The organism is Streptomyces beihaiensis, assembly GCF_026274175.1.
In the GTDB taxonomy this organism is placed as follows: domain Bacteria; phylum Actinomycetota; class Actinomycetes; order Streptomycetales; family Streptomycetaceae; genus Streptomyces; species Streptomyces beihaiensis.
The window spans coordinates 1-55,331 of the sequence record NZ_JAPHNL010000113.1; the positions used below are offsets into that span (position 1 = coordinate 1).

Sequence of the window (55,331 nt, forward strand, 5' to 3'; positions counted from 1 at the left end):
ACCGGGCGAGGTCGCGTGTCGGTACCGGGCGAGGTCGCGTGTCGGTACCGGGCGAGGTCGCGTGTCGGTACCGGGCGAGGTCGCGTGTCGGTACCGGGCGGCGCCCGGCCGCGGCCACGAGGTTCGTGCCCGGCCGCGACCACGAGGCTCTACAGGGTCTTGGCGTAGCAGCGGCTCAGTTCGTCGAAGCGGTAGTGGCCGAACTTGGCGCACGGCTCGTAGCCGCTCGACGTGTACAGGGCGATGGCCTCCGGCTGCTTCACTCCGGTCTCCAGGACCATACGGACGCGGCCCGCGGCCCGTGCGTCCTCCTCCAGGACGGCGAGGATCCGCCGCGCCAGGCCGAGTCCCCGGGCCTCGGGCGTCACGTACATCCGCTTGAGTTCGGCGTCGCCGTCCGCGTATCCCTCGTCGTTGCGGTCCTGCGTGCGCCAGCCGCCCGTGGCCAGCGGTGTCCCCCCGGTGCCGTACGCGATCACGTACAGGCCGCGCGGCGGGGCGAACATCGCCGCGTCGAGCGGGGTGGCGTCGCCCTCGGGGTCGCCGTAGCGCTCCGCGTACTCCCGCAGGACGCGGTCGCTGAGCGCGACGGCGTCGGCGTGGTCGAAGGGGACCGTGCGCAGCGCGACGGCCTCGGGAGCGACGGAAGAGTGTATAGACATGCGGCCGATCGTATCTCTATGCCTACGGGTGTGTCTTGCGCTTTCCAGTGTGCCGGTACCGTGGCCGGGTGCTGACTGTGACCAGTGTGAACGTGAACGGGCTGCGTGCCGCCGCGAAGAAGGGTTTCGTGGAGTGGCTCGCCGGGACCTCGGCCGACGTCGTGTGCCTCCAGGAGGTGCGGGCCGAGCCGCACCAGCTGCCCGACACCGTGCGGGAGCCCGAGGGCTGGCACGTCGCGCACGCGCCCGCCGCCGCCAAGGGGCGCGCCGGTGTCTCGCTCTACACGAGGCGTGAGCCGGAGCGGGTGCGGGTCGGGTTCGGGTCGAGCGAGTTCGACGGCAGCGGCCGCTACGTGGAGGCGGACCTGCCCGGCGTCACGGTGGCCAGCCTCTACCTGCCCTCCGGCGAGGTCGGCACCGAGCGGCAGGACGAGAAGATCCGGTTCATGGGGGAGTTCCTGCCCTACCTCAAGGAACTGCGCGAGCGGGCCGCCGCCGACGGCCGCGAGGTCGTCGTCTGTGGCGACTGGAACATCGCTCACCGCGAGGCCGACCTCAAGAACTGGAAGGGCAACAAGAAGAACTCCGGCTTCCTGCCGGAGGAGCGTGAGTGGCTGAGCCGGGTTCTCGACCCGGCGGACGGCGGGTACGTGGATGTGGTGCGGGCCCTGCACCCGGACACCGAGGGGCCGTACTCGTGGTGGTCTTACCGCGGTCGGGCGTTCGACAACGACTCGGGCTGGAGGATCGACTTGATCGTTTCCACGCCGGGGCTGGCGGCCAGGGGGCGCAAGGCGTTGGTCGAGCGGGCCGCCACGCATCAGGAGCGCTGGTCGGACCACGCTCCGGTGACCGCGGTCTTCGACAGGTAGGCGAGCGGGCGCGTCGGGCGGCGCGTCAGGGCTGCGGAGGCGGACTGAGGCGCCGGTCGAGCGCCATCGACAGTTCCGCCTCGACCACCGACTTGGCCAGGGGGCGGAGGCGTTCCGCGTCCTGCCGGGTGCTGTGGGCCAGCACCAGGTCCGCGAAGAGGCGGGCCAGTGCCTCCGCGTGGTCGCGGACCTTGGCGCCCGCCGCGAGGACCTCGGCGAGCGGGATGCCCTCGCGGACCAGTGCCGCCGAGACGTCCAGCAGGCGGCGGCTGACGTGGACGATCTCCTCGCCGTCCGTGCCCAGGTAGCCGAGGTCGAGGGCGGCCTGGAGGTTCTCCGGGGTGACCTCGCCCGCGAAGTGGTCGGCGAGTTCGGCGGCGGAGAGGCGGACCGGGGTCTCCTCGGTCGGCACGCCGACGCCCAGGAGTTCGCCCACGTCGCGGCCCCGGTCGAAGGCCTCGGAGAGCTCCGCGATGCCGTTGAGGGTGTGGCCGCGTTCGAGGAGTGCCGCGATCGTGCGCAGGCGGGCCAGGTGGGTCTCGTCGTACCAGGCGATCCGGCCCTCGCGGCGCGGTGGCCGCAGCAGGCCGCGTTCGCGGTAGAAGCGGACGGTGCGGACCGTGATCCCGGCCGCCTCCGCCAGTTCCGCCATGCGGTACTCACGCTTCCCGTCGGTGTTCGCGTCCTGCGTGCCCTGCGTGCCCTGCGTGCCCTGCGTGCCCTGCGTGCCCTGCGTGCCCTGCGTGCCCTGCGTGCCCTGCGTGGCCTGTGCGTCCTGCGTGTCTTGTGCGTCCTGCGTGTGTCGCGCGGCCTGTGTGTGTCGCGCGTCTTCTCCGGGGCTGCCCACGCCCGAAACCTTATGTCGTACCGCCGGTAACTTTCCCTGCCCACCCCCTACCCATGAGTACGGCGAAGCTCTACTCTCCGGATTGCGCCAGTGTTCACTGGCAGGATCGTGCGGCAAGGGAGGCGCGGGTATGGGCGCGAGCGACGAGCGCGAGCGTGAACACGTGCGAGTGGCGGTGATCGGGTCCGGGTTCGGCGGGCTCGGGGCGGCGGTCAGGCTGCGCCGCGAGGGCGTCACCGACTTCGTGGTCCTGGAGCGGGCCGGCGCGGTCGGCGGCACCTGGCGCGACAACAGCTACCCGGGGTGCGCCTGCGACGTGCCCTCCCACCTGTACTCCTTCTCCTTCGCGCCCAACCCGGACTGGCCGCGCACCTTCTCCGGGCAGGAGCGCATCCGGGAGTACCTGGAGCACGTCGCCGACGTGTTCCGGATCAGGCCGCACATCCGGTTCGACTGCGAAGTGCGGCAGGCCCGGTGGGACACGGACAGACTGTGGTGGGAGATCGAGACCTCCCGCGGCACCCTCACCGCCGACGTCGTCGTCTCTGCCACCGGGCCGCTGTCCGATCCGAAGCTCCCGGACGTCCGCGGGATCGAGTCGTTCCCCGGCAAGGTCTTCCACTCCGCCCGCTGGGACCATGACTACGACCTGCGCGGCAAGCGCGTCGCCGTCGTCGGCACCGGCGCCTCCGCCATCCAGATCGTGCCCGAGATCCAGAAGCGGGTGGGCAGGCTCACCCTTTTCCAGCGCACGCCCCCGTGGGTCATGCCGCGCGCCGACCGCAACATCACCAAGGCCGAGCGCTGGCTCCACCACCAGCTGCCGTTCACCACGCAGGCGCGGCGCGGACTCCTGTGGGGCATCAGGGAGTTGCAGGTCCAGGCGTTCACCAAGCGGCCCGACGAGCTGGGCATGGTGGAGCGGATCGCCAAGCGGAACATGTACCGCGCGATCAAGGATCCGGCGTTGCGCGCCAAGCTCACCCCGGACTACCGGATCGGCTGCAAGCGCATCCTGCTCTCCAACACGTACTATCCCGCCCTCGCCCGCCCCAACGTCGACGTCGTCGCGTCGGGCCTGAGCGAGATCCGCGGCAACACGCTCGTCGCCGCCGACGGCACCGAGGCCGAGGTCGACGCCGTCGTCTTCGGCACCGGCTTCCACGTCACCGACATGCCGATCGCCGACCGCGTCGTCGGCGCCGACGGCAGCACGCTCGCGCAGAGCTGGAAGGACGGGATGAAGGCGCTGCGCGGCGCGACCGCCGCCGGCTTCCCGAACTTCATGACGGTGATCGGACCCAACACCGGCCTCGGCAACTCCTCCATGATCCTCATGATCGAGTCGCAGCTGAACTATCTGGCCGACTACATGCGGCAGTTGGACGTGCTCGGCGGGCGGGTCGCGCTCGACCCCCGCGAGACCGCCGTGACCGGCTGGAACAACCGGGTACAGGACCGGATGAAGCGCACCGTGTGGAACACCGGCGGCTGCAACAGCTGGTACCTCGACGCGAACGGCGTCAACACCACCGTCTGGCCCGGCACGACGACCGAGTTCCGGCGCGCCACGCGCCATGTCGACCTCGGGGAGTACGAGGTGGTGCGTGCGCCCAATACGTCCACCGCGCCCCACGCGCCCCACGCGCCCCACGCGCCCCACGCGCCCCACGCGCCCCACGCGCCCGCGGCGCCCACCGCGTCCACCAGGCCCGCCGCCAAGAAGCGGGCCCGTACGAAGAAGTCCGACGAGTCCGAGGTGAGTGCCGCATGAGCCGCCCGACGCACATGACCACCGGGCCCTACGCCCCGCCCGCCGCCACCCGCGAGCTCTCCGTCGTCTCGGCGGACGGCGCGCGGCTCCACGCCGAGGTGCACGGCCCCGACGGCCGCCCCGCGATCGTCCTGGCCCACGGCTGGACCTGCTCGACCGCCTTCTGGGCGCGGCAGACGCGCGCGCTCGCCCCCGACCACCGGGTGATCGTGTACGACCAGCGAGGGCACGGTCGTTCGCCCGCCGCGCAGGCCGCCGGCCGCCCCTACAGCACCGAGATGCTCGCCGACGACCTGGAAGCGGTGCTGCGCGCGACGCTCGCGCCGGGGGAGCGGGCCGTGCTCGCCGGGCACTCGATGGGCGGCATGACGATGATGGCCGCCGCCGGGCGGGAGACCTTCGCCGAGCACGCCGCCGCCGTTCTGCTGTGCAGCACCGGCAGTTCGCGGCTCGTCGCCGAGTCGACCGTCGTGCCGCTGCTCGGCTCGGGCGCGCTGCGGACCCGGCTGACCGCCGCGATCCTCGGGTCGCGGGCGCCGCTCGGCCCCGTCACGCCGCTCGCCAAGCGCGTCCTCAAGTACGCGACCATGGGCAGGAGTTCGACTCCCGACCAGGTGGAGGCGTGCGCGCGGATCGTGCACGCCTGCCCGCGGGGCGTGCGGCACGGCTGGTCGCGCGTCCTTGAGGAACTGGAACTCGACTCCGGCGTGCGGCAGTTGACCGTACCCACGGCCGTCGTCGCCGGGACCGCCGACCGGCTCACGCCCCTCGTGCACGCCCGGCGGATCGCCGCCGGGCTCCCGCAGTGCGTCGGGCTGACCGAGCTGGCCGGGCGCGGCCACATGACGCCGATCGAGGCGCCGGACGCCGTCACCGACACGATCCGGGAACTGGTACGAAGCTACGTAACGGCAGACACGGAGAAGGGAGCGGACGCCGCATGAGCAAGGTCAGTCTCGAAGGGCAGGTCGCGGTCGTCACGGGCGCGGCGCGCGGCGTCGGCGAACTGCTGGCCCGCAAGCTCTCGGCGCGCGGCGCCAAGGTCGCGCTCGTCGGCCTGGAGCCGGACGAGCTGAAGCAGGTCGCCGGGCGGCTGCACGCGGACGCCGACTGGTGGCACGCCGACGTCACCGACCACGAGGCGATGGCGCGGGTGGCGCGGGAGGTGAAGGAGCGGTTCGGCAAGGTCGACATCGTCGTGGCGAACGCGGGAGTCGCCACCGGCGGCCCGTTCGTCGACTCCGACCCCGTCGCGTGGCGGCGCGTCATCGAGGTCAACCTCATCGGCTCCGCGGTCACGGCCCGCGCGTTCCTGCCCGTACTCATGGAGTCGCGCGGTTACCTGCTCCAGATCGCCTCGCTCGCGGCGATCACGCCCGCGCCCATGATGACCGCGTACTGCGCGTCGAAGTCGGGCGTGGAGGCGTACGCGCACAGCCTGCGCGCCGAGGTCGGCTACAAGGGCGTACGCGTCGGGGTCGGGTACCTGTCCTGGACCGACACGGACATGGTGCGCGGCGCCGACCAGGACGACGTGATGCGCGAGCTGCGCCAGCGGCTGCCGTGGCCGTCGAACAAGACGTATCCGCTGGGCCCGGCCGTGGACCGGATCGTGGCGGGCATCGAGCGGCGGTCGTCGCACGTCTACGCGCAGTGGTGGCTGCGCGGCATGCAGGGCGTGCGCGGCTATCTGCCCGGGATCATCGGGGCGGTGGGGCAGCGCGAGATGCGGCGGTTCGAGCCGCGCCTCGACTCGATCCGCACCGGCCTCGTGGGTGCCGGGGGAGCGGCGGACGAGGCGGAACGCGACTGAGACGCACGCACGCCGCGAGGGCGCACCCGGAAGAGGTCGGGTGCGCCCTTGGGCGTGAGGTGAGGAACGCGCTTCAGGCCTCGTAGTCCTGGTCGATGCGGTCCTGCTCCTCCTGGAGGGACCGCTGCGTGTCGTCCATGTCACGGGACGTGCGCTCCTGGCCCTGCCGGCCACGCTGCTGCGCCTGCTCCCGAGCCTGCCGGCCGTGCTCCCGGGCCTCCTGGCCGTACTGCTCCGCCTGCTCCCTGCCCTGCTGACCGCGCTGCTGCGCCTCGTCCTTGGCGCTGCCCATCTGGTCCTTGGCCTTGTTGCGGAGCTGCTCGGCCTTGTCCTGGAACTGGTCCTTCATGCCCATGAAAGTTCACTCCTGAGGTGGGTGTTGATCGGGGCTCGACCAGACTTGCACGGCGGTACACAGGTCGCATTTCGGACCGTAGCCCTCCGCTGTCGGCGCAGGTCAGGGCCGCGTGTTCAGCGCCGTGGCGGCAGCTTCGGGCGGCGCCGGTCGGGTACGTCGGAGTAGTCGGGCGGTGTCTTGGCGCCCTGTTCGTCGAGGAGCCCGAGCGCGAGCTCGACGGCGTCGTCCAGCTGCGCGTGCCGCCCCTCGGCCCAGTCGAGCGGCGTGCGCAGGGCCGGGATGTCGGGGTCGACGCCCCGGTTCTCGATGGACCAGCCGTACTCGGGGAACCAGGCGGCGTTCATCGGCACGGTGATCACGGTGCCGTCGACGAGCCGGTGCCGCCCCGTCATCCCGACGACGCCGCCCCAGGTGCGCTGCCCGACCACCGGGCCGAGCGCGAGCAGTTTGAACGCGGCGGTGATCATGTCGCCGTCGGACGAGGTCGCCTCGTCGGCAAGCGCGACGACGGGGCCGCGCGGGGCGTTCGAGGTGTACGACACGGCCTGCGCGTCGCGTGTCAGGTCCCAGCCGAGGATCTTCCGGGTGAGTTTCTCGATGACGAGCTCGCTGATGTTGCCGCCCGCGTTGCCGCGTACGTCGACGATGAGCGCGGGCCGCGAGACCTCCATGCGCAGGTCGCGGTTGAACTGCGCCCAGCCGGAGCCGCCCATGTCGGGGATGTGCAGGTAGCCGCATTTTCCGTTGCTCAACTCCCGTACGACGGCTCGGCGTTTGGCCACCCAGTCCTGGTAGCGCAGCGGCCGTTCGTCGATGAGCGGCATGACGGCGACGCGGCGGGGCGGGCCTTCGCCCTCCGGGGGCGAGAAGGTCAGCTCGACCGTGGTGCCGCCGGAGCCCGCGAGCAGCGGGTACGGGCCCGCGACCGGGTCGACCGGGCGGCCGTCGACGTGGGTGAGGACGGCCCCTTCGCGGATGCCGGTACCGGCCAGCGGGGAGCGGGCCTTGGAGTCGGACGAGTCGCCGGGCAGGATGCGCCGCACCACCCATCGCCCGTCCCGGCACACGAGGTTGGCGCCGAGCAGGCCCTGGGCGCGCTGGTAGTGCGGCGGGCCTTCGTTGCGGCGGGCGGCGGCGACGTAGGCGTGCGAGGTGCCCAGCTCGCCGAGCACCTCGCGCAGCAGGTCGGCGAACTCGTCGGGGGACGCGACCCGTTGGACCAGCGGGCGGTACTGGTCGAGCACCCCGTCCCAGTCGATCCCGCACATGTCCGGGTCCCAGAAGTAGGCGCGGATGAGCCGGCCCGCCTCCTCGTACGCCTGCCGCCACTCGGCGGCCGGGTCGACCTCGTGCAGGATGCGGCGCAGGTCGAGCCAGACGGTGGAGTCGCTGTCGCCCGCCTCGGTGGCGGGCACGGCGCGCAGCTCGTCCTCGTCGGCGACGACGAGCCGGGTGCCGTCGCCGCTGACCGCGAACCAGTCCATGTGGTCGACGAGTTGGGTCTTGCGGCCCTTGGCCAGGTCGAAGTGTTCGAGGGTCGGCTGGGCCGAGGTGTCCGCCGGGTTGGCGAACGTCTCGCCGAGCGCGCCGGAGATCGGCCAGCGCAGCCACACCAGGCCGCCGCCGGCGACCGGGTGAAGGGCCGAGTACTTCGACGCGGCGACGGGGAACGGCACCACCCGGTCCGGCAGCCCCTCCGTCTCCACGGTCGGCGAGCAGTCCCCGGTGCCCTCGGCGGCGTCGAGCCCGCCCGCGGCCGTGCGCCCGTCGGGCGAGAGGGCGAAGGGCGACGGGGTGGTGGAGGAGAGCGGTACGAGGTAGGGGCGGCAGCCAAGGGGGAAGGAGAGGTCGCCGGTGTGCACGTCGTAGACGGGGTCGAAGCCGCGCCAGGACAGGAAGGCGAGGTACCGGCCGTCGCGCGTGAAGACGGGGTTCTCGTCCTCGAACCTGCCGTTGGTGACGTCGACGACGCGCCGGTCGCCGGGCCCGGAGATCCGCACCATCTTGATCTTGCGCAGTGAGCGCCCGATACCGGGATGCGACCAGGTCAGCCAGGCCCCGTCCGGGGAGAACGCGAGATCACGCACGGGCCCGTTCACCGACCGCACCACCTCGACGAGCCGACCACCGGCCGCGGCGTCCCCGCCGGGGGTGGCGTCCAGCGCACCGGCGGCGGAGGTCCGCCCTTCGGCGGGGACGGCCTGTGGGCCGGTGGCGGGGGCCCGGCCGGTGGTGTGGGCGGCTCGCTGACCGGTGGTCGGGGTGTTCGTGTCGGTGGTGCCCGTCGTGGCGGCGGCCCCGGTCGTTGTGTCGGCGGTGTCGGCCGTCGTGTCGGCGGCCGGGGCCGTTGTGGTGGTGTCGGTCGTTGTGTCGGCGGTGTCGGCTGTTGTTGCGGTGGTGGTGTCGGTTGTCGTGTCGGAGGCCCCGGCCGTCGCGTCGGAGGCCCCGGCCATCGTGTCGGCCGTGCCGGTCTTCTCGTCCGAGGCGCGTCCGGTGTCCTCCCCGGCGGCCACCGGCTCCTCGTCCTCCGCGACGGTGAGCAGGAGGAGACGGCCGTCGTGCGTGGCGATGGCAAGGCGTTCGCCGTCCGGGTCCGAGACGAGTTCTCGTACGCGGCCGAGCCGACCGGAGGCGAGGCGGCGCGGGGGGCGGGCACCGCTGGCCCGGGGCAGGTAGGCGATCTCGACCGCGTCCTCGCCGTCGGCGTCGGTGACGTAGGCGACCTGGCCGCCGCTGCCGAGCATCTCCGGCAGCCGGACCCGCACCCCCGGGGTGCTGGTCAGCGTGCGGGCGGGGCCGTCGCGGTGCGTCAGCCAGTAGAGGCTGCCGCGCACGGTGACGGCGCTGGCCCGGCCGGTCTCGTCGACCGAGAGGGAGTCGATGTGGTGGGCGGCGGGCACCTGGTAGCGGCGCCGCCCGGTGCGCGGGCCGCCGAGCCGGACCGGCAGGCGGCGCGGCTGGGACCCGGCCTCCAGCGCGTCGAGGATCCACAGCTCACCCGCGCACTGGTAGACGACACGCGTGCCGTCGGAGGCGGCGTGCCGGGCGTAGAACGCGTCGTGGTCGGTGTGCCGGGTGAGGTCGGAGCCGTCGGGCAGGCACGAGTAGACGTTGCCGACGCCTTCGTGGTCGGAGAGGAAGGCGATGCGCCCGGCCACGTACATCGGGTCGTCGAGATGCCCGTCGAGGTCGGCGAGAACCCGCTGCCCGTGCACCCACAGCCGCCCCTGCGCGCCCCCGCGGTACCGCTTCCAGGCGGCCGGTTCGTGCGGCGGCGTGCCGGTGAGCAGCAGGGTGCGGCGTTCGCCGTCGATGTCGGCGACCTGGATGTCGGTGACCGGGCCCCAGGGGAGCTTGCCGCCGGGAGAGCCGTCGGTCGGGACGCTGTACGCGAAGGTGAAGTAGGAGAAGGGCTCGCCGTGCGAGGCGACGGCGAGGATGTCGGACCGGCCGTCCCGGTCGGGCGGCGTCCAGCCGCGCACCTGCGTGTCGGTGCTGCCCCAGTACGTGAGTCTGCGCGCGGCCCCGCCGTCGACCGGCGCGAGATGGATCTCCGGATCGAGGCTGCGCCATGACGTGTACGCGATGTGGCTGCCGTCCGGCGAGAACCGCGGGTGTCCGAGCTTGGTGCGGTCGGCGGTGACCCGCCAGGCGCGCGCCGAACCGTCGAGCGGGGCGACCCAGAGGTCGTCCTCCGCGACGAAACAGAGCTGGTCGCCGTTGAGATGTGGGAACCGCAGGTAGGCCCGGTTCGCGCCCGCTGCTTCTGTCTCTGCTGCTGCCTCAGTCACCTCCTCATGCTTTTCCGCGTGACAGGCCGCGGCAACTTTTTGACCTCCTCCACCGCCCCGAGGGGCGGGGCGAGGAATCTCCGCCCGCGGCACCGCCCGTCCGCACGTACGAAACGGTTTCGTTTCGGTAATCGGCGCGGTATGTTCATGTTGTACGTGGGCGATGGTGACGACGTACGCGTGCCGGTGTGTGCGTACGCGTACGCGAGAAGAGGTGACGGTCATGACCGCCGAGGCGACGGCACGCCGCAGCCGGATCACGCCCGAGCGGGAGGCCGAGCTGTACGGGGCCGTGCTCGATCTGCTCCGCGAGGTCGGCTACGACGCCCTGACCATGGACGCGGTGGCCGCCCGCACCCGGGCGAGCAAGGCGACGCTCTACCGTCAGTGGGGCGGAAAGGCCGAGCTCGTCGCGCGGGCGCTGCGCAGCCAGAAGCCGCGGTTCGACGAGATCGACACGGGGTCGCTCCGCGGTGACCTGCACGCGCTGGCCTGCCGCGAGGACGACGACGGCATGGAGCAGAACAGCGCGTTGATGCGCGGCCTGATGCTGGCCGTCCACACCAACCCCGATCTGCTGGCCGCGTTCCGCGAGTGGGTCATCGCGCCCGAGCTGTCCGGGCTGGACCGGATGCTGCGGCGGGCGGCGGAGCGCGGTGAGATCCAGGCGGACAATCCGGCGCTCGGCTATGTGGTGCACATGCTGATCGGCGCGTTCGCGACGCGCTCGATCATCGACGACGAGCCGCCCACCAGGGCGTATCTGTCCTCGTACATCGACGCGGTCGTGCTGCCGGCGCTCGGCGCGCCGGTGCGGTGAGCCGGAGCCGGCTCCGGAGCCGACTCCGACGGACGCCGGGTCGGCGGGTGGCGGGCGCGGGTGGTGGGCCGGCGGTGGCCGGTCAGCGGGTGGCGGGCGTGACCGCCGTGTGCGTGCGACGCAGGAAACGGATCAGCGTCTTCGCGTCGAACTGGACGACCGTGGCCCGGTCGTGGGCGTGGAACTCGATGACCGTCTGCACCCGCCCGCACGGCCAGACCCGGATGTCGCCGCTGGAGGCCGGGGCGCGCAGGCCGCGTTCGAGCAGGTCGCGCGGGAGCGTCCACTCGCCGGACTCCGGGGCGACGGCGTCCGCGTCCGGGACGCGGACGTGGACCCGGCCGTCGTAACGCAGCACCACCGGGACAGCACGGTTCGCGTCGGGGGAGTCGGTGACCACACGGGCCCGCGCGTACTGCTCGACGTACTGCTCGACGGCGTTCATGCCATTAATGTCCCATATGTCCGAGTCTTCGGGCCAGGGGTGCCGAAGATCCTTCGGCGTTGTCCGCGTTATCCGCCTCACAGTCGCTCCGGCGGCTCCGGCGGCTCCGGCGGCTCCGGCGGCTCCGCGGTCGCCTCGGCGGCCTGGCGACCGCCCGGCCGATGCTCTTGCAAGCTGTTCGCAACAACGCACTATCATCGCCCCATGCATGTCCCCGACGGATTCATCGACGCCCCCGTCTCGGCGGCCGCGGGCGCGGTCGCCGCGGGGGCCATCGTGGTCAGCCTGCGCGGCGCGCGCCGTGAACTGGGGGATGCCTCCCGTTCGGGCACGGCCGGGAGCGGGGGAGAGCGCACGGCGCCGCTGGCCGGGCTGGTCGCGGCGTTCATCTTCGCGGTGCAGATGCTGAACTTCCCCGTGGCGGCGGGTACCAGCGGGCACCTCCTGGGCGGCGCGCTGGCCGCGATCCTGGTCGGCCCGTACACCGGGGTCCTGTGCGTGTCCGTGGTGCTGCTCATGCAAGGGGTGCTGTTCGCCGACGGCGGTCTGACCGCGCTCGGCGTGAACATCACGGACATGGCGATCACGACGACAGTGGTCGCCTACCTCGTCTTCCGCGCCCTGGTGAAGCTGCTGCCGCGCACTCGCCGCTCGATCACGGTGGCGTCGTTCGCCGCCGCGCTCCTCTCGGTCCCGGCGGCCGCCGTCGTCTTCACGTGCTTCTACGCCATCGGAGGGACGACGGACGTCTCCCTCGCCAAGGTGGCCACCGCGATGATCGGTGTGCACGTGCTCATCGGCATCGGCGAGGCGGTCATCACCGCGCTCACCGTCGGCGCGGTCGTGGCCGTCCGCCCTGATCTGGTGCACGGGGCGCGGGGCCTGCACAAGCCGCTCAAGCTCAAGGTCGGCGGGGAGCTGATCGACGCGCCGGTCTCGCCGGTGGCCGTGGCCGCCCGCGGCCGCTCGCACCGCAAGGTCTGGGCGGCGGGTCTGCTCACGTCCCTCGTCCTGGCGGGCGGGGTCTCGTACTACGCGTCGACGAACCCCGACGGTCTGATGAAGGTCGCCCACGACAAGGGCATCGACAAGAAGGAGAAGCCGCACGCCGCGTCCGACTCCCCGTTGGCCGGGTACGGCGTCAAGGACGTGACGGGCAGCCGGGGCCTGGCCGGGGCCATCGGGGTGGGCGTGACGCTCGTCGCGGGCTCGGGCGTCTTCTGGGTGCTGCGCAGGCGTCGTACCAGCGACCCCGCGTCGACGGAGCCGGTCGCCGACGGGGCGGTGTCCTGACATGGGCGCGGGCCACGCACACCGTCTCTACCGGGCCGCGGACTCGCCCGTCCACGCCCTGCCCCCGCACACGAAACTCGCGGCGGTCTTCTGCTTCGTCGTCGTGGTCGTCTCCACCCCGCGGGAGGCGATGTGGGCGTTCGCGCTGTACGCGGCGCTGCTCGCGGCGGTGGCGTACGCGGCCCGGGTCCCGCTCCCGTACCTGCTCAAACGCCTGCTGATCGAGATCCCGTTCGTGGCGTTCGCGGTGCTGATGCCCTTCGTCGCGGAGGGCGAACGGGTGCACTTCCTGGGCCTGTCACTGAGCGAGAGTGGTCTGTGGGGCGCGTGGAACGTCCTCGCGAAGGGCACGCTCGGCGTGGCGGCGTCGGTCCTGCTGGCCTCGACGACGGAACTGCGCGAACTGCTCCTGGGGCTGCAGCGGTTGAAACTCCCCCCGCTGCTGGTCCAGATCGCGTCCTTCATGATCCGCTACGGCGACGTGATCACGGACGAGATGCGCCGCATGAAGATCGCGCGGGAGTCGCGCGGCTTCGAGGCGAAGGGCGTACGCCACTGGGGGGTGCTCGCGAAATCGGCGGGCGCGCTGTTCATCCGCTCGTACGAGAGGGGAGAGCGCGTGCACCTGGCCATGGTCAGCCGGGGGTACGCGGGCTCGATGCCGGTGATCGACGAGGTCACGGCGACACGGGCGCAATGGTCGTACGCGCTGACCCTGCCGGGAGCCGCGCTGTTCGTATGCCTCATGGGATGGATGCTGTGACTGCCGCTACCTCGCTCACCTCGCTGGACGTTTCGGGACTGGCCTTCGCCTACCCGGACGGCCACCAGGCCCTCTACGGGGTCGACCTGACGATCGCCAAGGGCGAACGAGTGGCCCTGCTCGGCCCCAACGGCGCGGGCAAGACGACGCTCGTCCTGCACCTGAACGGCATCCTCACGGCGGGCGCGGGCTCGGTGCGGGTGGCCGGCCTTCCGGTCGACCGGGCGAACATGGCGGAGATCCGCCGCCGCGTCGGCATCGTCTTCCAGGACCCGGACGACCAGCTGTTCATGCCGACGGTCCGGGAGGACGTGGCGTTCGGCCCGGCCGCGGCAGGCATGAGGGGCGCGGAACTGGAGGCCAGGGTCGTGCGGGCCCTCACCATGGTCGGCATGGAGGAGTACGCGGACCGTCCCCCGCACCATCTCTCCTTCGGCCAGCGCCGCCGGGTGGCGGTGGCCACGGTCCTGGCGATGGAGCCGGAGATCCTCGTCCTGGACGAGCCGTCCTCCAACCTGGACCCGGCGTCCCGCCGCGAACTCGCGGACATCCTGCGCTCGTTGGACGTCACCGTCCTGATGGTGACGCACGACCTGCCGTACGCCCTGGAGCTCTGCCCGCGCTCGTTGATCCTCAGCGGCGGTGTCATCGCGGCGGACGGGGCGACGGGCGACCTGCTGGTGGACGAGGAGCTGATGCGCGCGCACCGCCTTGAACTGCCGTTCGGCTTCGATCCGCGGGCGGTGGCGCCGAGCGTGGGTTAGGACGCGCGCGGAGGGGGCCGGGCGCGGGCCGGGCCGGGCGTGCCTCGGGGCGGGCGTGCCTCGGGGCGGGCGTGCCTCGGGGCGGGAGGCCGCCTTCGTCGCTCACCCCGGCAGCGCGGCGGCCCGCCGTCGTACCAGAAGGTTCTGTGTCCCCAGGCCGACCGCGACGTACGCGTACAGGGACGCGGTCCCCAGCAGCCCGGCTCCTGCCGCCCGGTCGATCCACAGCGCGAGACCGATGTGCACGCCGAGCGAAGCGAGCCACAGCCCGGTCGTCGCCGCCGTCCCCTTGCGCAGCACTTCGCTTCGCGGGCCACGCCAGACCCGTACGGTCCGTGCCCTGGCCACACCGAACGACGCCGCGACGGCCAGACTCGCCACCAGCAGGACGACGGGCAGCAGGGTCAGTGGCCGGTCCTTGACGGCCGCGGCGATGCCGAAGGCGATCCCGACGGCGCCGACGACGCCCAGGAGCGCGGGCGCGACGAGCGAGCCGTAGCGCCGCACAGGGCGTGTACGCACCTGCCGCCGTACCACCAGAGCGACGACCAGCACGGCTATGACCAGGCCGGTCGTGTTGTTCGTGTTCCGCATGTCATCCCCCGTTGTGGCGCAGCCGCCGTGCGGCCGCATGCGGGTGATCATAAATGTCCGGATCCCGGCGTACCGGATCGCCGACCTCCGATCCATGAGAGCGCAAAAGTTGAGGGGTTTTCAGGTTCAGGCTCTTCCCAGGGTGGCTACCAGCCAGTAAATACCGGGGGTAACAGCGAACCTGGAGGCTTCATGGCACACATGAGGAAGCGGCTGAGAACCTGTGCCGCCGCGGCCGTCCTCGCTCTCTCCCTCGGCACGCCGCTCGCCGTGACCACCGCGCACGCGGCCCCCGCAACCACCCAGTCGACGCCGCTCCCCCCGGACCTGGAACAGATCCGCGCCGCGGAGGCCACCAAGCTCTACGGCAGCCCGGAGGAACGGCCCATGGCCGACCGCAAGAGCGAGGTGATCTCGCTCGGGGACTCGGAGATCTCCGGGGAGGGCGTCGGCTCGTACTGGCCGGGCACCGACGGGCCCGACAACTGGTGCCACCGTTCGACCAAGGCCGCGATCTACCGCACGGGACTCGCGGACGTCGCGAACAATGTCGCCTGCTCCGGCGCGGCGACGTACCACATCCGGATCGGCGGGCAGAAGCAGTACGCCGACCAGCTCGTCCAGAGCGACAACCTCGCCATCAAGGCCCGTAACACCCGCGTCAAGATGATCGTGCTCGTCGTCGGCGCGAACGACGACATCCAGTTCGGGCCCGTGATGACCGACTGCGTGGAGCGGTGGGTGCTGTTGCAGGGGCCGTGCGCGCCGAAGTACGACTCCGGCTGGCAGGCCCGCGTGGACGGCATGGTGCCCAAGGTCGAGGCGACCGTCGGCGACCTGAAGACCGTGATGCGCGAAGCCGGTTACGCCGACGACGCCTACAAGCTCGTCGTCATGTCCTACCCGTCCCCGATCAGTCCGGACATGTACGACAACCCGAACTTCCCCGGGAAGCTGCCCGGCGGCTGCCTCGGCTACGACTCGGACGCCGCATGGGGCCGCAACGTCGCCGTCCCCGCCTTCGAGCGCGGCATCCGCAAGGCGGCCGAGGCGTCCGGCGCGTACTACCTGGACAACTCCCGCCTGTTCCACGGGCACGAGGTGTGCACGTCCAGCACCTGGGCGCGCGGCTTCTACTACGACGTCACCGGCCCGTTCCCGCCCGACGAGAACAACGTCCGTCAGTCGTTCCACCCCAACGCCGCCGGGCACGGCGCCTTCGCCTCCTGCTTCGCCCAGTTCTACAACTCCGGCCTGCGCGAGGCATCTTGCGCCGACCCGGCGTCCACCGGCAGCCCCAAGCTGTACGCGGGCGCCTGGGACGACCTGTTCAAGCCGCTGAAGAACGAGGCGACCGGCCAGTGCCTGGACGCCTCCGGCGACTCGTCGCGCAACGGCACGTCCGTGATCGGCTGGGACTGTCACGGCGGCCGCAACCAGGTGTGGTGGTACGACCCGGCGTACAAGTCGATCCACGTCGGGCTCTCCCACGACAGGTGCCTGGACTCCCGTGACACCACCGCGGGCACGTCCACGATCCTGTGGAACTGCCACGGCGGAACCAACCAGCAGTGGACCAGGCCAGGCGACGGCACGATCCGCCCGGCCACCGCGACCGGCCTGTGCCTGACGCAGTCCGCCGCGAACGGGGCGATGGCCCTCCGGTCCTGCGACGGCTCGACCGCGCAGCGATTCGCCTGACGGCCGCACGGCAGCCGCACGGCAGTCGGCGGCAGTCGGGCGGCGGCCGGGCGGTAGCCGGGCGGGAAAAGCGTTGGCGCGTGGGAAACCGCGCGCCTTGACGTGAGAGCACTTCGACGAGACGCTCCCCGGAAGTACGCCGCAGGGCGGGAGCGTTCCACCCCGGTCAGCGGGGTGCCGGAGGGGCGGCAGCGGTATCCGCCGACCCTTCCTTCCGGAGGTCTCTCCTCGTGAACGCCACGAACCCCGTCCACATCGGCATCGGGCTGCCCATCGGCGACCCCGCCGACCTGCTCACCTGGGCCCGGCGCGCCGACGCCGGGCCCTTCAGCACGCTCGGGCTGCTCGACCGGCTCGCCTACGACACCCCCGAGCCGCTCGTCGCGCTCGCGGCGCTCGCCGGGGCCACGTCCCGCATCCGCGTGCAGAGCGAGGTGCTGCTCGCCCCGCCTCGTCGCGCAGGTCAACGTCGCGCTCGGCCCGGCCGACGTGGTCGACGACGCCCGTGCCGCCCGGCGCGCCTACTACGCCTTCACCGGCGCGGCCGACCGGATGGTCGACGACATGCTCACCACGCCACGCGAGATCCGTCAGGCGGTCACCGCCTTCGCCGACCTCGGCGCCGACGAGGTGATGCTCTACTGCTACGGAACCGACCCGGACCAGGTGGACCGCCTCGCCGCCGTCCTGTGACCGCGGCCACGCGTGATCGTGCGCAGGAATCACCGCCCCCCTGCCCGCGTTACATCCTCCGTGGATGCAGCAGTGAACGGCTCGGTCGACCGCGGATTCGAAGGCGTGCGGGAGGCTTTTGTCCGTAATTTCAAGAGCCGAGGGGAGCGGGGCGCCGGGCTCGTCGTGTACCGGGACGGGCACCGGGTCGTCGAGCTGTACGGCGGCAGCCGGGACGTCGACGGCGGCGGGGGCGCCTGGCGGCCCGGCACCGCCCAGGTCATGCGGTCCGCCACCAAGGGGATCGCCGCGGCCGCCCTGCTCCTGCTCCACCAGCGCGGCGCGCTCGACCTCGACGCGCCCGTCGGCTCGTACTGGCCCGAGTTCAAGGCGCACGGCAAGGAGGACGCCCGCGTACGGGACGTTCTCGCCCACCGCGTCGGCGTACCGGCGCTCGACCGGCCGCTCAGCCCGGCCGAGGCCGCCGACCCGGACCTGGGCGCCGCGGCCGTCGCCGGGCAGGCCCCCGCCTGGACACCCGGCACCGACCACGGCTACCACGCGCAGACCTACAGCTGGCTCACCGCGGAGCTCGTGCGCCGGGTGACCGGGGGACGCGGCATCGGGGAGTACGTCGCCGACGAGATCGCCGGGCCGGCCGGCGCCGACGTGTGGATCGGGCTGCCGCGGGAGCGGGCGGGACACGTGGGGCGGATCGGGCCCACCGAACCACCGGCCGCGCCCGGCGGGCTGCGCGCCCGGCCCAAGAAGGCCATCGCCGACGCGTACGCCGACCCCGGCTCGCTCACCCGTCGCGCCTTCGGGGCCATCGACCCGGCGCCCGACGAGAACGACCCCGCCTACCGCGCCGCCCAGCTGCCCGCCTCCAACGGCATCGGCACCGCCGACGGCCTCGCCCGCTTCTACGCCTCGCTCATCGGTGAAGTGGACGGCAGGGCACGCCTGTTCACGCCCGCCACCGTTCAACTCGCCCGTACGGAGCGCTCGTCCGGACCCGACCGTGTCCTGATCGCCCCCAGCCGTTTCGGCCTCGGCTACATGCTGCACGGCGCCGCGTCCCCGCTGCTGGGCCCCGGCTCATTCGGCCATCCGGGCCGCGGCGGCACCCTCGGCTTCGCCGACCCGGAGTCGGGCATCGCCTTCGGCTACGTCACCAACGGCATGCGCAAGGGTGTCACCGCCGACCCGCGGGCTCAGGCCCTGGTGAAGGCCGTACGGGAGGCGCTGGAGCGCCGGAGCGGCGAGTAGCCGAGGAGCATGAGCGCGGCGGCGAGCGGGATCAGGTCCTTGTCCGCGAACGGCAGCAGCACGCTCGCGAAGAGCACGCACGGAGCCCACAGCGGCAGCGCGCGCCACCTGTACAGACGCGCCGCCAGGGCGACCTGGCCGAGCGAGAACAAGATGGGTCCGGCGATGTAGAACACGATCTGAGCGCCAGGCAACGAGCCGAAGTGGTCGGAGAGTTCGGACATCCGGGCGTGGTCGTTTGCGAGCAGGCCGCAGACCACGTCCACGCCGAACTGCACGGCGAACGCGAACGCGCCCGCCACCGACGTCACCAGAGCCGCCCCGGCCCACCGGTCACGCCGCCCTGCGAGGTCCCGCATCAGGCCGAACCCCCGTACGTAGAGGGGGAGTCCGGCGAGGAAGCACAGGTGGCCGGTCGTCCAGGCGAGGCCGGGTCCGTGGACGCCGTCGATGCCGTCGAGAAGGCGGATCACGCCGTACACGCCGAAGAGGAGCGGGCCGAGGAAGAGAGCCGTCTCGGGGGAGCCGAGCGCGCCGCGTCTGAAGGTCATGCACCGAGCGTGCGCGCCGCCGGGGCCGGTCTCGACCGGGGAAGACCCTGGCCGTACCCGTACCGCACCCGGAGAGGCGACTCGGGGATGCCCCGGAGCGGCGTCACCCCGTCAGCCGGCCCCCGTCAGAAGCATCTGCCGTACGATCGGCCCCGCCGAGGAGTTGCCGTGGCCGCCCGCCTGGACGACCGCCGCCGAGGCCAGGTCGCCGCGGTACGCCGTGAACCAGCCGTTCGGCTTCTCCTGGCCGTCGACCTCCGCCGAACCGGTCTTGGCGCCCATGTCGGAGCCGAGCCCGTACATGGGCTGCACCGCGGTGCCCGCGATGGCCGTGTAGTGCATCAGCTCCCGAAGCTTGGCCACGGTCGACGCGGACATCGTGCGCGAGGCCGTCGCGAGCGTGCGGTGGTCGACGTCGGGCGAGACCAGGTAGGGCTGGTGGAACGTGCCGTTCTTCACGGTCGCCGCCACCGACGCCATGTTGAGCGGGTTCATCCGCACCCCGCCCTGCCCGATCAGCGACGCCGCCATCTGCGCCTGCGACTGGACCGGCACGGACCCGTCGAAGCTGGGCACGCCGATGGCCCAGTTGTTCAGGCCGAGACCGAAGACCTGCTGCGCCTGCTTGGTGAGGGAGTCGTTGCGCAGCTTCGGGGCCTGGCTGATGAAGGCCGTGTTGCAGGAGGCGGCGAAGCTCGCCTTGAACGTGCCGTTCTTGATCTCGAACTTGTTGTCGTTGTGGAACTTCCAGTGCCCGTACGTGAAGTACTTGGGGCAGGGGTGCTTGCGGTCGACGTCCGCCAGGTTCTTCTCAAGCAGCATCGACGACGTGATGATCTTCATCGTGGAGCCGGGGGCGAGGGAGCCCTGGAAGGCGACGTTGAAGCCGGGGGTCGAGTTGGCCACGGCGAGGATCTCACCCGTCGACGGCCTGATCACGACCACCGCGGCCCGCTTCTGCTGGGCGACCTCCTTCTCCGCGGCGGCCTCCAGCCTCGGGCTCAGCGTGGTGTGGACGGTGCCCGGAGTGCCCTTGGAGAGGGTGAGCAGGGTCTTGTCCGGCAGCGCGTTCTTGTCCTTGGACTCCTTGCGGACGATCCGCAGCTCCACGCCGGCCGTGCCGCCCGCCGTCTTGCCGTACTTCTCGCGCAGGCCGTCCAGGACCGAGCCGATCGACGGGTACTTGGCCGTGGTCAGCTCGCCGCCCGCGCGGTCCAGGGCCTTGATCGGTGGGGTGCCCGCCTCGCCCGTGACGAGCCGGTCGCCGTCCCGCAGCCCCGGGTACACGACGGATGCCTTCCAGCCGACCAGGACCTTGCCGTCGCTCTTGCGGCGCACGGCCGTGAGCGAGGAGTCGTAGGCGAACGGCGCGGTGAGCTTTCCGCCGGCCTTCCCGCCGCCTGCGGCGTTGCTCTGTCCGTCGCTCTGCCCGTTCTTCTCCTCGTACGCGACCGTGGACGTGACGTGGAACGGGACCCTCGCGCCCTTGCCCGTCCCCGGCGTGAGCTTCACGTCCGTGAGGTGCGCGTCCTTCACCAGGCCCGTGAGCGCGGCCCGCGCGGTGCTCGGGTCGTCCGTGAGCGCGGCGGCCTTCGCGGTGTCGCCGCTCTGCCACGCCGTCAGGAAACGCTCGGCGGCGGCGCGCACCTCGGTGGCGGACGGTGGGCCCTGCTTCACCTTCGGCTTGTCGTCGGACGCCGACGACGAGCCTGCCGAGCCGGTCCCGGAGGCCGAACCGGAGTCGGAGCCGCCCATCAGGGCGTACGCGCCCACGCCGACACCGATCACCGCGGCGGCCGCGACGCCACCGATCACCAGCGCGTTCGTGTTGCGACGTGCCGCGGCACGGCGTCTGCCTCTGCTGCCCACGTGTGTCCTCCGGAGGTGTCTGAGGGGCTCAGGGTACGGGTGGTGCCGGGCCCGGGGAACGGTGAGTCACGTCCCCGGGCCTCCGTACCCGCGTAGACAGAACGACGCGGACGGGCTTGTGGGCACGAGCAGTCGCGTGAGACGTGCCGCTGCTGCCTGCTGCCTGCTGTCCGTTGCCTGTTGCCCGTCGGCCCCCGTCGGCCCCCGTCGGCCCGGCTAGCCCGCCGCGCGCAGCACCGACGCCACGATCGGCCCGGCCGCGGTGTTGCCGTGGCCGCCGGCCTGCACCATCGCCGCCGCGGTGACGTCGTTGTGGTAGCCGGTGAACCAGGAGTTGGAGGCCGCCTGGCCCCCGACCTCCGCCGAACCGGTCTTCGCCCCGAAGTCGTTGCCGGGCATCCCGGCCATGGCGCGGGTCGCGGTGCCGATGGCCGAGGTGGCGGTGGCGTGCATCATCTGCTTGAGCTGGGCGACGGTCGAGGCGGGAAGACCCCGCGCGGTGGCGCGCGGGCGGCCGCTCAGCTCGGGCGAGACGAGGACCGGCTGGCGGAACGTGCCGGTGATCGCGGTCGCCGTCACGGAGGCCATGTTCAGCGGGTTCATCGTCACCTTGCCCTGGCCGATGAAGGCCGCTCCGTCGTCCGAGTCGCCGGTGACGGGCACGGAACCGTCGGTCGAGACGATCCCGGTCTGCCAGTCCTTGCCGATGCCGAACCGGTTCTTCGCCTCGTCCGCCAGCGCGCTGCCCGCCGGCTTGAGGTTGTAGAACTGCTTGATGAAACCGGTGTTGCAGGAGCGCTGGAAGTCGTTGGACAGCGTGGCGTTCATGTTGGGCTGTTCGCCGGTGAGGTTGTGGAAGGTCTGGCTCCGTACGACTACGTACGGCGGACAGGGCGCCGGTCCGTTCGCCGTCGTCACGCCGTGGTCGATGAGGGCGGCCGCGGTGATGATCTTCATCGTGGAGCCCGGCGCCAGCTTCGCCTCGAACGCCGCGTTCCAGGTGCCGTACCCGTGGTTGGCGACCGCGAGCACCTCACCCGTGGACGCCTTGACGGCCACCACGGCCGACTTGGAGAACCGGGTCGCGGCCTTCTCGGCCGCCGCCTGCGCGGTCGCGCTGAGTGTGGTGCGCAGCTTGCCGGGCTTGCCCTCGGCGAGGGTGAGTAGCGTCTTCTCGGTCGTCGTACCGTCGTTCGCGGTGCGCTGGATGTAGGTCTCCACGCCCGGTGTGCCGCCCGCCTTGTCGCCGTATCTGCTGCGCAGCGTGTCCAGGATCGGGCCGAGCGAGGGGTACTTGTCCTTGGTCAGCACCACGCCGTTGCGGTCCACCGCCTCGATGGGCGGCGTCGCCGCCTCGCCGGTGACCAGGGTGTCGCCCTTGAGCATGTCGGGGTGGAGCACCGTCGGCGACCAGTCGACCAGGGCGCGCCCGGTGGACGTGCCACGGACGACCTTGAGCGACGCGTCGTACGACATCGTCTTGGTCATCCCCTTGAAGGACACCGTGGCCTTCACCTTGTACGGGACCTTGTTGCCCGCGGGCGTGCCCTCCGTCAGGACGGTCCGCGTGACGTGCGCGTCGTCGTGCCAACTGGTGAGGGCGTCACGGGCGCCCCCGGGGTAGTTGGTGTAGACGGCCGCCGTGTCCGGGTCGTTCTTCGCCCAGGCCGTCAGGAACTTGTGCGCGGCCTTCTCGACCTCGTCGCTGCTCGGCGGTCCGGTGCGGTGCACGGCCGGTGCCCCCGCACCGGACGAGCCACCGTTCCCCGACAAGCCGTTGATGATGTTGAAAGCGCCGTATCCCGCGCCCCCCACCATGACGGTGAACACACTGCCGACAATGGCAGTCTTTACCCCCTTGCGCATGACGCGCCCCTCCCCAGGTTGTGGTCGAGGCGACTGTAACCGTGGTGTGTGCGCGCTGCGGGGGTCGTTTTCAAGAATGTGTCCGACAGTGTCCGAACAGAGATCAAAAACCGGACAGAACGGCTCTCAGATCCACGAGTCCAACCACATCCTTGATTGCCACGCCGAGTACGGGATCGCGGTGCCCGTGTAGATCGGCCAGAAATAGATGAAGTTCCACGCGATGAGCAGCACCAGGACACCCGCGCCCGCCGCGCCGACCACCCGCCGTCGCTCTCCCGATCCCGGTTTCCCGATGATCGCGCCGAGCATCATCGCCAGGGCGAGACACAGGAACGGCGCGAAGACGACCGCGTAGAAGTAGAAGATGGTCCGCTCCTGGTAGTGGAACCAGGGCAGGTATCCGGCCGCGATGCCGCACAGGATCGCGCCCGCCCGCCAGTCGCGACGGAAGAACCAGCGCCACAGCGCGAACACGATCGCGAAGCACGCCGCCCACCACAGCAGGGGCGTGCCGAGCGCGAGGACCTCGCGGGCGCACTTGCCCGCCGTGTCGGCCGGACAGCCCTGGCTGCCCGCGGGGGGCGACTCGTAGAAGTACGAGACCGGGCGGCCGTCGACGATCCAGCTCCACGGGTTGGACTGGTAGGTGTGCGGCGAGTGGAGGTTCGTGTTGAACAGCCACACCTCGTGCTCGTAGTGCCACAGGCTGCGCCACCAGTCCGGCAGCAGCCAGCTCCAGCCGCTGCCCTTGCCCGCGGTCACCGCCCAGTTGCGGAAGTAGCCGCCGGTGCCGTCGTCGGGCGAGAGGATCCAGCCGAGCCAGGACACCAGGTACGTGACGATCGCGACCGGCACCGTGGAGAGGAACGCGGGCAGTAGGTCGCGCTTGAGCACGCTCAGATACGGCTGCCGCGCCCCGGCCACCCGCCGCGAGCCGACGTCCCACAGGACCGTCAGGACGGCGAACGCGGCCACGTAGATGATGCCGTTCCACTTCGTCGCGGCGGCCAGACCGGCGCAGAGCCCGGCGAGCAGCCGCCACGGGCGCCACCCGAGACGCAGCCGGTCGGCGATGTCGGCGTCGGGGCGGGCCAGGCCGTGCTCGTCGACCGGGAGCGCCGCGGCGAGCTTCTCGCGCGCCCGGTCGCGGTCCACGACCAGGCAGCCGAACGCGGCGACGACGAAGAAGACCAGGACCGAGTCGAGCAGCGAGGTGCGGCTCATCACGAACGCCAGACCGTCCACGGCGAGCAGCGCGCCCGCGAGGCAGCCCAGAAGCGTCGAGCGGAAGATCCGCCGCCCGATCCGGCACACCATGAGCACGCACAGCGTCCCCAGAAGGGCCGTCATGAACCGCCAGCCGAACGGGTTGAAGCCGAACAGCGTCTCGCCGATCCCGATGACGTACTTGCCGACCGGCGGATGCACGACGTAGGAGGCGTCGTGCGGAATGGGGATGTGGCCGTTCTTCGCGAGAATGAGGTCGTTGGCGTTCTTCGGCCAATTCACCTCGTAACCGCGGTGGATGAGTCCCCAGGCGTCCTTCGCGTAATACGTCTCGTCGAATATCACGGCTTTCGGGCTGCCGAGATTCCAGAACCGCATGAGCCCGGCCATCAGGGTCACGAGCAGCGGGCCCGCCCAGCCCACGAGCCGTGCGCCGCCCTCACCGGTGAACCGGCCGAGGCCCGCCGCCGCCCACAGACGGGACACCGGGGCGGGGAACGGCGGCGCGAGGCGGGAGCGGACGTCGCCGCCGCCGTCGTCCCGCGGCTGGTAGCCGAACCGGCGCAGGCCGCGCAGCCACGACGACGGGTGGCGCCCGCCCGCGGGATTCCGCCCTGGGCGGGCGCTGGTCGGGGTCGGCTGGGACGACGACGCGGTACTGGTCACCGCGCCATCGTAGGGAACACGGCTGTGCGAGTCCCGTGGACCGGCCCTGCGAGGATGGATCCGTGACAGGAAGCCTCGAATCTCCCAGCTCGCTCCCCTCTCCCCAGCCGTCGGAACCCGGCGGCGCGTCGTCCGGAGCGCAGGGCGCGTCCTCCGGGGCCGGGGGCGCGTCGTCCGGAGCGGGCGGCACGCTCGTGCTCGCCGGGACGCCCATCGGCGCTGTCTCGGACGCGCCGCCCCGGCTCGCCCAGGAGCTGGCCGCCTGCGACGTCGTCGCCGCCGAGGACACCCGGCGCATGAAGCGGCTCGCGCAGGCGCTCGGGGTGCACGTCGGCGGGCGTGTCGTCTCCTACTTCGAGGGCAACGAGTCGGCCCGTACGCCCGAGCTGGTCGAGGCCCTGGAGGGCGGCGCGCGTGTGCTGCTCGTGACGGACGCGGGCATGCCGTCCGTCTCCGACCCCGGCTACCGGCTCGTCGCGGCCGCCGTCGAGCACGGCATCCGGGTCACCGCCGTGCCGGGCCCCTCCGCGGTGCTCACCGCTCTCGCCCTGTCCGGACTCCCGGTCGACCGGTTCTGCTTCGAGGGATTCCTGCCGCGCAAGGCGGGCGAGCGCCTCGGCCGCCTGAAGGAGGTCGCCGAGGAGCGGCGCACCCTCGTCTACTTCGAGGCGCCGCACCGCCTCGACGACACGCTCGCCGCGATGGCACAGGTGTTCGGCGCCGAGCGGCGGGCCGCGGTGTGCCGGGAGCTGACCAAGACGTACGAGGAGGTCAGGCGCGGGCCGCTGGAGGAACTCGCCGCGTGGGCGGCGGACGGTGTGCGCGGTGAGATCACGGTGGTCGTGGAAGGCGCGCCGGACAAGGCACCCGACGACATCACCCCGGAGGAGCTGGTGCGCAGGGTGCGGGTGCGCGAGGAGGCGGGGGAGCGGCGCAAGGAGGCCATCGCGGCCGTCGCCGCCGAGGCGGGGCTGCCCAAGCGGCAGGTCTTCGATGCCGTCGTGGCGGCAAAGAACGCGGCTCGGCCCACGCCATAGACGGGCAAAGTACTAACCTGGAATGCAAAGCGAAGACCGTGCCGGAGGCCCATTACGGCAGGTAAATGCCAAATCGGCTCCAATAGTCGACAGGGCTTTTGCGCTCGGCCCAGCGGAGGCGTCCACTGGTTGAAGGGACGCACCCGTCCCCACGCTGCCGAAAGGCGGCGCTTGTCCAGCGGACAAGAGGATGGAGCTGGCATGAGCGAGTTCGCAGCCCCCAACACGACAACCGGTGCCGACGCCGACGCCCACTCCGACGCCCACTTCGAACCGGATCGCAGCGCCGCGACATCCATCGCGCACGAGTCGTATTCGTTCGCCTGCATGCGGTGCGGGCACGGGTGGGAGCAGTCGTACGAGATCGAGCACCACGTCGACGGGGACGGTGTGGAGTTCGTGATCTATGTGGCGAACGGGCATCGCGTGCCCTCGCCGCTCTCCCGCCCCACCTGCGCCAACTGTGGCTCCCATGTCGTACGGATCATGCGCCCCGGCCGCGTCTCCACCACGCTGCGCGCGCTGGAGAACCACCACCACGCGAAGCGGCACAACGCGTCGACGTCGGCGCCCGCATCGCGGGAGGTGCCAGGACAGGACTCGGGCGAGGACCACCCCGAGCGCCACCACTGGCACCTGTCCGACCTGCTGCACCTCTTCGGCCACCACGAGTCCGGGCAGCCCGCCCGGTCCGGCCGGCCGGGCCGGGCCGGAAAGACCGACTGAGCGGGTTCGTAGGATCGGGGCATGAGCCCCAGTACGAAGGACGTCACCCCGCCCCCGCCGCCCGCACCGCTCACGGTGGAGGTCGCCGACTCGCACACCCACCTGGACATGCAGGCGGCCACCGTGGAGGAGGGCCTCGCCAAGGCGGCGTCGGTGGGCGTGACGACCGTGGTGCAGGTCGGCTGCGACCTGAAGGGTTCGCGCTGGGCCGCCGACCTGGCCGAGCGGCACGCGCGCGTGCACGCGACCGTGGCCCTGCACCCCAATGAGGCGCCGCGCATCGTGCACGGGGACCGGATGGAAAGGGGCGGCCCCGAAGGGGCCTCGGTCGAGGGCGGTGGTGGGAGACGGGCGGGCGGCCGGTCCCGGCAGGGGGCCAGGGAGCCGCTCGGTGACGCGGGCCTGGACGAGGCGCTCGCCGAGATCGACCGGCTCGCGGCGCTGCCGCACGTCAAGGGGGTCGGCGAGACCGGCCTCGACTACTTCCGTACGGGCCCCGGGGGCAAGGCCGCCCAGGAGCGCTCCTTCCGCGCCCACGTCGAGATCGCCAAACGGCACGGCAAGGCGCTGGTCATCCACGACCGCGAGGCCCACGAGGACGTGCTGCGCGTCCTGAAGGAGGAAGGCGCGCCCGAGCGGACCGTCTTCCACTGCTACTCCGGCGACGCGGACATGGCCGCGGTCTGCGCGCGGCACGGCTACTTCATGTCGTTCGCGGGCAACGTCACCTTCAAGAACGCCCAACCCCTGCGGGACGCGCTCGCCGTGGCGCCGGCGGAGCTGGTCCTGGTCGAGACGGACGCGCCGTTCCTCACCCCGGCGCCGTACCGCGGACGGCCCAACGCGTCGTATCTCATTCCGGTCACGCTGCGCGCCATGGCGGAGGTGAAGGGCGTCACCGAGGAAGCCCTCGCGACGTCGGTCGCGGCCAACACCGCGCGCGCGTTCGATTACTGAAACGTCACGGCAGCCACCCGGAGGAACCGGGTGAACCGGACGATCCGTGCGAGCGCCGACACGCTCGCGACACTGCGTGTCCGGCTCGCTTTGGAGAGTGACGGCCGCTCCGCTAGGTTCTGCTCGCCGACCCGCCCCGGCCGGGGGCGGACCCTGGAGCGCCGGAGCGTAGTCGTGAGCAACACGCCGTACGAGAGCGGCAGCGGACGGGCCGCCACCCGTCGCGCCGCCCGCCGCAGGAAGGCCGAGCAGCGGCCCGAGACGCTGCGCAGACTGGTCCCGCAGGCGTTGGTGGTGGCGTTCATCGCGGGCGGCACGTCCGCGTTCGTCGCCAACGACAAGGCGATCCACCTCACCGTCGACGGCAAGGAACGCACCCTGCACACCTTCGCCGACGACGTCAGCGAACTCCTCGCCGACGAGGGCATCGACGTGAACGCCCACGACGTCGTCGCCCCCGCCCCCGGCTCCGCCCTGGCCAGCGGCGACGACGTCGCCGTCCGCTACGGGCGGCCCGTCCGCCTCACCCTCGACGGCGAGCGCCGCGAGGTGTGGACGACCGCGCGCACGGTCGCCGGGGCGCTGCGCCAGCTCGGGGTGCGCGCGGAGGGCGCGTACGTCTCCACGTCCCGCTCGCGGCGCATCGCGCGCCACGGCCTCGACCTGGACGTACGCACCGAGCGCAGCGTCACCGTCATGGCCGACGGGCACCGGCGCAGGCTCCGCACGAACGCGGCGACCGTGCGGGAGGCCGTGGACGAGGCCGGTGTCACGCTGCACGGCCAGGACACGACGTCCGTGGCGCCGGACAGCTTCCCCCGCGACGGGCAGACGATCACGGTGCTGCGGGTCACCGGGTCGCGCGAGACACGGGACGAGCCGATCCCGTTCGCCACCGAGCGCAGCGAGGACCCGGACCTCTTCCGGGGCACCGAGGTCGTGGACCAGGCCGGCGAGCCGGGCACGCGGCGGGTCACGTACGAGCTGCGCACGGTCAACGGCGTCAAGCAGAAGCCGCGCCTGATCGATTCCGACGTCGTGCGCGAGCCGCGCATCCAGAAGGTCAGGGTCGGCACGAAGCCGCTGCCCACGTCCGTGGCCGGGGCGGACTCGCTCAACTGGTCCGCGCTCGCCCACTGCGAGTCGGGCGGCCGCCCGCACGCGACGGACGCGACCGGCACGTACGGGGGCCTCTACCAGTTCGACGCCCACACATGGCACAGCCTCGGCGGCTCCGGAAGCCCCCAGGACGCCCCGCCGGCCGAGCAGACCTACCGGGCGAAGAAACTCTACGTCCGCCGGGGCACAAGCCCCTGGCCCCACTGCGGCCCCCGCCTGCACGGCTGATTCCGGGGAGGGAGGGGCGGCTCCGCGTGGGGGGGGCTTCGCGTGGATGGCCGGCTCCGCCTGCATGGCCGGCTCCGCCTGCATGGCCGGCCCCGCAAGCGCGGTCGGCCTCCACCCCGCGGGGTGCCGGTGGTGGCCGCGCCGCACGGACGGCCCCCGTCACCGGCGCGGCTACCCTGTGACGGGTGAGCAGCACAGAACCCCAGGGCCCGACCGGCCCCCTCCTCGGCGCCGCGGACATCCGCGAACTGGCCGCCGCACTCAACATCCGCCCCACCAAACAACGCGGCCAGAACTTCGTCATCGACGCCAACACCGTCCGCCGCATCGTCCGCACGGCGGAGGTCACCGAGGACGACAACGTCGTGGAGGTGGGCCCGGGGCTCGGCTCCCTCACCCTCGCGCTGCTCGAAACGGCCCATCACGTCACCGCCGTCGAGATCGACGACGCCCTCGCCGCCGCGCTCCCCACCACCATCGCGGCCCGCGTCCCGGCCAAGAAGGACGCCTTCGACCTGGTCAACACGGACGCCATGCAGGTCACCGAACTCCCCGGCCCGGCCCCGACCGCCCTGGTCGCCAACCTCCCGTACAACGTCGCGGTCCCCGTCCTGCTCCACATGCTCGACACCTTCCCGACCATCGAGCGCACCCTGGTCATGGTCCAGGCGGAGGTCGCCGACCGCCTCGCCGCCCAGCCCGGCTCGAAGGTCTACGGCGTCCCGTCCGTGAAGGCCAACTGGTACGCGCACGTCAAGCGCGCGGGCTCCATCGGCCGCAACGTCTTCTGGCCCGCCCCGAACGTCGACAGCGGCCTGGTCGCCCTCACCCGCCGCACCGAGCCGATCCCCACCACGGCCACCAAGCAGCAGGTCTTCGCCGTGGTCGACGCCGCCTTCGCCCAGCGCCGCAAGACGTTGCGCGCCGCGCTCGCCGGCTGGGCGGGCTCGGCGCAGGCCGCCGAGGAAGCCCTCGTCGCCGCGGGCGTCTCCCCGCAGGCGCGCGGCGAGGCCCTGACGGTCCACGAGTTCGCCCGCATCGCGGAGGCCAAGCAGAAGTGAAACCGGTAACCGTCCGTGTCCCGGCCAAGGTCAACGTCCAGCTCGCCGTGGGCGCCGCCCGCCCCGACGGCTTCCACGACCTGGCCAACGTCTTCCTCGCCGTGGGCCTCTACGACGAGGTGACCGTCGAGCGGGCCCCGGCCCTCGCCCTGACCTGCACCGGACCCGGCGACGACCCCCTGCCTGAGGTTCCCCTGGACCGTACGAACCTCGCCGCCCGCGCCGCGACCGAGCTGGGCCGCCGCCACGGCATCGAGCCCGACGTGCGCATCCACATCGCCAAGGACATCCCCGTGGCGGGCGGCATGGCGGGCGGCTCGGCGGACGCGGCCGCCGCCCTCGTGGCCTGCGACGCCCTGTGGGGCACGCACGCCTCGCGCGACGAACTCCTCGACATCTGCGCCGAGTTGGGCAGCGACGTCCCGTTCAGCCTGGTCGGCGGCGCGGCCCTCGGTACGGGCCGCGGCGAGAAACTCGTACCCCTCGACGTCGGCGGCCAGTTCTGGTGGGTCTTCGCGCTCGCCGACGGCGGCCTGTCGACCCCGGCCGTCTACCGCGAGTTCGACCGCCTCAGCCCGCACGCCCCCGCCCCGGCCGCCTCCCCGGCCCTGCTCGACGCGCTGCGCACCGGCGACGTGCACACCCTCGCCGCGACGGTCACCAACGACCTCCAGCCCGCCGCGCTCTCCCTCTTCCCGGCCCTGAAGGACACCCTCGCCGCGGGCACGGCCGCGGGCGCCCTGGCGGCCCTGGTCTCCGGCTCCGGCCCGACCACGGCCTTCCTCGCCGCCGACGCCGCGTCCGCCGAGAACGTCGCCGACGCGCTGCGCGCGTCCGGCACGTGCCGCGCGGTACGGGTGGCCGCGGGCCCGGTGCCGGGGGCGACCGTGGTCTGAACGGTGGGCCGGCGAGGCGGCCGGGGCGGGAGCGGGGCCCAGAGCTCGTCGATGGCGGTCAGGTCACGTGACCACAAAGAGTGACCACCCCCTCGCGCCCCGCCCTTCACCCCACAGGCCCTACGCTTGAGGCCGGTCGAACCCCCTGCGCAGGAGCGAAATGGCAGTCAATCTGGTCAACGTCGAGAACGTCTCGAAGGTCTACGGCACCCGTGCCCTGCTCGACGGCGTCTCCCTCGGCGTATCGGAAGGTGACCGGATCGGCGTGGTCGGGCGCAACGGCGACGGCAAGACCACCCTCATCCGGATGCTCGCCAAGCTGGAGGAGGCCGACACCGGCCGCGTCACGCACAGCGGCGGCCTGCGTCTGGGCGTGCTCACACAGCACGACTCGCTCGACCCGGCCGCCACGATCCGCCACGAGGTCATCGGTGACCTCGCCGATCACGAGTGGGCGGGCAGCGCCAAGATCCGTGACGTGCTGACCGGCCTGTTCGGCGGGCTCGACCTGCCCGGTTTCCCGCAGGGCCTGGACACCGTCATCGGCCCCCTCTCCGGCGGCGAACGGCGCCGTATCGCCCTCGCCAAGCTGCTCATCGTCGAGCAGGACCTGATCGTCCTCGACGAGCCCACGAACCACCTCGACGTCGAGGGCATCTCGTGGCTCGCGGGCCACCTGCGGGCCCGCCGCTCCGCGCTCGTCTGCGTCACCCACGACCGCTGGTTCCTCGACCAGGTGTGCACCCGCATGTGGGACGTGCAGCGCGGCACGGTGTACGAGTACGAGGGCGGTTACTCGGACTACGTGTTCGCGCGCGCGGAGCGCGAACGGATCGCCGCGACCGAGGAAGCCAAGCGCAAGAACCTCGTCCGCAAGGAGCTGGCCTGGCTGCGCCGCGGCGCGCCCGCCCGCACCTCCAAGCCGCGCTTCCGCATCGAGGCGGCCAACGCCCTGATCGAGGACGTGCCGCCGCCGCGCGACAAGAGCGAGCTGATGAAGTTCGCGAACGCCCGGCTCGGCAAGACCGTGTTCGACCTCGAGGACGTGACCGTCACCGTGGGGCCGCAGCGCGCAGCGCAGGCTCCGCCGCGGGTCCTCCTCCAGCACGTCACCTGGCAGCTCGGGCCCGGCGACCGGGTCGGCCTGGTCGGTGTCAACGGCGCGGGCAAGACGTCCCTGCTGCGCGCCCTCGCCGACGCCGCCACCAGCGACGGCGACGTCCAGCCGGCCGCCGGGCGCGTCGTCGTCGGCAAGACCGTCCGGCTCGCCTACCTGTCGCAGGACGTCGCCGAACTGCCGCCCGCGCTCCGCGTCCTGGAGGCCGTGCAGCAGGTGCGCGACCGTGTCGACCTCGGCAAGGGCCGTGAGATGACGGCGGGGCAGCTGTGCGAGCAGTTCGGCTTCGGCAAGGAGAAGCAGTGGACTCCCGTCGGCGACCTGTCCGGTGGTGAACGGCGCCGCCTCCAGATGCTTCGCCTGCTCATGGACGAGCCGAACGTCCTCTTCCTCGACGAGCCCACCAACGACCTCGACATCGAGACCCTCACCCAGCTCGAGGACCTGCTCGACGGGTGGCCCGGCTCCCTCGTGGTCATCTCCCACGACCGCTTCTTCGTCGAGCGCACCACCGACGTCACGTACGCGCTGATGGGAGACGGCACCCTGCGGATGCTGCCGCGCGGCATCGACGAGTACCTGGAGCGCAGGCAGCGGATGATCGACGCCGCGGCCGCCACCCAGGCCCCGGCGGCCGCCGCCACGGCCTCGGCCCAGGCCGCCGAGGCCAAGTCCGGTCCTTCGGCCGCCGAGGCGCGCGCCGCCAAGAAGGAACTGCAGAAGCTGGAGCGGCAGATGGACCGGATCTCCGACAAGGAGGCCACGCTCCACAAGCAGATCGCCGAGAACGCCACCGACTTCACCAAGGTGGCCGATCTCGACGCCCAGCTGCGCGCGCTCGTCACCGAGCGCGAGGAACTGGAGATGCGCTGGCTGGAACTGGCCGACGACGCGTGACGGCCGCCGCGTAACGGACGCATCACAGGCCGGTCCGCCGTTGGGTACAGGTGTGCGGCCTGGCCGGGCGATGTCGGCGCGGGGTGATAGAAAGGGCGGCCGAGGGGAGCCTGAGAGAGCCCCGTGGACGCCCTGGGGGGAACGCCCCGCGAGCGGCCGGAAATCATCGGGCGAGCCGGTAGGTACATCAGCAGAACGAGGGGGGAGCGCTGATGACTCAGCCGCCCAGCCAGCCGCCGTCCGGCGGTTTCGGACCACCACCACAGGACCCACGGGACCCGCAGGGCCAGGGCCCGCAGACGCCGCCGCCCCCGCCCCCGCCGGGAGTCCCTCCGGCCCCCGGTTACGGCTACCCGCAACAACCGCCGCAGCCCGGCGGCCCGTACGGCTACCCGCAGCCGGGCCCGTACGGCGAGCCGCCCCGGCCCGGTTACGGCTACCCGGGCCCGCAGCAGCCCCCGTACCCCGGCCCTCCCGCGCCCGGCGGCCCCGGTGGCGGCCCCGGCGGCGTCAAGGGCAAGACGTGGGCCATCGCCGCGGGCGCTCTCGCTCTGCTGCTCGTCGCGGGCGGCGTCGTCTACGCCGTGGTCGGCGGCGGCGACAAGAAGGACACCGCGCACGACGGCAAGAACGGCAAGAGCCCCGAGCCGTCCACCTCCGCCTCCGTCCCGGTCAACCCGGGCGACGGCCAGGGCGACGGCCGCGCGGGCACGGACGACCTCAACGCGGGCCGCCGAAGCGGCGAGGCGAAGGTCCTCTGGTACAAGATGGCCCCCAAGGTCCCCGGCGACGGCGCCCAGGCGCCCGGCATGTGGATCACCGGCGAGGTCGCGGTGAAGGCCGCGTACAAGGAACTCCTCGCGTACGACGTCGCGGACGGCAAGGTCGCCTGGCCCGCGATCAAGTTCCCGCAGAAGATCTGCGCGGTCACCAGGACCCCGTCGGCCGACGGCAAGATCGCCGTGGCCTACATGAGCGGTACCTCCGAGCGCGCCAACTGCAACCAGCTCCAGGAAGTCGACCTCGCCACCGGCAAGAAGGGCTGGTTCGAGAAGATCCCCGAGCGGGAGAGCCCGGACGACTACTTCGACGGCACGGGCACCAGCGTCGGCCTCACCTACGTCGGCGGCGACACCCTCGTCGTCGGCCGCGAGCAGTCCGGCCTCGGCCTCGACGCCAGGACCGGGAAGAAGAAGTTCGTGGTCCAGCAGTACGGCAACGACTGCTTCCCCAAGGCGTACACGGGCGACGCCCACAAGCTGATCTCCGTCGCCTCCTGCGGCGCGGGCGGCGACAACACCCACGAGGAACTGCGCCGGCTCAACCCGGAGACGGGCAAGGCGATGTGGACGCGCAAGTACCCCAAGGGCTGGTCGGTCTCGAACGTCTACTCCTCCACGCCGCTCGTCGTCTACGCCACCAACGAGGACAAGAAGACGTTCAACATCGCCTCCTACAAGGAGGGCAGTTCAGCGGTCATGTCCGAGGTGAGCTCCTCCGTCAAGAACCTGGACACGAGCTGCGGCGGCTCCGACTTCGACTTCATGGACACGGACCTGAACGGCTGTCAGGGAGTCGTCGTCGACTCCGGCACGCTGTACATGCCGACCAAGGGCAAGACCGACGGCGCCAACGACGTCGTCGCGATCAGCCTCGCCAGCGGCAAGGAGCGCTGGCGCGCCAAGTCCCCGGCGGACCAGCCGCTGCGGCCGCTGACGACGCGGGGCGGCGCCGTCATCGCGTACATGGAGGCATCGTTCGGGGGCGACCCCGGCCGCGTCGTGTCGATCCCGGTCTCCGGCTCGCACACGCCCAAGACGCTGTTGCAGAACCCCAGGGGAGCGGCACAGGTCGAGAGCGGCTTCTACTCGAAGGACATCCAGTACGTCGGCGGGCGGTTCTACCTCTCCGCACTCACCCTGAACGGCGACACCAAGGGCCCGCAGAAGCTCATGCTCGCCTACGGCAACTGATCTCTCACCGCCACCGCTCTCACCGTCCCCCACCGACACCACGCCACCAGGCACAGGTACCGAGGTAACCACGCCATGACGCAGCCGCCCCAGCAGCCGCAGCAGCCGCCGAACGAACCGCCCCGCCCGCCGCAGGACCCGCTGCGCAAGCAGCCGGAGCCGCAGGACCGCGCCCCGCAGCCGCAGGACCAGGAGCCGCAGCCGCAGGACGCGCCCCCGCCCCCCGGCGCGCCGCCCGCCCCGCCCGCAGGTGGCGGCTTCGGCGCGCCCACCCCGCCCCCGCCGGGCGGCTTCGGCGCCCCGTCCGCCCCCGCCGCCCCGCCCGCGTACGGCTACCCGCAGGCCGCCCCGCAGACGCCGCCCGCGCCGGGCCCGGGGTACGGCTACCCGGCTCAGCAGCCGCCCGCCCCGCAGCCCCAGCAGCCGTACGGCCAGCCCCAGTACGGCCAGCCGCAGTACGGGCAACAGCCCTACGGCCGGCAGCAGTACGGCTACCCGCAGCCGCCCACGGCGCCCATGCAGCCCGGCGGCGGTGACGGCAGCGGCGGCGGCAAGAAGGTCTCGCCGATCACCTGGATCATCACCGCGGCCGTCGTGGTGATCGCCCTGATCGTCGGCGGCGGCATCATGTACGCCAAGTCCTCCGACAGCGGCAAGGACGACACGAAGAACTCCGCCGACGGCAAGGACGGTGGCAAGGGCACGGGCGGCAAGGGCCAGAACGGCCAGGGCGGTTCGGGCGGCGGCAGCCTGGAGAAGGTCCCCGCCAACACCTCCGCCAAGATCGCCTTCCAGCTGGCCTCACCGAAGGTCGCCAAGGACGCCGTGTGGAGCGTCGCGGGCTCCTGGCTGACGGACTCGACGTACGTCAAGCCGGCGCTCGGTCAACTCGTCGGCTACGACCCGGACTCCGGCACCAAGAAGTGGACGCTTCCGCTCCCGGGCCAGACCTGCGGCGCCGCGCCCCAGGTGACCAAGGACGGTCTCACCGCCGTGCTCTCCGAGGACGGTGTGCGCAAGAAGGACAAGGACTACTTCCCCTGCACCGAGATCACGGTCTTCAACGTGAACACGGGCAAACGGGTGTGGTCCGACAGCGTGAAGATCTCCGGCCAGAAGCTCCGGTTCAAAGAACTGTCGATCACCGGCAACACCCTCGCGGTGGGCGGCGGCAGCGAGGGCGGCGCCGCCTTCGAGCTGACCTCCGGCAAGTCGTTGTGGAAGCCGCAGCAGGGCGACTGCGAGGACGTCGGCTACCGCGGCGGCGACCAGCTGGTCGCCGTCCGCAGGTGCGGCGCGTACGACAGCGGGACGTACGAGGTCCAGGCCCTGGACCCGGCCTCCGGCAAGCCCAAGTGGTCGTACAAGGTTCCCGCGAAGGTCAACCTGCTCTCGGTCCTGTCCACCAAGCCGGTCGTCTTCGGCATCGCGGTCGGTGAGTCGGTCAGGTACAAGGACGTGTTCTCGCTCGACGACACCGGCAAGATGCGCGCCCGGATCTCCCTCGACCCGGACAAGTACGACCTCAACTGCGAGGTCGGCGAGGTGCACGGCTGCAAGGGCGTCGCCGTCGGCAACGACCGCCTGTACCTGGGCAGTCAGCAGCACGCCGGCGCGGGCAGCGACCAGATCAACGAGATCGTGTCGTGGGGGCTGGCCGACGGCAAGCAGACCTCCGACCGCTTCGACAGCGGCGACGGCTACCGGGTGTTCCCCGTCCGCATGGACGGCGGCAACATCCTGGCGTACAAGGACGGGCCGTACAACAAGGGCTCGCAGATCGTCACGATCGACCCCAAGTCGTCGAAGCAGACCGTGCTCCTGGAGACACCCGCCACGGAGACCGTGCGCGACGCGATCAGCGGCATGGTGCCGGACTCCTCCGAGATCCTGTACTCGGGCGGGCGGCTCTTCTTCGGCAAGAAGCTGATCAGCCAGCCGTACACGGCCGACGAGAAGGAGTACACGGCCCTCGGCTTCACGACCAACCAGTAGTCGGCGAAGTCGGCATTGCGGGCCGCTTCTCGCCGGTAGGGGCGCGCGATGTCGGACAAGCGTGTAACTTCCGGGAGATGACGTGACGACGGCCGCGGGGCCGGACGGGTCGGGGGAGTTGGTTCGATGGGAGTGCGGCTCACGGTGGTCGACGACCACCGGCTGCTCGCCGAGGCGCTCGCCTCGGCCCTGAAGCTGCGCGGTCACCGCGTGCTCGCCGCGGCCGCGCCCGCCGCGGGCGCGGCCGAGCTGGTCATCGCCCGCGCCCCCGAGGTGTGTCTGCTCGGCACCGCGACCCCGGCCGAACCGGGCGCCTTCGACCCGGTGGCCCGGATCAAGCGGGAGCGCCCGCAGGTGGCGGTCGTGGTGCTCGGGCCCGTCCCGTCGCCGCGCGGCATCGCCGCCGCGTTCGCCGCGGGCGCGTCCGGGTACGTACGCCATGACGAGCGCATCGAGGGCGTCGAGCGCGCCATGACGAAGGCGCGGGCCGGGGAGACGGCGGTCGCTCCCGGTCTGCTCCAGGGCGCGTTCGCCGAACTGCTCGACCCGGCCGCCGAGCCGGACGACGAGGGGCGCCGGCTCCTGGAGATGCTGACGCCGCGCGAGGTGGAGGTCCTCGTCCGGGTCGCGGAGGGCGAGGACACCCGTCTGATCGCGGCGGGCATGGGGATCGCGCCGAGCACGGCCCGTACGCACGTGCAGCGGGTCCTGATGAAGCTCGGCGTCGGCTCACGTCTCGAAGCGGCGGCGCTCGCCGCCCGCACGGGCCTCCTCGACCAGGCCGCGCCGGTCGCCCGGCTCACGCGGCTTTCGCACGAACAGGCTCCTGGGCTATAGTCGATCATGTACCGGACGCCGCGAGAAGCGGTGGACGGCAATGCGTTGGTGGTCCAAGGAAAGACGCCCCACTTCCTGTGGGGAGATGCAGGTGCAAGGCCTGCCCGGCGCTCTTTGGTCATGAGTCCCACTCCGCCGCGGCGGGGTGGGACTCATGCGTTGTGCGGCCTACCACGCCGACTCGAACCCGATGTCGACCTGCGGCGGCTGTTCGAGGCTGTTGTGCACCGTGCAGTGCGAGGCCACGGCGAGCAGCGCGGCCCGGCGCTCCTGCGGCAGCCCCGGCGGCGGTACGACCACGACCCGTACGGAGGCGACGCGGGCCGGACGGTCGGTGGCCATGACGAACTCGCCGCGCACCTGGAGCCCGGCCCGCGGCAGGCCGTGCCGGTGGAGGAAGCGGCCCGCATAGAAGGCGACGCACGAGGTCAAAGAGGCCACGAAGAGTTCGGTGGGCGTGGGCGCGGAGTCGAGGCCACCCGCGTCCACGGGCTGGTCGACCCGCAGACGGTGACCGCGGATGTTCACGGAGTAGGCGTCCTGGTCGATGTAGGTCACGGTGAGGCGGTTCGCGGGCGCGACGGACGCCGGAACACCGTCTCCGGGCGCCGCCGTGGCGGTGGCGGTGCCGGCGAAGGCGGCGGAGGTGCTGCCGGTGCCGCCGGTGGTGGTCGCGTCGGTGGTGCTGGTGGTGCTGGTGGTGCTGGTGGTGCTGGTGGTGCCGGTGGTGGAGTGGTCGGCGGACATGGCGGACGCCCTTCTCTGCACTGCCCCCTCACTGCCGAGTCGACCGCGGACGCGGCGGTGGCGCGAGGGCCGACGGGGCGGTCCGTTCGGCCCTGGCGCAGGCGCGGGCAGGGACCTGCGGCCCATGCCGCGGCCGCGGGCGGCGCACGACAGTGGAGGCATGAGCACTCACACCGTGATCCCTGACGGAGTACGCGGCGTGCTCGCGGTGGTGGCCCATCCGGACGACGAGTCGTTCGGCCTCGGCGCGCTGCTCGGGCGGCTGGCGGAGGCCGGCGTGCCCACGGCGGTGCTCTGCTTCACGCACGGCGAGGCGTCGACGCTGCGCGCGGTACCGGGTGACCCGCACGCCGTCCGCTCCCACGAACTGGAGTGCGCGGCCGCGGAGTTGGGAGTGGAGACCGTACGTCTGTCGAACCATCCGGACGGCGCCCTGAGCAGAATCCCGCTGCACCGCCTGGTGGTGGAGGTGGAGCGCATGTGGGCCGCCTGCCACCGCCCCTCGCACCTCCTGGTCTTCGACCCGGCGGGCGTCACCGGCCACCCGGACCACCGGCGGGCCACGGCGGCGGCGATGCTGGCGGCGCGTACGACGGGCGCCACGGTCCTGGCCTGGACGGTCCCGGAGGACGTGGCGGACCGCCTGAACACGGAGTTCGGCACGGCGTTCGTGGGCCGTCCCCCGTCCGACTGCCATGTCGTCACGCCGGTCACCCGGACCCGCCAGTCCCGCGCCATCGCCTGCCACGTCAGCCAGTCGACCGGCAACCAGGTGCTGTGGCGGCGGCTGGAGCTGACCGGGGACAGGGAGTACGTACGGCTGCTCGGCGGCGGGACGGATCACCCGGCGTGGGCCACGAGCGGATAGTGGTCGGACAGATCGGTGTACGTGTACGACTTCCACCAGCTGCGCACCGTCCAGGGCGCACAGCTCGTGCGCACCACGTCGTTGTCCCAGCCGGACGGCCGGGCGTGCCCGGCGCGGAAGAGCGCGTAGTCGATGTCCTGGGACGGGTCGTCGGGGTAGCGGTAGCGCGCGATCGAGTTCTCGGTGGTGTCGAAGGAGTACGGGTGCCCGGTGCGCGAGTCCGCGCCGACGAGCCCCGCGTCGGTGAGCATCGAGGCGTACTCGGGGCTGCGGGAGTCCACGTTCATGTCCCCGGTGACCAGGACTTCTTCGTCGGCGGGAATGTTCTTGGCGGCGAGGAAGGCGCTCATCTCCTTGAACTGGCTGCTGCGGACCCGCGCCGCCTGCCCGCTCGCGCACGCGGAGTCGTCGGACTGCGTGTGCGTGCCGACGACGTGCACCCGCTGCCCGTTCACGTCGAGCACCGCGTACACGAATCCCTTGTTGGACAGCGCGTCCGATCCGCAGGCGTCGTGATACACGTACTGCTCGCGCCGCAGGATCGGCCACTTGCTGAGCAGCATCACCCCGCCGTCCTCGGGCGTCAGTGACGAGTAGGAGCCGCCGGTCGCGTCCCACCCGTCCCGGCTCCGCCCCACGACGGGCGTGCGGTAGGCGTAGCCGTGCTCGGCGGCGCCGTCGGCCAGCTTGTCGGAGGCGCTGTTGTCGAACGCCTCCTCGACCACGACGACGTCGTGTCCCTGGAAGACGGGGGCCGACGCGATCGCCCCGGCGCGGTATTCCTGACCCCAGTTCGGGTAGAGCGTGGTGCTCATCAGGAAGGTGTTGTACGTCATGACGTCGAGACGCGGCGCATCGGGGCCGTCGGCGACGGAGGCGGAGGCGGGCCGGGCCGTGCCGAGCGCGACGGCGGTGAGGGCGAGCGCGACCAGGGCGCCCCGGACGGGGGAAGGCTGCTGCATCAATGCTCCCGGTGGGGTGGCGGGCGAAGGCGCGGGGCAATGGAGCTGGGCAGACCGGCCGGGCACGCACGGGCGAAGCCGTCCGCGGTGCCACGACCAAAAGTTGAACAACGCTCATGTAAGCAGCCCGCGGGCCTCCTGCCCACCCGTCGGACATGACCCGAGGAGACTGCCGGGCCGAGGTGAACGCCCCGTCGCGGCCCGGTGAACACGGACAGTGCCAGAAGCCGGTGACGCTGTCCGTTCGGGACTAAAATGCGAGGTGAATGCGAGCGCTCTTCCAGCGGAAGGAATCGTCATGAGCCTTCAGCAGGATCACGGTCAGGATCAGGTCAGGCTCGTCACTCCCCGCCAACGGGTCCCGGGCCCGCACACTCCGGGTATGGACCGGCAACAGGCTGTCGCCACCGACCACACCTGGTCGGGATTCGTCCGCACGGAGCCGGGGACGGTCTCCGGCTGGCATCACCACGGCGAGTGGGAGTCGGTGGTCTACGTGATCTCCGGTGCGCTGAAGCTGGAGTTCGGCCCCGAGGGGAGGACGACCACGGTGGAAGCGGGCGCCGGAGACTTCGTCTACGTCCCCAAGGACACGGTCCACCGCGAGTCCAACCCCGCGTCGGAGCCGGCCGAACTGATCGTCATGCGCTCCGGCAGCGGGGAGTCGCTCTTCGGTGTCGAGGGGCCGCGGCGGTCCTGACGGCGGGACGGACTCAGCGCCAGCGGAAGACCCGCAGGGGGTGGCGGTCGGCGCTGCCGCCGAACACCGCGAACCGGTCACCGGCCACGCGGAGGTCCGCGTTCAGGCCGCTTCCGCGCAATCTGCGCCGGGCGATGACACGGCCGTCGCGGGCGTCGAGCACGGCGATCTTGTGGCCGTAGGAGTGGAGCACCAGCAGGCGGCCGCGGTGCGGCAGCACGGAGTCGATTTTCCCGGCCTTCCACTTCCACCGCAACTCGCCTGTGAACAGGTCGAATCCGCCGATCCGCAGCCTCTCGTAGTCCGCCATGGTCGCGTCTGCGCTGTCGTTCGGATGGGCGATCTGGGCCACGAGCATCCCGTCCACGACGGCGGCGGGCATCCGGATCCTGTCGTACGGCCCGGACAGTGGCGCCGACGTCACCTCTTGCCCACGGCTGTCGACGACGAACACCCGCCACTCGCCCCGCTTGCCCCGTCCTTTGCCCACGGCGACGAACGGGTCCACGGACGCCACCCACAGGTCGAGACCCTTGGCCTCGGCGGGCAGCGGAACCCTCCGGAGCTCGGCACCGTCCCGCGCGTCGACCGATCTCAGATGCTTGCCGGTCGCCGACGCGACATGCCGTCCGCTGAGGACCGTACAAGGATCGCTGCCATTGAAGTCGTAAGGCCCGAAGCCGGGATCGCGGTAGCCGAAGTACTCCCTGGACCACAGCCGCTCACCCGCGGTGACGTCGACAGCCGCGACCCGCACGCGGTCGGAGCCGGACCCGTCGTCGTGATGCGCCACCAGGACGACGCCGTCCGCGACGTCCCGCGATGCGCCCAGGAGCACATCACGGTCGGGCACTTGCCAGGTCCAACGAACGGTGCCGGTCCCGAGGTCGTACGCCCGAAGCCGGTCGAAGTCGGCCCGGATCACCAGCTCGTCGGTCAGCCAACCGCCCCTGGGCCCCTCCCGCTCATCACGGTCACGCTCCCGCCCCGCCCTCCACGTAAGCCGCAACGGCCACAATCGCCGACCGCGCCCCCACACAGCATCCGGCGTCTTGCCCTCGCCCATACCCCGCCCCCCAGCATGCAGATGCGCCTCACCATGACGTCAGGAGAATATGTGCCCGGCTGGCGCCAGGCCCCTGCCAGGCCCCCTCGATGAAGTGGTCGGACTGAACGCGGTCTCGATTTCGTCGCATCTCGGGCCGGCTGAGTCAGCGGTCCGTGGCTTTGGGATGCCCGGTCGAGGCGAGGTCGATCCAGGCGGTGTGGCGTTCGACGTCGAGCAGGTACCAGATCCGCCCACCGGAGGTCGCCTCGATCTGCCAGCGGTCCATCGTCTGATGGCGTTCGGTGCGGGTGGCCGGAGCAGGGTCGGACCGCATCAGGTGCCAGGCGGCGCGAGCGTTGACCGCCGCTTGGGCGCCAAGCTGCTCCCAGCCCTTGGCCGCCTCGCCGCCGGCGAAGCGGATGTCCCAAGAGGACTGACGTCTAGACGCCTTCCACGAAGTGGTCGAACTCGCCTGCCTGTACGCCGAGTACGAAGGCGTCCCACTTCTTTCGGGTGGTGGTGACGACGTTCGCCGGGTCGGACGTCTCCCGCAGATACACCAGGTCCCCGTCCCCGAACGCGATCTCGATCCAGGGCCCGTCCCCTTCGGCGCCCTCGGGCGCGGCGCGGGTCCAGTCGAGGTTCGTGGGGATGGCGTTGCCGTCGGCGACGTCGCTCTCCCGCACGTGCATCGTGCGCGTGGTGGAGGCCGGCTCCGCGCAGTTGTTGCCATCGCCGCCACCGGGGAACGACGGCTTCTGCCGCTGCCGCGTCACTGCATACCTGCCTTCAGGCCGGCGAGCAGGTGGGCCACCGCCGTCGTCGCGGTGGTGAGTTCGACGTCAGGGCAGTCGCTCTCGCGCAGGAGGATTGCGTCGCTGAGGGCTGCGACTTCGACGCATGTGTTGCCGTCTCCACCGTCGGAGAACGTGGACTTCTGCCAGCGAACGGCCTCGTGCATCGTGATGCCTCACAGTTCCTTGGACAAGCGGTGGATGAACTCTGTAGACGCTGAGGGGGCCAACGTGGCCTTTTCTACCTTACGGAGCAGTGTGCGCAGACGCTTGAGCTGAGGCTCTGCGTCGATGAACGCCGTGCCGGTCGGAGCGTCGCGGAGCCCGGTGTCCAGCTGGGGCAGTGGCCCGCCGACGTACAGCATCGACGCCCCGGCCCCGGCGAAGTCGTCCTGGTCGACAGGGATGACCCGGACGACGACGTGTCCGTTCTCGATCTGCCGGAGGATTTCGAGCAGTTGAGTGCGAGCGACGCGGCGGTCGGCTACCCGGACTCGGAGCGCGAACTCATGGATCGTCGTCTCGTAGGGCGTCGGGCTGGCGCCCTGGATGACCGTGCGCCGTGCCATGCGGTGTTCCACCCGGGGCTCCACCTCGCTTCGGGGCAGACCTGGCGCCATGTACGTATAGATGGCGCGGGCGTAGTCGGCGGTTTGCAGGAGACCGGGAACGTGCGTGATCACGACCTCGTGGAGAAACGAGGCATGGTGCTCCAGCTCGGCCAGATCGAGGAAGGCCGGTGGGAGGACTCCTCGGTACTCCTCCCACCAGCCCCGGGTACGGTCCGTCGCCATGTCGACCAGAGCCTGGATCAAGGCAGCATCCGTGCAGGCGTAGTGCGCCGCGAGCCGACGGACGCGCTCTGCGCTCACACCCGCGACACCGGACTCGATCTGACTGATCTGGACGGAGTCGGCCCCGAGCAGCGCGGCAGCCTCTCGGCCCTTCATGCCCGCCGCCTCGCGCAGTTTGCGCAGCTCAGCGCCAAGGCGCACTCTCCGCGCGGTGAGATGCCTCTTCGGCGGCATGGGGGCCTCTTTGCTCTCAACTGCCGGTGATTCACAACCCGTTCGAGCGACAGAATACGGGAACCGCTTGCGGTCTCCTAATTTTAGGAAATACCGTCGGTGACGTTCTTGGAACGCTGCGCATCCAGTGGGCCGGAAGCGCATTGCTTCGGCGTGCCATGCCGGGGCGACAGGCCACCGCCCGCGCAACTCACAGACCGGCAGCGTAGCGGCCCCAACATCCCGCCTGACCAACGGAGTTCAGCCATGCCGAAAGACGATCAGGACCAGTACGTCACCGAACCCTGGGAGTACGCCCTGTACATCCCCCACGACCCACGGGCGGTGACGGTCAGTCGACGCACGCTGCGCCTCATCCTCGCCGCGCACGGCCTCCCGCACCTCGCCGACACGGCCGAACTGCTCGCCACGGAGCTGATCTCCAACGCCGTACGGCACACGAAGGGCCCCGCCGCCCTCCGCCTGCGCTGGTCCGGCGGGATTCTGCGGATCGGGGCGTGGGACGCCGACCCGAACCCGCCCGCCCCGCCGCTGCACGTGCCGCCCGACACCGAGGCGGGGCGCGGCCTCGACATCGTGCGGGCCTGCGCCGACGGCTGGGGCTGGCACCCGTACGCGACGAGCCCGGACACCGGAAAGTACGTGTGGTGCGAGCTCGGAAGGGTCGCGGCTTAGCCCATGGTCAGTTCGCCGCACGAGCCGATGCACCGGTTCTTCGAGAAGGACACGGCCGCGCTGATCCGCATGGGGAGAAGGGCGAGAGAAAGAAGGGTGGTTGGGAGCGGGAGCGGCAGCCCTGGAACAGACGGAACCCGAGAGCGCGGCGGTGCTGGCCATGCTTGTGGAGGCAGACCTTGTGGACCCCGAGGCCAAGAAGGCGCGGCCGACCGCTTCCGCCCCGTGACCGACTGACCGAACCGACCCCCATCCTAGAAAAGTGTCGCAGTTATACGCAAAACTGCGACACTCTTCCCAGCCATACCCCGTGCCGGGCAGGCTTCGGGCCATGGAGTTCCTCTGCTACCACCGTGATCGCCCCGGCTCCGGGCCGTTGCGCGACGAACTGATCGAAGCGCACTGGGCCTACATGGACCGGTACGAGAAGGAAATGATCGCGCGCGGGCCGACCTTCGCCGATGACGGCGAGACTCTCCACGGCAGCCTCCACATCGTCGACCTGCCGGATGCGACCGCCGCCCGGACCTTCGCCTTCGACGAGCCCGGCTACCAGGCAGGTGCCTACCGGGACGTCCTGCTGCGCCGGTGGCACAACGTACTGGGGCGCACCATGTGGGAGCTTCCCGGCGGCCGCGTCGGCGACGAAGGGAACCGGTACCTGGTGCTCGGTTTCGGTTGCGCGCAGCATGACGACGAGACCCCGCCGCCCGGCTGGAACGGCGTGATCTCGTACGGGCTGTTGCTGTCCGACGACGGGGCGCTCCGGCTCGGCACCGCGGCACTGGTGCGTGCCCCGGACGGGGACCGCGCCCGGACCGTGCTCTCCGAGCGCCAGTACGCGCACATCGAGGTCCACGCCTGGGAGCCCGGCGGGCGGCGCTGAGCCGTTCCCGGTCACCTGTCACCCGCCCCCTTCGGCGCATGCGGCGCCGCCCCCGGCGGCAGCGCGCGGCCACGGGCTCTGATCGCCGTCTCGGCCAGCACGGCCACGGCGAGCATGGCGCCGAACACCGCGAGCTGGCGCGGGATCGTGGTGGCGGCGTACGCCGTCAGGGCCGCCAGGCAGACGACGCATGCCGCCACACCGCAACCGGCGGCGATCCTCGCCGCGCGGCGGGCGTCCGGGAGGCGGGATGCGGCCAGGTTCACCGCGGCGAAGACGATCAGGAAGCCGGCCGATCCCATCAGGCTGATGCCCTCGATGTCGACCAGGTTGACGATGAGGAGCGTGCCGAGCGTCGTCGCGATGAGGCCGCCGATCGGGCGGTGCCAGACAGGCTCGGCCAGGTGCTCGGGCAGTTCGCCGTGGCGGGCCATCAGGTACGTGAACTTGGCGGTTCCGTACAGCGTGGCGTTGATCGCGCTCGCCGTCGACACCACCGCGGCGATCGCGATGAGGGAGAAGCCCGCCTGGCCGAGCAGGGGCCGCGCCGCGATCGCCAGGGCGTAGTCGCGGTCGTGGGCGATCTGGTCGGACGTGAGGTTGCCCACCGCCACGAACGCCACCAGGACGTACAGGACGATCACCGCCGCGATGGAGATCAGGTAGGCGCGGGGGAGCGTGCGCTCCGGCTGCCTCGCGTCCTCCGCCGCGTTGGCGATCAGCTCGAAGCCCTCGTAGCCGAGGAAGATGAGTGTGCCGGCGTAGACGATCGAGGCGCCGTGCGGATACGCCGACGGGGCGACCCGCGCCGTGTCGACGAAGGCCAGGCCGCCGACGCAGAAGACCAGCAGGACCGTCACCTTGAAGTAGACCAGGATCGACTCCGCCCGGCCGACCACCTTCGCCCCGGCCATGTTGAGCGCCGCGAAACAGACGACGACGCCGCTGCCCAGGAGTCGGCGCCAGCCGTCGGACAGGCCGAGCAGCGCGGCCAGGTAGGAGCCGAAGGCGACGGCGTACAGGCCGAGCATGACGAAGTAGCTCAGCCAGAGGAGGAGGTTGAGCGGGCCCGCCACTCGCGTGCCGAAGGAACGGTCGAGGAACGCCGCCGTGCCGCCCCGGCTGCGGACCCGTACCGAAAGCAGCGCGTACGAGACGCCGGTGAGCGCCGCGACGACGCCGCCGACCAGGAACGAGAGGTACGCGCCCGCGCCCGCCACCTGCACGGTCAGGCCCAGGACCGAGAAGATGCCGCCGCCGACCATGCCGCCGATTCCGATGGAGACCAGGGCCGGTACCCCGAGGCCCGTCCGATGCTCCCGCGTGCCTGCTGCCGGCATCCGGACTCCTCGTGTCACGGCCCCGTGATCCCGTCCTCATGGCCCCTCTTCATGGCCCGTCCTCATGGTCCCGTCCGCGAGTAGATCCCGGGGGCTGACCCGCCGGACAGGGCCCATCGGGGCACAGAAAGGGGCCGGGGTCCATCGCTCTCCAGCGGTGGACCCCGGCCGTTCCAGGTTTCGGCACCCCGCTACTCGCCGGACTCCTCCGGCGTCGGCGGCGCCGTGGGGCGCAGCTTCAGCCACACCAGGAAGAACAGGCCGAGGGCCAGCATGCCGAGCCCCGTCCACAGGTTGATGTTGACGTTCTCGGCCTTCTTCAGGTCCGCGTCCGAGGCGGTGATGCCCGCGATCGTCACGATCACGCCGTAGACCACGAACAGACCGCCGATGATGCGCCGGATGTCGAAGAGGCGGGCCGCCGTCGCGGACTTGCGCTCCAGCTCGGAGACCGTGTGCTGGAGTTCGGATTCTGACTTGTCGTTGTCAGACATGAGGGATCTGGCCTCCGATCAGAGGGAGTAGGGGAGGTAGCACAGCGCCGCGAGGACGATCGCGCCCCAGCCGAGCAGGGCCGGCCTGCGGTACCAGGCGTCGTCGCCCTCGGCGGGCGGCTCCTCGATGCCGGGGGCCGTCGTGCCGTAGACCAGGCCGGCCAGTTCCGCCTCCGGCTTGGGGGCGGTGAAGAGCGTGACGGCCACCATGACCACCGCGCCCGCCACGAAGCCGACGATCGCCGAGACGAAGTTGGCGCCCTGGTCGGTGGGGATGCCGATGACGCCGTGCTTGTAGATCCAGAAGTAGTTGATCATCGCTGCCGTCGTGCCTGCCAGCAGGCCCCACACGCCGGATTTCATCGACGCGCGCTTCCAGAACATGCCGATGATGAAGACGACGAACATCGGGACGTTGAAGAAGGAGAACAGGGTCTGGAGGTAGCCCATGATGTTCGAGAACGACGAGGCGATGAAGGCCGTGCCGATCGAGAGCAGCACGCCGATCGCCGTGATGGCGCGGCCGAACTTCAGGTAGTAGCCGTCGGGCCTGTCGGTCTTCACGTACTTGGCCCAGATGTCGTACGTGAACACCGTGTTGAAGGACGAGACGTTGGCCGCCATGCCCGCCATGAAGGCGGCCAGGAGACCCGTCACCGCGATGCCGAGGACGCCGTTGGGCAGCAGTTCCTGCATCAGGTACGGGATCGCGTCGTTGTACGTGAGGTCCGAGCCCGCCGTGCCGATCTTCGGGACGAGCACCGCGGCCACCAGGCCGGGGATCATGACGAGGAAGACGATGAACATCTTCGGGAACGCCGCGATCAGCGGGGTCCGCTGTGCCGCGCTCAGGTTCTTCGCCGACAGGGCGCGCTGGACCTCCGCGAAGTTCGTCGTCCAGTAGCCGAAGGAGAGGACGAAGCCCAGGCCGAGGATGATCGTCAGCCAGTTCGCGCCGAGCGGGTTCGCGTCGCCGATGCCGGTGCCGCCCCAGGCGGTCAGGAAGTTGTGGCCGTGCGCGGACTCCAGCGAGTCCGTCATGCCGCCCCAGCCGCCGACCCGCTTGAGGCCGATGACGCACAGGGGGATCAGGGCCGCCAGGATCACGAAGAACTGGAGGACCTCGTTGTAGATCGCCGAGGACAGGCCGCCGATGGTGATGTAGACGAGGACGAACAGGCCCGCCACGACGATCGCCACCCACTGCGGCCAGCCGAGCAGCGCCTCGACGACGATCGCGAGCGCGTACAGGTTCACCCCCGCGATCAGGACCGCCGCGAACGCGAACAGCGCCGAGCTGAGCAGGTGGGCCGACTTGTCGAAGCGCTGGAGGAGGAACTCCGGCACCGAGCGGACCTTGCTGCGGTAGTAGAACGGCATCATCACCAGGCCGAGGAAGACCATGGCCGGGATGGCGCCGATCCAGTACCAGTGGACGACCGCGACGCCGTACTGCGCGCCGGTCGCCGCCATGCCGAGGATCTCCGTGGCGCCCAGGTTGGCGGCGATGAAGGCGAGGCCGGTGACCCAGGCGGGCAGCGAGCGCCCGGAGAGGAAGAAGTCGAGGCTGGTCTTGACCGAGCGGCGGGCCGCGAAGCCGATGCCCAGGACGACGACGAAGTAGATCGCGAGGATCGTGTAGTCGAGGCCGTCGGTGGGCAGCCGGAGCCCCGCGGCCAGCGGTATCGAGGCGGTCGGTGTGGGGGACTGCATGAGATCTCGCTTCGTTGCGCGAACTGAATCAGTCGGAAACCTACGCCCGCATCTTCAATAAGTGAACAGTTTGCGTGACGTTCTTTGTTTGTATGTGATCGATACCTCCTGCCCGCCGTCCGCGTTCCGCCGTGATCACGGCCGCGCCTCCCTTGACGGCTCTGTTGGCTTGTGCTTTGTTGTGTTGAGTTGTGTTTGGTTGTTGCTGACAGGTGCGAGGAGCATCAGACGTGAAGAAGACGTCGACCCGGCTGGCTGACGGTCGCGAGCTCATCTACTACGACTCGCGCGACGACGTCGTCCGGGACGCGGTCGACCGCCGCCCCCTCGACCCCACCGTCACCACCTCCGAGGTGCGCCGCGACCCACTGCTCGGCGACTCGGTGGCCGTCGCCTCGCACCGCCAGGGCCGCACCTACCACCCGCCGGCCGACGAGTGCCCGCTGTGCCCCTCGCGGGGGGAGCGGCTCAGCGAGATCCCCGACTCCTCCTACGACGTCGTCGTCTTCGAGAACCGCTTCCCCTCGCTCGCCGGTGACTGCGGGCGCTGCGAGGTCGTCTGCTTCACCTCCGAGCACGACCAGTCCTTCGCCGACCTCACCGAGGAGCAGGCCGGGCTCGTCCTCGATGCGTGGACCGACCGGACCGCGGAGCTCTCGCACCTCGACTCCGTCGCGCAGGTCTTCTGCTTCGAGAACCGCGGCGCCGAGATCGGCGTCACCCTCGGGCACCCGCACGGACAGATCTACGCGTACCCGTTCGTCACGCCCCGCACCTCCCTCATGCTCCGCTCGGTCGCCCAGCACAAGGAGCAGACCGGCGGACGCAACCTCTTCGCCGACGTCGTGGAGAGGGAGACCGCGGACGGCTCGCGGATCGTCCTCGAGGGCGAGCACTGGGTCGCCTTCGTGCCCTACGCCGCCCACTGGCCCTACGAAGTGCACCTCTACCCCAAGCGCCAGGTCCCCGACCTGCTCGCCCTCGACGACGCCGCGCGCACAGAGTTCCCCCAGGTCTATCTGGAACTCTTGAGGCGCTTCGACCGGATCTTCGACGGGCGGGACGGCGCGGAGGACGGGCAAGGCGGCGCGGGCCGGCCGCCGACGCCGTACATCGCCGCATGGCACCAGGCGCCGTTCGGCGGGTTCGAGGAGTTCGGCGGGGACGTGTCCGTCAGCCGGGACGACTTCGCCCTCCACCTCGAGCTTTTCACCATTCGCCGCACATCCGGCAAGCTGAAGTTCCTCGCGGGTTCCGAATCAGGCATGAGCGTGTTCATCAACGACGTGCCGCCGGAGGCCGCGGCCGAGCGACTGCGAGAGGTAGCGAGCAAGTAATGGGCAAGGCCGTTTCTCGAAAGTACATGGTCACGGGTGGTGCGGGATACGTCGGCAGTGTCGTCGCGCAGCACCTGATCGAGGCCGATCACGACGTCACCGTCCTCGACAATCTCTCCACCGGGTTCAGGGAGGGCGTCCCGGCCGGTGCGACCTTCATCGAGGGCGACATCCGCGACGCCCACAAGTGGCTCGACTCCACATACGACGCCGTGCTCCACTTCGCCGCCTTCTCCCAGGTCGGCGAGTCCGTCGTGAAGCCCGAGAAGTACTGGGCCAACAACGTCGGCGGGACGATGGAACTGCTCGCCGCCATGCGTACCGCGGGCGTGCGCACCCTCGTCTTCTCCTCCACCGCCGCCACCTACGGCGAACCGGTCAGCACCCCGATCACCGAGACCGACCCGACCGCGCCCACCTCCCCGTACGGCGCCTCCAAGCTCGCCGTCGACCACATGATCACCGGTGAGGCGGCCGCGCACGGGCTCGCCGCGGTCTCCCTGCGCTACTTCAACGTGGCCGGCGCCTACGGCAGCTGCGGCGAGCGGCACGACCCCGAGTCGCACCTCATCCCGCTCGTCCTCCAGGTCGCGGCGGGCAAGCGCGAGGCCATCTCCGTCTACGGCGACGACTACCCGACGCCCGACGGCACGTGCGTGCGCGACTACATCCACGTCGCCGACCTCGCCGAGGCCCACCTGCTCGCCGTCGAGGCCGCCCGCCCCGGCGAGCACCTCATCTGCAACCTCGGCAACGGCAACGGCTTCTCGGTCCGCGAGGTCATCGAGACCGTCCGACAGGTCACCGGCCACCCCGTCCCCGAGGTGACCGCCCCGCGCCGCGGCGGCGACCCGGCCGTCCTCGTCGCCTCCGCCGCCACCGCGCGCGAGCGCCTCGGCTGGAACCCGACCCGCGCGGACCTCGCGGGCATCGTCGCCGACGCCTGGGAGTTCGCCCAGGCGCGCCAGCAGGAGAAGTAGGTAACGTCAACTCATGTCTGTCGCCGCGCAGTTCAGTGATCTGTACGGATACGAGCCCACGGGTGTGTGGGCGGCCCCCGGCCGCGTCAACCTGATCGGCGAGTACACCGACTTCAACGAGGGCTTCGTCATGCCGCTCGCGCTGCCGCACACCGCGGTCGCCGCGGCGGCCCGGCGCACGGACGGCGTGCTGCGCCTGCACTCCGCCGACATCGACGCCCCCGTCACCGAACTGCGCGTCGACGAGCTCGTCCCGCTGTCGTCCTACGGGCAGGGCGGCTGGGCCGCCTACCCGGCCGGTGTCGTATGGGCGCTGCGCGACGCGGGCCACGAGATCACCGGCGCGGACATCCACCTCGCCTCCACCGTGCCGACCGGCGCGGGCCTGTCGTCGTCGGCGGCGCTTGAGGTCGTGACGGCGTACGCGCTGAACGAGCTGTACGCACTCGGCCTGTCCCGCCCCGAGGTGGCGGTGCTCGCGCAGCGCGCCGAGAACGTGTTCGCCGGGGTGCCGTGCGGCGTCATGGACCAGATGGCGTCGGCGTGCGCCACCGAGGGGCACGCGCTGCACCTGGACTGCCGGGACCTGACGGTCCGGCAGGTCCCGTTCGACCTGGCCGCGCACGGGCTGCGACTCCTCGTCGTCGACACGCGCGTCAAGCACGAGCTGGGCGACGGCGCCTACGCGGAGCGGCGCGCGGGCTGCGAGGAGGGTGCGCGCGTCCTCGGTGTCTCGCACCTGCGTGACGTCCCGTACGCCGAACTCGGCGACGCGCTGAAGGAATTGGCGCGGGCGGGGGCGGAGGAGAAGGTCCTGCGCTATGTCCGCCACGTCGTCCGTGACGATCACCGCGTCGAGCGGGTCATCGCCCTGCTCGACGCCGGTGACGTGCGCGCCATCGGCCCGGTCCTCACCGACGGCCACGTCTCGCTCCGCGACGACCTGCGCATCTCCTGCCCCGAACTGGACCTCGTCGTCGCCACCGCGGAGGCCGCAGGCGCGCTCGGCGCCCGGATGACCGGCGGCGGCTTCGGCGGCTCCGCGATCGTCCTCGTGGAGGAGGGCGACGCCGAAGCGGTCACCAAGTCGGTGCTCGACGCGTTCGACGCGGCCGGGTACCGGGCGCCGCGCGTGTTCCCGGCGGTGCCGGCGCGGGGCGCGCACCGGGTGGGCTGACGCCGGTCGGCCGGTCGGCGCGGTGGGTGCTGTGCGCGGCTCGCCTCGCTGCCCGCTGATCAGCGCGCGGTGCCGCCGCTCCGCGGCGCGGTGGCGGGGCGTTCAGTACGTGCCGCGGTCCAGCCGCTTGGTCAGGGTGAACTCCTTGATGCCCGGCGGGTAGTCCGGGACCACCGCCACCACGTCGTAGCCGTGCTGGCGGTAGAAGCCCGGGGCCTGGAAGTCCCACGTCTGGACACGGGAGTTGACGCAGGCGCGCTCCTTGTGGGCGATGCGCTCCGCCTCCGCGAGGAGTCGGGAGCCGAGCCCTGCCCCGCGGTGGCGTGCGTCGACCCAGAGCACGTCCACGTGCAGCCAGCGGGCCCAGGTGTGCCCGTCGAGCCCCGCCGCCACGGCGCCTTCGGGGTCCAACGCCCAGACCTGCAAGGGGGTTTCGCGCTCGGCGGGGGTGCCGCGCAGAGCGCGCAGCTCGGCCGAGGCCGACGCGCTCGCCTCCTGGAGCCGCGAGCGCAGCAGAAGACGGCGTTCTCTGTCGACTTCTGTCGCAATGCGAAACATGAGACTCACCATAAACGCGCTGGACAGTCGAGCGTCGGTCATAGGGGTGGTAGTTCTGCGAATTGTCTTCCCCTCAGGAAATGCGGCTCTACTCTGAGGGACAGCACCGGTGGGGGCCGGTGCCGATCAGGGGGCGAGACAGCCGGGTACGACGCCCGGGGTGGGGGAGCGGTCCGAGCGCGGCGGCGGCCGTGCGGCTGCGGTGATCCCCGTTCCGGGCGCCGTACCCGCGTTGATCAGGCCCCGGTGTCGAATGTCCCCGCGCCCCGGGAACCCGGGGTCGCCCGGGGAAGGGGGTTGGTCAGGTGGTTCGTACGCGGGTCCTGGTCGTCGACGACCATCGCATCTTCGCCGAGTCGCTCGCCGCGGCGCTCGCCGCCGAGCCCGACGTGGACGTCGCGGCGGCGGGCAGCGGCCCGGCCGCACTGCGCTGCATGGAACGGGCGGCCGCCGACGGCCGCGGATTCGATGTGCTGCTCGTCGACGCCGACCTCGGCGCCGGCACCCGGTTGCGGGGCGTGCGACCGGCGGCGGTGCCTGCCGGCGGGCCCGCTGCCGTGCCGGACGGTGCGGCGCGGGAGGGTGACGTGCGAGGCCACGGTCCCCGGGACGGGCTCGTCGACGGGATCTCCCTGGTGGCGGGGGTGCGCTCGGGGCAGCCCGCCGTACGCACGGTGGTGCTGGCCGAGCGGGACGACCCGCGCCGCGCCGCGCTCGCGCTGCAGGCGGGCGCGTCGGGCTGGGTCGCCAAGGACTGCTCCCTGTCCCGCCTGCTGACCGTCATACGCGGCGTGCTGCGCGACGAGACGCATCTGCCGCCCGCGCTGCTGACGGAGGTGCTGCGGGAGCTGACCGCCGCGCGCAGGCACCGCACCGAGTCGGAGCGGCTGGTGGAGTCGCTCACCCCGCGCGAGCGGGAGGTGCTGCGCTGCATGGTCGCGGGGCTCGGCCGCAAGGCGGTGGCGGAGCGCCTCTTCCTGTCACCGCACACGGTCCGTACGCACATGCAGAACGTGCTCGGCAAGCTCGGCGTGCACTCGACCCTGGCCGCGGTCGCGCTGGCCAGGCGGGCCGGGGTGGGGCCCGCGGACCTGGAGGAAGCGGCGAGCTGACCCGCCGGGCCGGGCAGGCTCGGGGGCAGGGGCAGGGGCAGGGGCAGGGGCAGGGCCGGGGCAGGCGCGGGGCCCAGGCCGACGGCTATCCGGGGATGTTGTCGAACGGAGCTGTCAACTGCCGCAGCAAGGAGGCCAGTTCGCCGCGCTGGGCGCGGGAGAGCTCCGCCAGGATCGCCCGCTCCTGTTCGAGCAGCTCGGCCAGCGCCTGGTCGGCGCGGTCCCGGCCCTCCTCGGTGAGCCGGACGAGCACGCCCCGCCGGTCGCTCGGATCGGGCAGCCGCTCCACCAGGCCCTTCTTGGCGAGCCTGTCGATGCGGTTGGTCATGGTGCCGGAGGTCACCAGGGTCTGGGTGAGCAGCTGACCGGGGGAGAGCTGATACGGCTCGCCCGCGCGGCGCAGCGACGTCAGCACGTCGAACTCCCACGGCTCCAGCTGGTGCTCAAAGAACGCGATGCGGCGGGCCCGGTCGAGATGGCGCGCGAGTCTGCTGACCCGACTGAGCACCTCCAGGGGCTCCACGTCGAGGTCGGGGCGCTCCCGGCGCCACGCAGAGACCAGACGGTCGACCTCGTCCTCCATGGCGATCAGTGTAGAGGGTGTGTCGACATGAAGTCTCTTGACGTCAACTATCTTGACATCGAGATATATTCGCGCGAGCCTGACCTCATGACACCTCCGACACCTGACACCTCGCCCACCTGGGACCCCCAGCAGTACCTCCGCCACGCCGACCACCGCGCCCGCCCCTTCGTCGACCTGCTCGCCCGCGTCCCCGACCTGCCCCGGGAACCGGCCCGCATCGCCGACCTCGGCTGCGGCCCCGGCCACCTCACGGCCCTCATGGCCGCCCGCTGGCCCACCGCCCACATCACCGGCTACGACAACTCGCCCGAGATGCTGGCCCGCGCCGCCGCCCACGCCGGGCCCACGCCGGGCGGCGGCACGCTCGACCTCGCCGCCGCCGACGCGACCGACTGGGCGCCCACACAGACGTACGACCTGCTGATCTCGAACGCGACGCTGCAATGGGTCCCCGGCCACACGGACGCCTTCCCGCGTTGGGTGGACGCGGTGGCGCCCGGCGGCACGTTCGCCTTCCAGGTGCCCGGCAACTTCGACGCCCCCAGCCACGTACTGATGCGCGACCTCGCCGCCTCCACCCGCTGGAAGGACCGGCTCGCCGGAGTACTCCGCCACGGCGACGCGGTGCACACCCCCGCCGCGTACCTGGACCGCCTCGCCGGTCTCGGCTGCGCGGTCGACGCCTGGGAGACCACGTACCTGCACCTCCTGGAGGGCGACGACCCGGTCCTCGACTGGGTCAAGGGCACCGGCCTGCGCCCCGTGCTCACCGCGCTCGCCGACGACCCGGCCGCCCGCGACGCGTTCTTGACCGAGTACGCGACCCTGCTCCGCGCGGCCTACCCGCCGACCGGCCACGGCAC

The 55,331-nt window shown here is 71.7% G+C and carries 51 protein-coding genes and 1 pseudogene (1 of these 52 running past the window's edge); 30 read left to right on the forward strand and 22 right to left on the reverse strand.

Annotated features, from left to right (window positions below; translation table 11 throughout):
- Positions 1–149 precede the first annotated feature (149 nt).
- Positions 150–662, reverse strand: a complete 513-nt coding sequence (locus tag OFY01_RS12705; protein WP_266599328.1) for a GNAT family N-acetyltransferase — start codon at positions 660–662, stop codon at positions 150–152.
- Between the two features lie 68 nt (positions 663–730).
- Between OFY01_RS12705 and OFY01_RS12710 the strand changes: the two genes are divergently transcribed.
- Positions 731–1,534, forward strand: a complete 804-nt coding sequence (locus OFY01_RS12710) for an exodeoxyribonuclease III (protein ID WP_266599330.1) — start codon at positions 731–733, stop codon at positions 1,532–1,534.
- A 25-nt stretch (positions 1,535–1,559) separates the two neighbouring features.
- On the opposite strand, the gene OFY01_RS12715 is transcribed toward OFY01_RS12710, so the two are convergent.
- Positions 1,560–2,186, reverse strand: coding sequence for a MerR family transcriptional regulator (locus tag OFY01_RS12715; RefSeq protein WP_266599428.1), 627 nt, complete (start codon positions 2,184–2,186; stop codon positions 1,560–1,562).
- Positions 2,187–2,511: 325 nt separating this feature from the next.
- Between OFY01_RS12715 and OFY01_RS12720 the strand changes: the two genes are divergently transcribed.
- From OFY01_RS12720 to OFY01_RS12730, 3 genes are read left to right on the forward strand one after another with little or no spacing between them, the layout of a single operon-like run.
- Positions 2,512–4,155 (forward strand): flavin-containing monooxygenase, encoded by a 1,644-nt coding sequence (locus OFY01_RS12720; RefSeq protein ID WP_266599332.1) that lies wholly within the window; start codon positions 2,512–2,514, stop codon positions 4,153–4,155.
- A complete protein-coding gene (locus OFY01_RS12725) occupies positions 4,152–5,099 on the forward strand; it encodes an alpha/beta fold hydrolase (protein ID WP_266599334.1) in 948 nt (315 codons plus the stop codon). Before OFY01_RS12720 ends, OFY01_RS12725 begins: the two co-directional genes overlap by 4 nt.
- Positions 5,096–5,968, forward strand: a complete 873-nt coding sequence (locus OFY01_RS12730; protein ID WP_266599336.1) for an SDR family oxidoreductase — start codon at positions 5,096–5,098, stop codon at positions 5,966–5,968. The genes OFY01_RS12725 and OFY01_RS12730 overlap by 4 nt, the downstream gene beginning before the upstream one ends.
- Before the next feature lie 73 nt (positions 5,969–6,041).
- Here the strand turns inward: OFY01_RS12730 and OFY01_RS12735 are convergent, their stop codons facing one another.
- A complete protein-coding gene (locus tag OFY01_RS12735; RefSeq protein WP_266599338.1) occupies positions 6,042–6,323 on the reverse strand; it encodes a hypothetical protein in 282 nt (93 codons plus the stop codon).
- A gap of 116 nt (positions 6,324–6,439) precedes the next feature.
- Complete coding sequence (locus OFY01_RS12740; RefSeq protein ID WP_266599340.1) at positions 6,440–10,117, reverse strand: S41 family peptidase; 3,678 nt, start codon at positions 10,115–10,117, stop codon at positions 6,440–6,442.
- A 223-nt stretch (positions 10,118–10,340) separates the two neighbouring features.
- Here OFY01_RS12740 and OFY01_RS12745 point away from each other — a divergent pair, with 223 nt between their 5' ends.
- Positions 10,341–10,937, forward strand: coding sequence for a TetR/AcrR family transcriptional regulator (locus OFY01_RS12745; protein ID WP_266599342.1), 597 nt, complete (start codon positions 10,341–10,343; stop codon positions 10,935–10,937).
- 82 nt (positions 10,938–11,019) lie between these two features.
- On the opposite strand, the gene OFY01_RS12750 is transcribed toward OFY01_RS12745, so the two are convergent.
- Positions 11,020–11,382 (reverse strand): SsgA family sporulation/cell division regulator, encoded by a 363-nt coding sequence (locus OFY01_RS12750; RefSeq protein ID WP_266599344.1) that lies wholly within the window; start codon positions 11,380–11,382, stop codon positions 11,020–11,022.
- Between the two features lie 204 nt (positions 11,383–11,586).
- On the opposite strand from OFY01_RS12750, the gene OFY01_RS12755 reads away from it, so the two are divergent.
- The 3 genes from OFY01_RS12755 to OFY01_RS12765 are packed head-to-tail and all read left to right on the forward strand — an operon-like array spanning position 11,587 to position 14,202.
- Entirely contained in the window at positions 11,587–12,675 is a 1,089-nt protein-coding gene (locus tag OFY01_RS12755) for an energy-coupling factor ABC transporter permease (protein ID WP_266599346.1), read from the forward strand.
- 1 nt (position 12,676) lies between these two features.
- Entirely contained in the window at positions 12,677–13,438 is a 762-nt protein-coding gene (gene cbiQ, locus OFY01_RS12760; protein WP_266599348.1) for a cobalt ECF transporter T component CbiQ, read from the forward strand.
- The gene (locus OFY01_RS12765; protein WP_266599350.1) at positions 13,426–14,202 is read left to right on the forward strand and encodes an energy-coupling factor ABC transporter ATP-binding protein; all 777 of its coding nucleotides are present in this window, start codon (positions 13,426–13,428) and stop codon (positions 14,200–14,202) included. Before cbiQ ends, OFY01_RS12765 begins: the two co-directional genes overlap by 13 nt.
- Before the next feature lie 102 nt (positions 14,203–14,304).
- Here OFY01_RS12765 and OFY01_RS12770 read toward each other — a convergent pair whose 3' ends face one another.
- The gene (locus tag OFY01_RS12770; RefSeq protein ID WP_266599352.1) at positions 14,305–14,796 is read right to left on the reverse strand and encodes a hypothetical protein; all 492 of its coding nucleotides are present in this window, start codon (positions 14,794–14,796) and stop codon (positions 14,305–14,307) included.
- Positions 14,797–14,988: 192 nt separating this feature from the next.
- On the opposite strand from OFY01_RS12770, the gene OFY01_RS12775 reads away from it, so the two are divergent.
- The 3 genes and pseudogenes from OFY01_RS12775 (at position 14,989) to OFY01_RS12785 (ending at position 18,438) form a co-directional block, all read left to right on the forward strand.
- Entirely contained in the window at positions 14,989–16,497 is a 1,509-nt protein-coding gene (locus tag OFY01_RS12775) for a ricin-type beta-trefoil lectin domain protein (RefSeq protein ID WP_266599354.1), read from the forward strand.
- Positions 16,498–16,727: 230 nt separating this feature from the next.
- A pseudogene (locus OFY01_RS12780) lies at positions 16,728–17,190 on the forward strand (hypothetical protein).
- A 60-nt stretch (positions 17,191–17,250) separates the two neighbouring features.
- Positions 17,251–18,438 carry a serine hydrolase domain-containing protein gene (locus tag OFY01_RS12785; RefSeq protein WP_266599356.1) on the forward strand — a complete coding sequence of 396 codons (1,188 nt, stop codon included), beginning with the start codon at positions 17,251–17,253 and terminating at the stop codon, positions 18,436–18,438.
- Here OFY01_RS12785 and OFY01_RS12790 read toward each other — a convergent pair.
- From OFY01_RS12790 to OFY01_RS12805, 4 genes are all read right to left on the reverse strand, one after another.
- Complete coding sequence (locus tag OFY01_RS12790; RefSeq protein WP_266599358.1) at positions 18,384–18,989, reverse strand: hypothetical protein; 606 nt, start codon at positions 18,987–18,989, stop codon at positions 18,384–18,386. The two genes, OFY01_RS12785 and OFY01_RS12790, sit on opposite strands and share 55 nt — an antisense overlap.
- A 111-nt stretch (positions 18,990–19,100) precedes the next feature.
- Positions 19,101–20,858, reverse strand: coding sequence for a penicillin-binding transpeptidase domain-containing protein (locus OFY01_RS12795; RefSeq protein ID WP_266599360.1), 1,758 nt, complete (start codon positions 20,856–20,858; stop codon positions 19,101–19,103).
- 216 nt (positions 20,859–21,074) lie between these two features.
- The gene (locus tag OFY01_RS12800; RefSeq protein WP_266599362.1) at positions 21,075–22,724 is read right to left on the reverse strand and encodes a penicillin-binding transpeptidase domain-containing protein; all 1,650 of its coding nucleotides are present in this window, start codon (positions 22,722–22,724) and stop codon (positions 21,075–21,077) included.
- Between the two features lie 126 nt (positions 22,725–22,850).
- On the reverse strand, positions 22,851–24,620 hold the full coding sequence (locus OFY01_RS12805) for a dolichyl-phosphate-mannose--protein mannosyltransferase (RefSeq protein WP_407700332.1): 1,770 nt from the start codon (positions 24,618–24,620) through the stop codon (positions 22,851–22,853).
- Positions 24,621–24,814: 194 nt separating this feature from the next.
- Here OFY01_RS12805 and rsmI point away from each other — a divergent pair, with 194 nt between their 5' ends.
- From rsmI to OFY01_RS12855, 10 genes are all read left to right on the forward strand, one after another.
- Positions 24,815–25,657 (forward strand): 16S rRNA (cytidine(1402)-2'-O)-methyltransferase, encoded by an 843-nt coding sequence (gene rsmI, locus OFY01_RS12810; RefSeq protein ID WP_266599432.1) that lies wholly within the window; start codon positions 24,815–24,817, stop codon positions 25,655–25,657.
- 201 nt (positions 25,658–25,858) lie between these two features.
- Positions 25,859–26,383, forward strand: a complete 525-nt coding sequence (locus tag OFY01_RS12815; RefSeq protein WP_266599364.1) for a hypothetical protein — start codon at positions 25,859–25,861, stop codon at positions 26,381–26,383.
- A 21-nt stretch (positions 26,384–26,404) separates the two neighbouring features.
- A complete protein-coding gene (locus OFY01_RS12820) occupies positions 26,405–27,340 on the forward strand; it encodes a TatD family hydrolase (protein WP_266599366.1) in 936 nt (311 codons plus the stop codon).
- Between the two features lie 72 nt (positions 27,341–27,412).
- Positions 27,413–28,687, forward strand: a complete 1,275-nt coding sequence (locus tag OFY01_RS12825) for a ubiquitin-like domain-containing protein (RefSeq protein ID WP_407700333.1) — start codon at positions 27,413–27,415, stop codon at positions 28,685–28,687.
- Positions 28,688–28,872: 185 nt separating this feature from the next.
- On the forward strand, positions 28,873–29,748 hold the full coding sequence (gene rsmA / locus OFY01_RS12830) for a 16S rRNA (adenine(1518)-N(6)/adenine(1519)-N(6))-dimethyltransferase RsmA (protein ID WP_266599367.1): 876 nt from the start codon (positions 28,873–28,875) through the stop codon (positions 29,746–29,748).
- Complete coding sequence (locus OFY01_RS12835) at positions 29,745–30,644, forward strand: 4-(cytidine 5'-diphospho)-2-C-methyl-D-erythritol kinase (protein WP_266599369.1); 900 nt, start codon at positions 29,745–29,747, stop codon at positions 30,642–30,644. The genes rsmA and OFY01_RS12835 overlap by 4 nt, the downstream gene beginning before the upstream one ends.
- A gap of 160 nt (positions 30,645–30,804) precedes the next feature.
- Positions 30,805–32,658: an ABC-F family ATP-binding cassette domain-containing protein gene (locus OFY01_RS12840; protein ID WP_266599371.1), complete on the forward strand. Its 1,854-nt coding sequence runs from the start codon at positions 30,805–30,807 to the stop codon at positions 32,656–32,658.
- Between the two features lie 212 nt (positions 32,659–32,870).
- Entirely contained in the window at positions 32,871–34,631 is a 1,761-nt protein-coding gene (locus OFY01_RS12845; protein WP_266599373.1) for an outer membrane protein assembly factor BamB family protein, read from the forward strand.
- Between the two features lie 75 nt (positions 34,632–34,706).
- Positions 34,707–36,626, forward strand: a complete 1,920-nt coding sequence (locus OFY01_RS12850) for an outer membrane protein assembly factor BamB family protein (RefSeq protein ID WP_266599374.1) — start codon at positions 34,707–34,709, stop codon at positions 36,624–36,626.
- A gap of 126 nt (positions 36,627–36,752) precedes the next feature.
- Complete coding sequence (locus OFY01_RS12855; protein WP_266599375.1) at positions 36,753–37,463, forward strand: helix-turn-helix transcriptional regulator; 711 nt, start codon at positions 36,753–36,755, stop codon at positions 37,461–37,463.
- A gap of 168 nt (positions 37,464–37,631) precedes the next feature.
- Here OFY01_RS12855 and OFY01_RS12860 read toward each other — a convergent pair whose 3' ends face one another.
- On the reverse strand, positions 37,632–38,210 hold the full coding sequence (locus OFY01_RS12860; RefSeq protein ID WP_266599377.1) for an OsmC family protein: 579 nt from the start codon (positions 38,208–38,210) through the stop codon (positions 37,632–37,634).
- A 160-nt stretch (positions 38,211–38,370) separates the two neighbouring features.
- On the opposite strand from OFY01_RS12860, the gene OFY01_RS12865 reads away from it, so the two are divergent.
- Complete coding sequence (locus OFY01_RS12865; protein ID WP_266599379.1) at positions 38,371–39,078, forward strand: PIG-L family deacetylase; 708 nt, start codon at positions 38,371–38,373, stop codon at positions 39,076–39,078.
- Here OFY01_RS12865 and sph read toward each other — a convergent pair.
- A complete protein-coding gene (sph, locus tag OFY01_RS12870; protein ID WP_266599381.1) occupies positions 39,051–40,040 on the reverse strand; it encodes a sphingomyelin phosphodiesterase in 990 nt (329 codons plus the stop codon). The genes OFY01_RS12865 and sph overlap by 28 nt on opposite strands.
- 382 nt (positions 40,041–40,422) lie before the next feature.
- On the opposite strand from sph, the gene OFY01_RS12875 reads away from it, so the two are divergent.
- Entirely contained in the window at positions 40,423–40,740 is a 318-nt protein-coding gene (locus OFY01_RS12875; RefSeq protein WP_266599383.1) for a cupin domain-containing protein, read from the forward strand.
- Between the two features lie 13 nt (positions 40,741–40,753).
- Here the strand turns inward: OFY01_RS12875 and OFY01_RS12880 are convergent, their stop codons facing one another.
- The 5 genes from OFY01_RS12880 to OFY01_RS12900 form a co-directional block, all read right to left on the reverse strand.
- Entirely contained in the window at positions 40,754–41,806 is a 1,053-nt protein-coding gene (locus tag OFY01_RS12880; protein ID WP_266599385.1) for an outer membrane protein assembly factor BamB family protein, read from the reverse strand.
- Positions 41,807–41,951: 145 nt separating this feature from the next.
- Positions 41,952–42,122 carry a hypothetical protein gene (locus tag OFY01_RS12885; protein ID WP_323135505.1) on the reverse strand — a complete coding sequence of 57 codons (171 nt, stop codon included), beginning with the start codon at positions 42,120–42,122 and terminating at the stop codon, positions 41,952–41,954.
- A 106-nt stretch (positions 42,123–42,228) separates the two neighbouring features.
- On the reverse strand, positions 42,229–42,480 hold the full coding sequence (locus tag OFY01_RS12890; protein ID WP_266599436.1) for a DUF397 domain-containing protein: 252 nt from the start codon (positions 42,478–42,480) through the stop codon (positions 42,229–42,231).
- Between the two features lie 80 nt (positions 42,481–42,560).
- A complete protein-coding gene (locus OFY01_RS12895; protein ID WP_266599387.1) occupies positions 42,561–42,749 on the reverse strand; it encodes a DUF397 domain-containing protein in 189 nt (62 codons plus the stop codon).
- A gap of 9 nt (positions 42,750–42,758) precedes the next feature.
- Entirely contained in the window at positions 42,759–43,610 is an 852-nt protein-coding gene (locus tag OFY01_RS12900) for a helix-turn-helix domain-containing protein (RefSeq protein ID WP_266599389.1), read from the reverse strand.
- A gap of 246 nt (positions 43,611–43,856) precedes the next feature.
- Between OFY01_RS12900 and OFY01_RS12905 the strand changes: the two genes are divergently transcribed.
- Positions 43,857–44,285 (forward strand): ATP-binding protein, encoded by a 429-nt coding sequence (locus tag OFY01_RS12905; protein ID WP_266599391.1) that lies wholly within the window; start codon positions 43,857–43,859, stop codon positions 44,283–44,285.
- A gap of 331 nt (positions 44,286–44,616) precedes the next feature.
- Positions 44,617–45,171 carry a YciI family protein gene (locus tag OFY01_RS12910; protein WP_266599393.1) on the forward strand — a complete coding sequence of 185 codons (555 nt, stop codon included), beginning with the start codon at positions 44,617–44,619 and terminating at the stop codon, positions 45,169–45,171.
- 11 nt (positions 45,172–45,182) lie between these two features.
- On the opposite strand, the gene OFY01_RS12915 is transcribed toward OFY01_RS12910, so the two are convergent.
- From OFY01_RS12915 to OFY01_RS12925, 3 genes are all read right to left on the reverse strand, one after another.
- Positions 45,183–46,511 (reverse strand): APC family permease, encoded by a 1,329-nt coding sequence (locus tag OFY01_RS12915; RefSeq protein WP_266599395.1) that lies wholly within the window; start codon positions 46,509–46,511, stop codon positions 45,183–45,185.
- A gap of 191 nt (positions 46,512–46,702) precedes the next feature.
- Positions 46,703–47,005 carry a hypothetical protein gene (locus OFY01_RS12920; RefSeq protein ID WP_266599397.1) on the reverse strand — a complete coding sequence of 101 codons (303 nt, stop codon included), beginning with the start codon at positions 47,003–47,005 and terminating at the stop codon, positions 46,703–46,705.
- A gap of 18 nt (positions 47,006–47,023) precedes the next feature.
- On the reverse strand, positions 47,024–48,718 hold the full coding sequence (locus OFY01_RS12925) for a sodium:solute symporter family protein (RefSeq protein ID WP_266599399.1): 1,695 nt from the start codon (positions 48,716–48,718) through the stop codon (positions 47,024–47,026).
- Positions 48,719–48,948: 230 nt separating this feature from the next.
- Here OFY01_RS12925 and galT point away from each other — a divergent pair, with 230 nt between their 5' ends.
- From galT to galK, 3 genes are read left to right on the forward strand one after another with little or no spacing between them, the layout of a single operon-like run.
- The gene (galT, locus tag OFY01_RS12930) at positions 48,949–50,055 is read left to right on the forward strand and encodes a galactose-1-phosphate uridylyltransferase (protein WP_266599400.1); all 1,107 of its coding nucleotides are present in this window, start codon (positions 48,949–48,951) and stop codon (positions 50,053–50,055) included.
- On the forward strand, positions 50,055–51,035 hold the full coding sequence (gene galE, locus OFY01_RS12935; protein ID WP_266599402.1) for a UDP-glucose 4-epimerase GalE: 981 nt from the start codon (positions 50,055–50,057) through the stop codon (positions 51,033–51,035). The genes galT and galE overlap by 1 nt, the downstream gene beginning before the upstream one ends.
- A 13-nt stretch (positions 51,036–51,048) precedes the next feature.
- On the forward strand, positions 51,049–52,212 hold the full coding sequence (gene galK, locus OFY01_RS12940) for a galactokinase (RefSeq protein ID WP_266599404.1): 1,164 nt from the start codon (positions 51,049–51,051) through the stop codon (positions 52,210–52,212).
- A 102-nt stretch (positions 52,213–52,314) separates the two neighbouring features.
- Here galK and OFY01_RS12945 read toward each other — a convergent pair whose 3' ends face one another.
- Positions 52,315–52,782 (reverse strand): GNAT family N-acetyltransferase, encoded by a 468-nt coding sequence (locus OFY01_RS12945; protein WP_266599406.1) that lies wholly within the window; start codon positions 52,780–52,782, stop codon positions 52,315–52,317.
- A 293-nt stretch (positions 52,783–53,075) separates the two neighbouring features.
- Between OFY01_RS12945 and OFY01_RS12950 the strand changes: the two genes are divergently transcribed.
- Positions 53,076–53,882 carry a response regulator transcription factor gene (locus tag OFY01_RS12950; protein ID WP_266599408.1) on the forward strand — a complete coding sequence of 269 codons (807 nt, stop codon included), beginning with the start codon at positions 53,076–53,078 and terminating at the stop codon, positions 53,880–53,882.
- A gap of 85 nt (positions 53,883–53,967) precedes the next feature.
- Here the strand turns inward: OFY01_RS12950 and OFY01_RS12955 are convergent, their stop codons facing one another.
- Entirely contained in the window at positions 53,968–54,465 is a 498-nt protein-coding gene (locus OFY01_RS12955) for a MarR family winged helix-turn-helix transcriptional regulator (RefSeq protein ID WP_266599410.1), read from the reverse strand.
- 87 nt (positions 54,466–54,552) lie between these two features.
- Here OFY01_RS12955 and OFY01_RS12960 point away from each other — a divergent pair, with 87 nt between their 5' ends.
- Positions 54,553–55,331: the 5' portion of a trans-aconitate 2-methyltransferase gene (locus OFY01_RS12960; protein WP_266599438.1), read on the forward strand. The gene runs 49 nt beyond the window's last position; 779 of the gene's 828 nt are visible here — the first part of the coding sequence; its start codon is at positions 54,553–54,555; the stop codon falls past the right edge of the window.

What these genes read in the sequence shown, in the direction of transcription:
- OFY01_RS12705 (WP_266599328.1), bottom strand. Translation starts at nt 662, where the DNA reads ATGTCTATACACTCTTCCGTCGCTCCCGAGGCCGTCGCGCTGCGCACG.
- OFY01_RS12715 (WP_266599428.1), bottom strand. Translation starts at nt 2,186, where the DNA reads ATGGCGGAACTGGCGGAGGCGGCCGGGATCACGGTCCGCACCGTCCGC.
- OFY01_RS12720 (WP_266599332.1), top strand. Translation starts at nt 2,512, where the DNA reads ATGGGCGCGAGCGACGAGCGCGAGCGTGAACACGTGCGAGTGGCGGTG.
- OFY01_RS12725 (WP_266599334.1), top strand. Translation starts at nt 4,152, where the DNA reads ATGAGCCGCCCGACGCACATGACCACCGGGCCCTACGCCCCGCCCGCC.
- OFY01_RS12730 (WP_266599336.1), top strand. Translation starts at nt 5,096, where the DNA reads ATGAGCAAGGTCAGTCTCGAAGGGCAGGTCGCGGTCGTCACGGGCGCG.
- OFY01_RS12735 (WP_266599338.1), bottom strand. Translation starts at nt 6,323, where the DNA reads ATGGGCATGAAGGACCAGTTCCAGGACAAGGCCGAGCAGCTCCGCAAC.
- OFY01_RS12745 (WP_266599342.1), top strand. Translation starts at nt 10,341, where the DNA reads ATGACCGCCGAGGCGACGGCACGCCGCAGCCGGATCACGCCCGAGCGG.
- OFY01_RS12750 (WP_266599344.1), bottom strand. Translation starts at nt 11,382, where the DNA reads ATGAACGCCGTCGAGCAGTACGTCGAGCAGTACGCGCGGGCCCGTGTG.
- OFY01_RS12755 (WP_266599346.1), top strand. Translation starts at nt 11,587, where the DNA reads ATGCATGTCCCCGACGGATTCATCGACGCCCCCGTCTCGGCGGCCGCG.
- cbiQ (WP_266599348.1), top strand. Translation starts at nt 12,677, where the DNA reads ATGGGCGCGGGCCACGCACACCGTCTCTACCGGGCCGCGGACTCGCCC.
- OFY01_RS12765 (WP_266599350.1), top strand. Translation starts at nt 13,426, where the DNA reads ATGGATGCTGTGACTGCCGCTACCTCGCTCACCTCGCTGGACGTTTCG.
- OFY01_RS12770 (WP_266599352.1), bottom strand. Translation starts at nt 14,796, where the DNA reads ATGCGGAACACGAACAACACGACCGGCCTGGTCATAGCCGTGCTGGTC.
- OFY01_RS12775 (WP_266599354.1), top strand. Translation starts at nt 14,989, where the DNA reads ATGGCACACATGAGGAAGCGGCTGAGAACCTGTGCCGCCGCGGCCGTC.
- OFY01_RS12790 (WP_266599358.1), bottom strand. Translation starts at nt 18,989, where the DNA reads ATGACCTTCAGACGCGGCGCGCTCGGCTCCCCCGAGACGGCTCTCTTC.
- OFY01_RS12800 (WP_266599362.1), bottom strand. Translation starts at nt 22,724, where the DNA reads ATGCGCAAGGGGGTAAAGACTGCCATTGTCGGCAGTGTGTTCACCGTC.
- OFY01_RS12815 (WP_266599364.1), top strand. Translation starts at nt 25,859, where the DNA reads ATGAGCGAGTTCGCAGCCCCCAACACGACAACCGGTGCCGACGCCGAC.
- OFY01_RS12820 (WP_266599366.1), top strand. Translation starts at nt 26,405, where the DNA reads ATGAGCCCCAGTACGAAGGACGTCACCCCGCCCCCGCCGCCCGCACCG.
- OFY01_RS12840 (WP_266599371.1), top strand. Translation starts at nt 30,805, where the DNA reads ATGGCAGTCAATCTGGTCAACGTCGAGAACGTCTCGAAGGTCTACGGC.
- OFY01_RS12845 (WP_266599373.1), top strand. Translation starts at nt 32,871, where the DNA reads ATGACTCAGCCGCCCAGCCAGCCGCCGTCCGGCGGTTTCGGACCACCA.
- OFY01_RS12850 (WP_266599374.1), top strand. Translation starts at nt 34,707, where the DNA reads ATGACGCAGCCGCCCCAGCAGCCGCAGCAGCCGCCGAACGAACCGCCC.
- OFY01_RS12855 (WP_266599375.1), top strand. Translation starts at nt 36,753, where the DNA reads ATGGGAGTGCGGCTCACGGTGGTCGACGACCACCGGCTGCTCGCCGAG.
- OFY01_RS12860 (WP_266599377.1), bottom strand. Translation starts at nt 38,210, where the DNA reads ATGTCCGCCGACCACTCCACCACCGGCACCACCAGCACCACCAGCACC.
- OFY01_RS12865 (WP_266599379.1), top strand. Translation starts at nt 38,371, where the DNA reads ATGAGCACTCACACCGTGATCCCTGACGGAGTACGCGGCGTGCTCGCG.
- sph (WP_266599381.1), bottom strand. Translation starts at nt 40,040, where the DNA reads ATGCAGCAGCCTTCCCCCGTCCGGGGCGCCCTGGTCGCGCTCGCCCTC.
- OFY01_RS12875 (WP_266599383.1), top strand. Translation starts at nt 40,423, where the DNA reads ATGGACCGGCAACAGGCTGTCGCCACCGACCACACCTGGTCGGGATTC.
- OFY01_RS12880 (WP_266599385.1), bottom strand. Translation starts at nt 41,806, where the DNA reads ATGGGCGAGGGCAAGACGCCGGATGCTGTGTGGGGGCGCGGTCGGCGA.
- OFY01_RS12885 (WP_323135505.1), bottom strand. Translation starts at nt 42,122, where the DNA reads ATGCGGTCCGACCCTGCTCCGGCCACCCGCACCGAACGCCATCAGACG.
- OFY01_RS12890 (WP_266599436.1), bottom strand. Translation starts at nt 42,480, where the DNA reads ATGCACGTGCGGGAGAGCGACGTCGCCGACGGCAACGCCATCCCCACG.
- OFY01_RS12895 (WP_266599387.1), bottom strand. Translation starts at nt 42,749, where the DNA reads ATGCACGAGGCCGTTCGCTGGCAGAAGTCCACGTTCTCCGACGGTGGA.
- OFY01_RS12900 (WP_266599389.1), bottom strand. Translation starts at nt 43,610, where the DNA reads ATGCCGCCGAAGAGGCATCTCACCGCGCGGAGAGTGCGCCTTGGCGCT.
- OFY01_RS12905 (WP_266599391.1), top strand. Translation starts at nt 43,857, where the DNA reads ATGCCGAAAGACGATCAGGACCAGTACGTCACCGAACCCTGGGAGTAC.
- OFY01_RS12910 (WP_266599393.1), top strand. Translation starts at nt 44,617, where the DNA reads ATGGAGTTCCTCTGCTACCACCGTGATCGCCCCGGCTCCGGGCCGTTG.
- OFY01_RS12915 (WP_266599395.1), bottom strand. Translation starts at nt 46,511, where the DNA reads ATGCCGGCAGCAGGCACGCGGGAGCATCGGACGGGCCTCGGGGTACCG.
- OFY01_RS12920 (WP_266599397.1), bottom strand. Translation starts at nt 47,005, where the DNA reads ATGTCTGACAACGACAAGTCAGAATCCGAACTCCAGCACACGGTCTCC.
- OFY01_RS12925 (WP_266599399.1), bottom strand. Translation starts at nt 48,718, where the DNA reads ATGCAGTCCCCCACACCGACCGCCTCGATACCGCTGGCCGCGGGGCTC.
- galE (WP_266599402.1), top strand. Translation starts at nt 50,055, where the DNA reads ATGGGCAAGGCCGTTTCTCGAAAGTACATGGTCACGGGTGGTGCGGGA.
- galK (WP_266599404.1), top strand. Translation starts at nt 51,049, where the DNA reads ATGTCTGTCGCCGCGCAGTTCAGTGATCTGTACGGATACGAGCCCACG.
- OFY01_RS12945 (WP_266599406.1), bottom strand. Translation starts at nt 52,782, where the DNA reads ATGGTGAGTCTCATGTTTCGCATTGCGACAGAAGTCGACAGAGAACGC.
- OFY01_RS12955 (WP_266599410.1), bottom strand. Translation starts at nt 54,465, where the DNA reads ATGGAGGACGAGGTCGACCGTCTGGTCTCTGCGTGGCGCCGGGAGCGC.